This is a genomic window from Roseburia sp. AM23-20 (genome assembly GCF_003470905.1).
Classification (GTDB): domain Bacteria; phylum Bacillota; class Clostridia; order Lachnospirales; family Lachnospiraceae; genus Roseburia; species Roseburia rectibacter.
Window position 1 is genome coordinate 1 of sequence record NZ_QRHS01000020.1, and the last position, 57,671, is coordinate 57,671.

Sequence of the window (57,671 nt, forward strand, 5' to 3'; positions counted from 1 at the left end):
GACGCCACTCACAAGCCTACGAAACACCATTTGGATGGGCGACGCATGCCTCAACAAACTAGCATTTGTTGAGTAATTCATGATAAACATAGGAGAATTACATATGACAAATGAAGAAATCCGTGCATGGTTAGATGCGGAAGCAGAATCAAAATTTCAGAAGTTTACATCCGGTCTGATTCCCGGAGCAGACCCGATTTTAGGTGTGCGTATCCCAAAACTGCGAACTCTTGCGAAAAAGATTGCAAAAGAGGACTGGCGGGGATATTTAGATCATGCTGTCTGTGATACTTATGAGGAAATCATGCTGCAGGGGCTCGTGATTGGATATGCAAAGGGAGAAATCAATGAGCTTTTGGAGTATGTACGGACGTTTATCCCGAAGATACATGACTGGTCAGTCAATGACTGCTTTTGTGCTACTTTTAAAATTGCACAGAAATACCGTGAAAAAGTATGGGATTTTCTGATGCTTTATGCAAAATCTGATCATGAATTTGCGCAGCGTGTCGTTGCCGTCATGCTGATGGATCATTTCCTGACAGAGGAGTATATTACGCGTGTGCTGTCTGTGTGGGATAGTCTTGATCATCCGGGGTATTACCGGAAAATGGGAGTCGCGTGGGGCATTGCAACTGCATATGCAAAATTTCCAAAGGAGACACATGCGTTTTTGCTTAATAATCACCTGGATGATGAGACATACAATAAGGCAATTCAGAAAATGATAGAATCTTACCGTATATCGGCTGATGACAAAGAGATTTTGCGCAGAATGAAAAGAAAATTGTAAAAGTTATAAGCGGATAGTTACTGATTATGCAGATAAAATATTTTATTAAAAATAGCATGTAGAAATTATATGCTATTTTTTTGTGCAATACTTACAAATATAATTAAAATAAGGTGTTTTTAATGACATAATATAAGCAATATGCTAAAATCCATACAAAGCATGACATTCTGAATTATCTATACAGGCATATATGCCATTCTATCCACAGATCAAAATTGTAAGAATTTTCAATGCTTTTATTATCCACACATTTAAGCAGGGAGAATTCTTAAAATCCGGAGATTTCTTCCACACAAAGTATGGGAGGATTCTTTAAACCTGAGATTTCTCCCAAATAACATCAGGGAGGAGAAATGAATGGGAACAGCGGATATAGTAACAAAAGAGTATATGAGGGAAAATACCGTATTTGCAGATGCATTTAATTATCTGATCTACAATGGGAAAAAGGTTATTGATCCTGCAAAACTGATAGAAATTGATTCAACAGAGATTGTACTGCCGTTTGGAAATGAAGAAAAAGTCGGTGAAGATAAGAAATGGGAAGTGCAGAAAACAGAATGGAGTTCTGTAAAAAATGGATCAGTAAGGAAGAAAAATGCAAGTAGAGTGGACATAAAAACAGATGCCGTGCAGAGATATCGCGATCTTTTAAAATCTGCAGTAGTAAAACAGGACGAAAAAACGTCTTACGTTCTTTTGGGCATCGAAAATCAGACAGAGGTGCATTATGCAATGCCGGTCAGAAATGCTATTTATGATGCACTGCAATACGGCAGACAGGTGGCGGATATAGCGGCAGAACACCGCAGGAACAAAAAGGATTTTTTAGGAAAAAGTAATGGCGAATATCTCTCCGGATTTTTTAAAGAAGATCATATCAGACCAGTCATTACCCTTGTGATTCATTTTGGAGCGGAAGAATGGGACGGACCGTTGTCATTGCATGAAATGATGGCGACAAGGGATATGGAAATCCTGAGTTTTGTGGAAAACTATCGCATCCATCTGATCGATCCGGCAAAGCTGACAGAAGAAGAATTAGATAAGTTTTCTACAAGTTTAAAAGAAGTTATGGGATATATCAAATATTCAAAAGATAAGGAAAAGCTGTTGGAATTTTTGCGGACAGATACCCGTAAGACTATAGAAATGAATGCAGCGAGGGTGATAAAGATGATCACAAATACACCAATTGAGGTATCGGAAGAAATGGAGGAGATAGAGATGTGTAAGGCAATTGATGATCTGATCTTAGAGAGTGAGTCTCGTGGAAGGATGGAGGGAGAGAAAAAAGGAGAGGCAAAAGGAGAGGCAAAAGGAATGATAGAGATCTGTCTTGAAATGAACTTTTCCAAAGAGGATATTTTAAGGAAGTTACAGGATAAACTTAATATCTCAATGCAGCAGGCAAGTGAATATTTTGAGATATATGGGAAGAACACAAAGTAGGGCTGGATGGTTGTGATCTGTCATCGTGAAAAATGGGAGTATGGGCATGAATATTGATACACAAAAGGTTATAGAGATCGTAAAAAAGGTAAAACCATTATTTTCAGACCGTGAGGGGTCATCAAATATCAAGGTGAAGGGTGTAGCAGATTTTGTGACACAGATTGATTTTAAAGTGCAGGAACAGGTGAAGCAGGCACTTTATGAATTGTATCCGGATATACAGTTTATGGGAGAAGAGAAGGATAACAGTGACATAGATTTTTCGGGTGACGTCTGGATCTTAGATCCGGTGGATGGGACAACAAATCTTATCCATGATTTTCGGAACAGTACACTCTCACTGGCACTTGCGAGAAATGGTATACTTACATTTGGAATCATATATCATCCGTATTCCGATGAAATCTTTGTAGCAGAACGGCAAAAAGGGGCCTGGTTAAATGGAAATCCGATATCGGTCAGCAGCAGGGGAAATTTTTCGGAGTGTCTGATTTCTATCGGAACAAGTCCGTATCATCGTGAACTTGCAAAAGAAAATTTTAAAGTTTTTGAAAAGGTATTTACAGATTGCGCAGACATCAGAAGACTTGGCTCTGCGGCATTAGAACTTGCGTACGTGGCAGCCGGAAGGATTGATGCATATTTTGAACGCAGTTTAAAACCATGGGATTATGCAGCCGGAATGCTGCTTGTGGAAGAAGCGGGTGGAAAAGTTACTGATTATAAAGGAAATCCCGTGGATATAACAGGAAATTCTGATATTGTAGCAGGCAGTCAGACGATTGGGAAAATCCTGGTACGGAAATATTTATAAATATAGCGGCAGATCATCGCAGGAACAAAAAGGATTTTTCAGGAAAGAGTAATGGCAAATATCTCTCCGGTTTTTTTTAAAGAAAACCATATCAGACCAGTCATCACCTTTGTATCTGATTGATCCGGCAAAGCTGACAGAAGAAGAATTAGATAAGTTTTCTACAAGTTTAAAAGAAGTTATGGGATATATCAAGTATCCAAAAGATAAAGAAAAGCTGTTGGAATTTTTGCGGACAGATACCCATAAGACTATAGAAATGAATGCGGCAAGGGTGATAAAGACAATCACAAATACACCAATCGAGGTATCGGAAGAAATGGAGGAGATAGAGATGTGTAAGGCAATCGAAGATCTTATTTTAGAGGGAGAAGCAAAAGGAGAGGCAAAAGGACTGATAGAGATCTGTCTTGAAATGAACTTTTCCAAAGAAGATATTTTAAGGAAGTTACAGGATAAACTTAATATCTCAATGCAGCAGGCAAGTGAATATTTTGAGATATATGGGAGAAAAACAGAGTAGGGTAAAACAGCTGTACCCCCATAAATAAAAGGAGTTACAGCTGTTTTGATAAAATTAATAAAAGAAATGTTACATCTCAACTACGGCAACACCCCATCCGTCGAGATTGATCTTATCTCCACAGGCAATAGCCGTTTCAGAAATCAATTCCACACCGTTTTTTTCGTGATGAACCACAGAAACCGGATCTTTTGAGTAATTCAGGTAGTAGCACAATTCTTTGCCAAAATCGTTGACGCCCTTCTTTACGATCAGTGGATAATGCGGTGCATTGGATGATAGATCTGCACCCGAAAAACCGGCTTCATGCAGGAAAGATAAAAGCACGGATTCTAACAGTTCATGATTATCAAACATCGTTCCAAAATAAAGTGTCGAACCATTACCATACTGATTTATTGCTGCAGCAGCATAGAGTTCGTATGCCGGATGGCTGTATTTTAATACCGGTATGGCGGTATCACAGGTGATAAGCTCCATCCATTCACTTGCAGAAGCACATAGGGAAGCAGAATGGTCATCGGAGAGTGCAAAGTGTTCTTTGGCGATCGCAGAGATGTTATTCTGAACCGGTGCTATGTCCACATGATGCGGATGTGTAAACTGGTCATAATGAAGTCCAAGACATTTATGCAGCATATGTGGCTGCATATCCGGATAAATTTTTAAATATTCATCCGAGAAACCGCTGCGGAAGGATGTGATCAGGTGTCCGCCGCCTGTTACATAGGAATCCAGTGCAGAGAGCAGTGATTCCGGTGCGCTGTAGAGTGCCGGTACGATCAGACATTCATAACCGGAAAAATCACGTTCTTTAGATGAAATCATATCATACTCAATATTTAAGCGGTAGAGGGCATCTGCAAACCAGCGCATTACAGTGTTGTAGCCGTTTACACCTGCATTTTCCAGAGGAAACTGTGCGAATCCGGTCAGAGAAGCATTGTCAAGCATGATAGCGACCTTATTTTCTTTTTTCAGGTTCTTTAAGTGAGAACCGATCTTTTTCCATTCATTTCCGATAACAACAGCCTCGCGGTAAGTTTCATTTTCTGAAAAATCGTGGGAGAGTACGCCTTTCCAGTAGCTTTCAATCGCATTGTGAATTGAATGCCAGTGCCAGTACATTACACTGTTTGATCCATTTGCGATATGACTGTATGCCTGAAGACGGAGCTGTCCCGGATAAGGAAGCCATGGAGTCATTCCCTGGGCTTCGGTCTCTAAGATCAGATAATTATCTTTTTTCAGGCTGCGTGAGATATTTCCGCATACGGTGATCTCAGCACCGGTCAGTTCCTCGTTGGATGGATGATAAATATCGGCACCTGCAACTGTCATGCAGCGGGCGGCATCGTACTGATCCACTTCAGGCTGATAACCGATGGAATGGGTTGTCCATGCAAAATCAAAGTTCTGGGTGATAAACTGGTCATCACGTTTATATTCGCGGACAATATCAGCCTGCCAGCCCAGAAATTTTGTGACAAGCGAGCGCTGGAATTTACAAAATTCTGCGGCAAGACTCTGGTTGATCGTACCTCTGACATCCGGAAAATCTTCCCAGTCATTTACACGGTTGCTCCAGTAATCAAGTCCGAACTCATGGTTAAAATCATTGATATCCGGAAACTTTTCTTTTAAATAATCTACAAACATTGCCTGAACACGGGGACCGGCAGTTCCATAACTTTTGGTCTCATTATCAAGCTGATAGCCGATCACATGTGGTACATCCTTCACATGCTCCATCAGAACGCGGATCACGCGTTCGGCATGGGAGAGATAATCAGGGTTTGTGATATCCATATTCTGACGGTGACCGTATCGTTCGCGGCCATTCTGTGTGATCGCAAGGATATCCGGATATTTTTTTACCAGCCATGTCGGTACGGCATAGGTCGGTGTTCCGACGATCACAGAAATATGGTGGCGTGCAGCAGCGTCTAACATTTTATCAATATGTGTAAAATCATACACCCCTTCTGTTGGCTCTAAAGTGCTCCATGTCGATTCTGCGATACGGATGACATTCATCCCTGCCTTTTCCATCATTTCCATATCTTTTTCTACCCGGTCATATGGAAGATATTCGGAATAATATGCAGCTCCAAAATAAAGTTTTTCTGTTTTCATATTGCCCTTTCTTTTCATGATATCTGTAAGTGTTACACACAAAGCAATCGCTTGCGCAAATATAGTATATCATTCAGAAATTTGTGTGTAAACCATAATGCTGTAATGCAACAGATAAAAAATCGCAAATGGCTGTAAATGCATGAAAAAAAGTATATAAAGCGGAAAAATAGAAAAATAAAAGCATATTTATTCAAAAAAATATAAAAAAAACTGCGCAACAATGTAGTTTGATCGCGACAAGAAAGATGATAAAACATGAAAAATACTAAAAATAAACGATAAAAATTAGTAAAAAATACCAAAATAAAACAAAATATATTGTAATAAATGAATAAAAAGGAGATAAAAATATTGTTGAAATGTGTTAATTGTAAATAAAATATGAAATATTTATAATTGAATAAACGGTTGCGCAAGCGGAAGATATTTATGAATAAATATATTTGCGTAAAAAGGAGAAGGGAGAAAGAGGATGAAACGAAGGTTTATAAGTGGACTGCTTGCCGGTATGATGGCAGTTTCACTGCTTGCCGGATTGCCGGAACCGGTGAAGGTGTCGGCAGAAACAGTTTCCGGTATGGAAAATGCAAATTTTAATTTTGAGGATGGACTGACCGGATGGGACACAACCGGAACGGTCACGGAGGAAACTTCAGGTGCACAGGGAGGAAGCAAATATGTGCATCTGGAAGACAGTAAAAGATAAGGCACCGGTCGTCGTTTCGGTTGATAAGACAGCATTAAATGCGCAGATTGCCAAAGCTGAAAAAATAAATGCATCTGATTATACAGAGGAAAGCTATAAAGTTTTTGCTGAGGCACTTGCAGCAGCAAAAGAGGTGGCAGCAAACGAAAAGGCAACGCAGAATGAGATTGATGCGGTTACAGAAAGATTAGCTGCAGCAGTCGGTAATCTGAAAGAAAAACCAGCGGATACAGAAAAACCAGCGGATACAGAAAAGCCAGGTGATACAGAAAAACCGGCAGATACAGAAAAACCGGACAATACAAAGAAACCGGCGGATACAGAGAAACCGGACAATACAAAGAAACCGGCGGATACAGAGAAACCAGATAATACAAAGAAAAACGTGAAAGTACAGAAAATTACGATCACACCGGGACAGCATTCTCTAGCAGTTGGCAAAAAACTGACCCTGAAGGCAACCGTTGGTCCGAAGAAAGCGACAAATAAAAAAGTTGTATGGTCATCTTCGAATACGAAATATGCGACGGTAAACAGCAAAGGTGTTGTGACAGCAAAGAAAGCCAATTCAAAGATTGAATGGACTTCTTCAAACAACAAATATGCGACAGTAAACAGCAAAGGTGTTGTGACGGCAAAGAAAGCTGGAATTGGAAAAACAGTTGCGATCACGGCAAAAGCAACCGATGGAAGTGGTAAGAAAGCAACCATAAAAATCAAGATCAAAAAATAAGTCAAAGAGACTGCGGTATGAAAAATGCCGCAGTTTTTCTTTTGAAAAAATATCTATGATTTGTCGGGAAAAATACTGTAAAATATAGTGTAGACAGTTATACTTTTATTCATTAACATAAATGAATAAGCAATGTTTTTTGCAGGCTGCCAGAGAATAAAGCCTGACATTAAAACCGGTATAAGTATGGAGGATGGACATATGGAACTGAATCATAATAAAGAAAAACTTGACAATTATAGAAAACGTGCGGCAGAATTGGTCGGTAAAATGACACTGGAAGAAAAAGTGGCACAGACCCTGTATCAGGCACCGGCGGTGGAACGGTTAAATATAAAGGCATATAACTGGTGGAACGAGGCACTGCATGGTGTGGCAAGAGCCGGCACAGCAACTGTATTTCCGCAGGCGATCGGTCTGGCTGCAACTTTTGACGAAGATCTGTTAGAACAGGTCGGGGATGCGGTGTCAACGGAGGCAAGAGCCAAATTTAATATGCAGCAGGAAGGAAAAGATACAGATATTTATAAAGGCCTGACTTTCTGGGCACCGAATGTCAATATTTTCCGCGATCCAAGATGGGGCAGGGGACATGAGACTTTTGGGGAAGATCCGTATCTGACCAGCCGTCTTGGAGTACGGTATATTGAAGGCTTACAGGGACATGATGAAAATTATTTAAAAGCGGCTGCATGTGCGAAACATTTTGCAGTTCACAGCGGACCGGAGGTGGTGCGTCATGAATTTGATGCCAAGGTGACGGAACAGGATTTAAGGGAAACATATCTGCCGGCATTTGAAGCATGTGTAAAAGAAGGAAAAGTAGAAGCAGTAATGGGGGCGTATAACCGGACAAATGGAGTTCCATGCTGTGGAAACAAACGTCTGCTGAACGATATTCTGCGAAAAGAATGGGGATTTTTGGGACATGTGACATCTGACTGCTGGGCAATCAGGGATTTTCATGAAGGACATCATGTTACAAGCACCGCAATCGAATCGGTTGCGATGGCAATGAATAATGGCTGTGACTTAAACTGCGGTACATTGTTTGGCTTTCTGGTTCAGGCGGTAAGACAGGGACTGGTCAAAGAAGAACGTTTAGATGAGGCTGTCACAAATCTTTTTACGGCAAGAATGAAACTGGGTGTGTTCGATAAAAAAGAAGAAAACCCATATGATAAAATTCCTTATCTTGCCGCAGACAGCAAAGAAATGAGAACTTTCAATGAAGCAGTAGCAAAACGCACGATTGTCCTGTTAAAAAATAAGGAGCATATATTACCGCTTGATAAAAATAAAATAAAAACGATCGGTGTGATCGGACCGAATGCAGACAGCAGACGTGCGTTAGTTGGCAATTATGAGGGAACTGCGTCACGTTACATTACTGTGTTAGAGGGAATTGAAGATTATGTCGGCGATGATGTGAGGGTGCTCTATTCAGAGGGATGTCATCTTTATAAGGATCGTACCAGCAATCTGGCACAGGAGAATGACCGCATGTCGGAAGTGCTTGGTGTATGTAAAGAGAGTGATGTGGTTATTGCAGTACTTGGGCTCGATGCAGGTATTGAGGGAGAAGAAGGAGATGCAGGCAATGAGTATGGCAGTGGTGACAAACCGGATCTGAATCTTCCGGGACTACAGGAGGAAATTTTAGAAGCAGCAGTATCCTGTGGCAAACCTGTTGTTTTAGTCCTGTTATCAGGAAGTGCGCTTGCGGTAAGCTGGGCGGATGAACATGTGGATGCGATCATACAGGGATGGTATCCGGGCGCAAGAGGCGGAGCGGCGATTGCAGATATTTTGTTTGGAGAAGCAAATCCGGAAGGAAAACTGCCGGTCACATTTTACCGTACCACGGAAGAACTGCCGGAGTTTGAAAACTATTCCATGAAGGGAAGAACTTACCGTTATATGAAACAGGAGGCATTATATCCGTTTGGCTATGGACTTTCCTATACGGAGTATACGTATCAGAATATCAGGTTTTTAGAGCAGAGACCAAAGACCTCTGATGGGGTAACAATCGGTGTGTCCGTAAAAAATACCGGAAAAATGGATGGTATCGAGACGGTACAGGTTTACGTGAAGGCAGAACATTCTGATATGCCATATGGACAGTTGAAAAAGATCGTAAAACTTCCACTTCACGCAGGAGAAGAAAAAGAAATTCACATCCGCTTAGAACCGGAGGCGTTTATGCTGTATGATGAGAAAGGAAAGAAGATCCTGCCGTCTGGAAACTTCCGGATATTTGTCGGAGGTATGCAGCCGGATATGCGCAGCGAGAGGCTTGCCGGAAAAACGGTAAAAAGTCTGATACTGGAATAAAAATAGGAAAAAAATAGGATTGATTTTTGCCCCTGGTTGTACAATAATAAACTTAGTTGCGCAACTAAGCGCAAAAAAGCGAGGGATAAGAGTTTATGGATAAGGGGTCAGAAAAAAATATTACGATTGCGGATGTGGCAGAGGCACTTGGGGTATCAAAGACAACCATATCGCGTGCGATTTCCGGCAAAGGACGGATCGGTAAGGAAACGAGAGAACGTGTTTTAGCATATATAGAGGAGCATGACTATAAGCCAAATGTGATTGCGAAAGGGCTTGCACAGTCTAAGACTTATAATATCTGTGTTGCCATGCCGGGAGAGTATGATGTTGTGGATCTTACTTTCTTTCAGGAATGTCTGTTTGGCATACAGGAGATTGCTGGAAGCATGGAATACGACATCCTGCTTTCTATCTGCAGGACGAATGACATATCTTCTTTAGAACGTATCATTGCAAATCATAAAGTGGACGGCGTGATACTGATGCGTACTTTTGTGGAAGATGAACAGATTGATTTTTTGCAGACAAAAAATGTACCGTTTGTCACGATCGGAAGTACCAGTACCAATTATAAAGGTGTGATCCAGGTAGACCACAATCACAAGAGCGCATGCAAAGAACTTACATCGATCATATTGATGAAACAAATGGAAAAAATTGCGCTGATCGGCGGCAATGAGGAACATGTGGTCACACAGAGCCGTCTGCGGGGATTTCGCGAAGCATATGCAAAGATGGGAAAAGAGTTAGATGAGGACCTGATGTTTTTAAGCCAGGATAATCAGGTTTTGGTGGAAAAAGCAGTCAAGGAAGCGTTGAACCGGCAGGCAGACTGTATTCTATGTATGGATGATGCTGTCTGCAGCCGTGTTTTAAAAACACTCCGCCAGCAGCATGTCAAAGTACCGGAAGATGTCCGTGTGGCATCGTTTTATAACAGCATGGTACTTGAAAATAACGTACCGTCGATCACATCGCTGTCATTTGATGCGAAAGAACTTGGAATGGTAGCATGCAGAACACTGCTTGATCTGACGGAGGGACTTGAAGTAAAAGAACGCACATTACTTCCATATGAAGTGGTACTCAAAGAATCGACAAAGTAAATACAGACAGGAAAATCTATGGATAGATTGAAGTTATGAATTTGAAATGGGCGAAGCACAGGAAAATGAATGTGTTTCGCTTTTTTTTTACAGAAAACTGTTTTGCTGGGCAGATATACCCAGTTTATATCTTTTGAAAACGTTACCAAATCTGCCCCCAAAATCACTGGTTCAAAAATTGCAAAAAAAGAGCTAAAACATCCATAAAAAGCATGTTACATAATTGAAAATGCACGAAAAATCGATGGTTAACGGTTGCGCAAAAGTCGAATATGAAAAAAATAAAAGAAAGAGAAGAAAATAATATTGTGCAAAATTGCTAAAAAATGGTCGGATTTATTATAAATAGTGGACATTGACACAAGTATGTAACAGAGATATACTCTAACCATAGAACAACCGATTGCGCATAGCGCAACACGAAAAAGCGTTCTAAAAGAACATTTTTTTCTATCAAGGAAAAGGGAGGATTTTCAAATGAAGAAAAAAGTCATCAGCACAGTATTATGTGCAGCAATGGTAGCTTCCATGTTCGCAGGATGTGGAAACAAAGCAGCAAACAACAGCACAGCTGACAACAGCGCAGCAGACAATGCAGCAGAGAGCAGTGATGCAGCTGCAACAACAGAAGCAGGCGATGCAGCTGCAGAGACAGAGGCAGCATCAGCTTCCGATGATGCAATCGCAAATCTGATCGCATCTACAGATGGAACCGTAGATATCCAGTTATGGTGCTCAGAACTTGAAGCTTATCAGAATGTTATGAAAGAGCTGACAGACAAATTCAAAGAGCAGTACTCAGATGTAGATTTCAACATCACAATCGGTGCTGTATCTGAGGCAGATGCCAAAGATAAGATTCTTGAGGATATTGATGCGGCAGCAGATGTATTTGTATTTGCAGATGATCAGGTAAATGATCTTGTAAATGCAGGTGCGCTTCAGGAAGTGGCAGCTACATATACATATGATCCGAAAGAAACAAACTCAGAGGCAACTGTAGCAGCAGCTACCAAAGACGGAAAACTTTACGCTTATCCGTTAACAGCATCAAACGGTTATTTCTTATACTATGATTCAAACATCTTCTCTGAAGAGGATGTGGCTTCCTGGGAAAATCTTACAGCAAAAGCGGAAGAAGCAGGAACAAAAGTTGGCATGAATGTAGCAGATGGATGGTATCTGTATGGATTCTTCTCTGGTGCAGGCTGTGAACTTTCCATGAATGAAGATAACTCAAATAATTGTGACTGGAACTCTGAGACCGGTCTTGCAGTAGCACAGAGCATTGAGAATATCACTTCTTCTCCGGCGTTTGTAAGCGTACAAGATCAGGATGCAATTACCATGTTAAATGACGGTACACTTAGCGCATATGTTTCCGGTACATGGAACACCGGATCTTTTGAAGCGAAATACGGTGATGGATATGCAGCATGTAAATTACCTACTTTCGATGTAAATGGAACAGCTACACAGATGGGATCTTATGCAGGATACAAATTTGTAGGTGTGAACTCCCATGCTAAAAATGTTGGCTGGTCAATGCTCCTTGCTGAGTATCTCACAAATGAGGAGAGTCAGTTAGCAATTGGTAACGCTACATCAGAGGGACCGGCTAACACAGTAGCAGCAGCTCAGATTGATTCCCCGGCACTTGCAGCACTTGCAGCGCAGTCAGAGTTTGCAGATCAGCAGGTTGTAGGCAATAATTACTGGGATCCGGCAAAGGCACTTGGACAGAATCTGGTTGACGGTGCAACAGATCTTCAGGCTGTACTTGATGATGCAGTAGCTGGTATTACACAGCCGGTAGCTGAATAATCAAAATATCTGTAAAACTCATATTTCCACATGACCTGACAGACAGGTCATGTGGGGATTTTTAAAAAGAGAAAAGTTTTTGTTACCGAAACAAAAATTCTCATTCACGCGCATAGGGAGTGAATCTATGAAAACATTTTTAAACGCAATCAAAAAATACTTTGTCGATTTCGGAACAGCAGTGGCAAAGGGAGATATCTGGTGCAAGCTTTCACTGCTTGTTATGGGTGCAGGATACTGGGGACGGAAACAGATCGTCAAAGGTGTCTTAATAACAGCCCTTGAAGTGGTAGTGATCCTGTTTACAGGAATGTTCTCTATCAATTATATTAAGGATTTAAATACACTTGGTACCGTTCAGTATGAGTCCGTATTTGATCCGCTGACCTTGAAAAATACTGTTAATGATTACGATAACTCATTGCTGATCCTGCTATATGGTATTATTGGTGTTCTCGTAATCGTAGCATTCATATTTTTATATATAAGCAATATGAAAGCTGTTTACCGGCTTCAGCTTATGAAAGAAGAGGGAGAACATGTCAATACATTTGCAGAAGATATAAAATCTCTTTTCAATGGTAAGTTTTATATCACATTACTTACCCTGCCGAGTATCGGTGTTATTATGATGAACATTATACCGATCATTTTTATGTCCTGTGTGGCATTTACCAATTATGATATGGATCATATGCCGCCAAACTACCTGTTTACATGGGTTGGACTTAGAAACTTTAAGAATATGTTTACAGGCGGCACCACGATCACATTCTCCTATGCATTCGTAAGAATTCTTGCATGGACAATGATCTGGGCAGTATCGGCAACATTTACAACTTTCATCGGTGGTATTCTTTTGGCAAAGTTGATCAACCATGAAGATACACATTTTAAAAAAATGTGGAGATCACTTTTTGTTGTGACAATCGCGATTCCACAGTTCGTAACATTGCTTCTTGTAAGCAAAATGTTCAGCGACCACGGTATTGTAAATACATTATGTTCCAACATCGGTCTGACAGGCTGGTTACAAAGCATCGGACTTGTTTCAGGAAACTATATTCCATTTCTCTCTAAACCGGGCTGGTCTCATGCAATGATCATTCTTATTAATATCTGGGTCGGTGTTCCATATCAGATGCTTTCCGCTACCGGTATTCTGATGAATATTCCGACAGATCAGTTGGAGAGCGCACGTATCGATGGTGCAAATAAATGGCAGATCTTCTGGAAGATCACAATGCCGTATGTATTATTTATCTGTGGACCATCCCTGATTCAGAGCATCATTGCAAACATCAATAACTTTAACGTTATTTATCTGCTGACAAGTTCCAATGCAACAGCAAACATGGCATTTGCAAACTCTAATGCAAAAGAGACAGACCTTCTCATTACATGGCTGTTTACATTGACCAACGATAACTCAAACTATAAGATGGCATCGGTAATTGGTATTATTTCATTTGCTATCTGTGCGCTTCTTACATTGCTTAGCTATACAAGAATGATCAGTGGCGATAAAGAGGAGGTGTACCAATAATGAAAAAGAAAACATGGAAAATCATTGTAAGACATTTAGTACTTGCTCTTTTGGCAATCATCTGGCTGATTCCGATTGTATGGCTGGTTGTAACATCCCTTTCCACTACAAAGGGTGTAAGTTATCAGCACTTTTTCCCGGAACACTGGACACTGGCAAACTATCATCAACTGTTCTTCAAGACAGATACAGCAGCAAACTTCCCTGCATGGTTTAAAAATACTTTTATCGTAGCATTTTTTACCTGTATCGTTTCATCCGCTTTTGTACTGATGGTCTCTTATGCATTCAGTTGTATGAGATTTAAGGCGAGAAAACCTCTGATGAGCTTTTCTATCATTCTTGGAATGTTCCCAGGTGTACTTTCCATGATCGCTGTTTATTTTGTTTTAAAAATGATCGGACTTACCGATTCACTTGCAGGTCTGGTTATCGTATATTCTGCAGGTTCGGGACTTGGGTTTTTAGTATTGAAAGGTTTCTTTGATACCATCCCGGTTTCACTGAGAGAGGCTGCCCGCTTAGAGGGTGCTTCCGAGGCAACAATTTTTGGAAAAATCATTATTCCGCTATCAAAACCGATGATAGTATATACGATTATCAACTCTTTCCTGAATCCATGGATGGATTTTGTTCTGGCACGGATCATGATCAAGTCGAAAGATTCGGCAGACTGGACAGTTGCGATCGGTCTTTATAACCTGTTACAGAAGACTCTGATCGGAGATTACTTCGCAATCTTCTGTGCCGGCGGTGTAATGATCGCAATCCCGATTTCAATTCTCTTCGTAGTAATGCAGAAATTCTATGTTGAGGGTGTTACCGGCGGAGCTGTTAAAGGCTAAATTGCGGGAAGTAACACTAAGTAGACATTGCAGCAGAGGCTGCAATGCCTAAGTGTTACTAACCCGCGTTGGAAGAACGCAGGAGCAGCGTTCTTCTGAGAAAGTGTAGTTTTGAGAAGAGTATTAACTCTTTTAGATAAAATTTTAGAGGAGAAAGAAAAAAATGGATAAATTTGTACTGAATCTTATTCATCGTCCGGAGCTGGTTCCAGAGTATTCTGCGACAGTGACAGGACAGGGAAAAGAAGAGGATATCGGAGATAAAGCACTTTTAACAGAGTCTTTGGATATCTTTAAGACACAGCAGAGATTAGCTCACGAGAATGGATTAAAAGTAACCATTCAGATGACATATGCTTCACTCTTCAATGATGAAGCAGTAGAGATCGCAAAACATGACCATGAAGTATATGGTGATGAGATCGCATTATCTTTATTAGGACTTCCTTGTGAGGAGTTCCGCGAAAAATATAAGACAAAAGACTTCTGTATCTGGATGTTCTCCATGGAAGATAAGAAAGCCATCGTAAATGATGTATTCGAGAAATTCCATGACAGATTCGGTTTTTATCCGGAGTCAACAGGATCTTATTATATGGATGCTGATCTGACAAACTATATCAAAGCAACTTATCCGACTGTAAAATGTGCAGTTGCTACCTGCTGGGAGGAAGGCCCGAAGGCATATCACACCTGCAACAACTCCTGGTATACATTATTTGATGGCGGCCCATGGGCACCATGGATTCCATCGAAACAGAACACACATGCACCGGCTGCAAATAAAGAGGAAGACAGCGGTATCGTAGCAATCCCTCATCTTTCCCGTGACCTGATCGCATGTTACGATGGAAATGGTTCGAACTTCGGAACACATCCGCAGAATGTACTCCGTGGTATGATTTATGATACAAAGACATGGGAATATCCATATCTTTATAACTTAATCGACCAGTACCGTTCCTTAGAGAAGTATAACAACGGATATTCCTACAACATGATGTTCGTTGGACCGGGCTGGATGAACAAGATGGGACGCTGGGAGCAGCCATATGAACTCCTTTACAAATCTTACAGCGATGGCTGTGCTTACTACGGCAAGCTGAAAAAAGAAGGTCAGTTAGTAGATATGACCATGTCAGAGTTCGCTGATTACTACCGTGAGAAGAAAGGTGTCAACCAGAACAATTACAACGAGCCGGAATGTGCTCTCTGGAGAGATATCTTATATGGTTCAGACAAACAGTTATTCTGGTACTGCGATCCGTACATGAGAGCATGTGTTAATATGGATCAGGGCGGTGCGATCGTTGATCTTCGTCCTTATGCAGCAAAATTAGAGTGGCCGGTCGGCATTGGAACAAAACATGTTCAGGATGCATCCTACCCATTCTTAATCCAGGAGAAATACCGTGCAGGTTACTTTACACATTACGCAGGAGAGGGAACTGTAAGAAGTGCAAAACTTTCTTACAAAGGAGAGGAAGTTGATCTCTGCCTCTGCCCGACACATGCACACTTCTCCCAGGAAGGCAAGACAAGAATCCTTACATTAGACCCTGTTACGATCGAGTTTAAGGATCTGACTGTAAAACTTCAGACAAAAGAATACTTTGAGGAAGGATCTTCCAACATCAGGATCGAGCGTCACATCTTAGAGATGAGTGATCCGACTGCAGAAGTAACATTAAATGAATACATGGTTGCATGCTATGGTACAACTGAGTATTCCGAGGATATGAGTCATATCACATTAAAGATCGACGGACCGGAAGAGAAGACGATCAACTATGAATACAAATGCCGTGAAGAGGGCGTCGTAGGAGCTACAGAGGTTTCTGCAGTCGTTCCTGAAATCGAGACAAGAGTATCCATGACAGCATCCGATGCAAAGGCAGAAGGATATGTAAAAGAAGGATATGCATTCTCACCAATGTTCACATTGGGATACAGAAAAACAATCTCAGATAAGGAGGTATTTGCAACATGGCTCAACTTGGCAAAGGCAAATTAAATTATAGATGCCCATCCTGTTTTTTAAGAGATCTTGACATCGATATGTTCTACAATAAAGAAACTGGTATTTATAGCTGTATCCGCTGTCAGTACCGTGGAACGGAAGAGGATGTATTAGAGAAAAACGAAATGATCCGTTTCCGTTATAAAGCAATGCATGATAGAATTACAAAATTTGATTTTGATTAAATTCTGATATCAGAAACAAAATGGCTGCCGTACTGAAATAATGTACGGCAGTTTTAAAAAGAGGTAATAACCATGGGGAAAAAGAAAAAAGACACGATGGAACTAAGATTTTATGAAGTTCCGCAGGGTGAATATGTTCTGGCACTTTTAGGAGACAGCTGGATTCGTGATTACGGACATGATGAAAGCAATCTTCATTTTCATAATCTCATGGAAATCGGATATTGTAAAAACGGTACCGGCAGGCTGATCTTAAATGAACAGACAAAAAGCTACGAACCGGCAATGGTCAGTATTATTCCGCAGAATTACCCGCATGTGACGATCAGTGATATAGCGGAGGGACCAAGCTATTGGGAATATCTATTTTTTGATCCGATGGTCATGATCCAGGAATTGTATCCGGATAATGCTGTCATGCAAAAAAAAGTATTACAGATGGTCAATCGAAAGGCTTTGTTTTTCCATGAATGGGAAAATCGCGGGATTTCCGTTCTTGTGAAGATGCTCATGGATGAGATGAGACAGAAAAAAAGCCATTTTAATGATTGTGTCAGAGGTCTTTTGATCGCATTTTTTACAGAATTGCTCCGTATGTGTGAAAGTGATGTATCGGAGGATGAAGTAAAGAAAAAGACAGGTGTTTCCCAGATTACGGCAGCACTTGATTATGTCAGATTAGAGTATGCGAATAATATTCGTGTGGAAGAACTTGCAAAGGCAAGTCATATGAGTGAGACGCATTTCAGAAGAGTGTTTGAATCTTATATGAATATGTCACCGATGGATTATATCAATCTGATGCGTGTGCAAAAAGCATGTGATATCATGAAAAAGACAAATGATCCGATGGATGTGGTCGCACAGAAAGTGGGATTTACCACGACATCTACATTTAACCGGAACTTCAAAAAATATCTGAATACATCTCCGTATCAGTGGAAGATCAGTCCGGAAAATTATGAGAGAAAACTGTTAAATTATAATATTTCCGCTTTGAAAGGCTGGTAAAACTTATGATTGAAAATGCGTGTTTTGTGTTGAAATACAGATGCAAAATGCGCATTTTTTCGTTAAAATGGAGATAAGAAAAAGATAAAAGGAGAACATTACATGTCATTCGAAATAAAAAAGATCCATGATCTGAAGTTTTTTAAGGAAAACTGTATGTCAGCGCACTCTGATCATATTTCATATGCAGATGAGAAAGAGGCAGAGGAGAAAAAAAGCAGCTTCCGGTTACCGTTAGATGGAATCTGGAAATTTCATTATGCAAAAAATTATGCACAGGCTGTTACCGGATTTGAGGCAGAGGATTTTGACTGCAAATGCTGGGATGATATCCGTGTGCCGGCGCATATCCAGATGGAAGGTTATGATATTCCACAGTATGTGAACATCCAGTACCCGTGGGACGGCAGGGAAGATGTATGGCGCGATACGGTGCCGAGTGAATTTAACCCGGTAGCAAGTTATGTAAAATATTTTACACTGCCGGAAGGGTTTATGAAAAATGGTCTTTATATTTCCTTTCAGGGCGTTGAGAGTGGTTTTGCACTGTGGTTAAACGGTCAGTATGTCGGTTACAGCGAAGACAGTTTTACACCGTCCGAATTTGACCTGACTCCGTATGTAAAAGAAGGTGAAAACAAGCTGGCAGTACAGGTGTTTAAGTGGACATCATCAAGCTGGTGTGAGGATCAGGATTTTTACCGGTTTTCCGGTATTTTCCGCTCGGTTTATCTGTATACAATGCCAAAGGTGCATGTATATGATCTGAAAGTGCAGCCGGTTTTAGACGAGACACTTATAAATGCAGATCTTCTTGTTACAATGCAGATGCGCGGCATTGGAAGGGCAAGATTTACATTGACAGGAAGTAAAGATTATTCTGTTTTGGAAGAAAAAGAGCAGCAGCTTATTTTCTTTGAGGAGTTACCGGTTTCTGAGGGAGAAGTTCATTTTGAAAAACAGGTGAATAAACCGGAGCTGTGGAGTGCAGAGATCCCCAATTTATATACGCTTACGATAGAATGTTTTGATACAGATGGAGAAAGAAGTGAAGTTATCTGCCAGAAAATCGGATTCCGCCGTTTTGAAATGAAAGACAGTATTATGACATTAAATGGAAAACGTATCGTATTTAAGGGTGTCAACCGTCACGAATTCAGTTCCATATCAGGACGTGCGATCACAAAAGAGGAAGTTTTAAAGGATATTGTAACAATGAAACAGAACAATATCAATGCGATCCGTACCTGCCATTATCCGGATGCATCCATTATATATGATCTCTGTGATGAATACGGACTCTATATGATCGCAGAAAACAATCTCGAATCACACGGTTCGTGGGATGCTGCGATGCATGGATCTGTGCCGAAAGACACGATCGTTCCGGGGGACAACATGGACTGGGAACCTATGATGCTTGACCGTGTCAATTCCTGTTATCAGAGAGATAAAAACCATCCGGCTGTTTTAATCTGGTCAGTCGGAAATGAATCTTACGGCGGAAAAGTAATTTTTGACATGTCCGAAAAATTCCGTGCCTTAGATCCATACCGTCTGGTTCATTATGAGGGAATTTTTCATGACCGCAGATATGAGGCAACCAGTGACATGGAAAGCCAGATGTATACGAGTGTGGAAAATGTGAAAAAATTCCTTGCCGAGCATAAGGAAAAGCCGTTTATCATGTGCGAATATACACATGCGATGGGAAATTCCTGCGGTGCCATGCATAAGTACACCGATCTGTCAGATACAGAGCCGAGATATCAGGGCGGTTTTATCTGGGATTACATTGACCAGTCCATTTTGAAAAAAGACCGCTATGGAAAAGAGTGTCAGGCATATGGTGGTGATTTCTTAGAGCGGCCGACGGATTATAATTTCAGTGGAAATGGAATCTGTTATGGCGGTGACAGAGATCCATCCCCGAAAATGCAGGAAGTAAAATTCAATTATCAGAATATCAGTGTCCTGTTTGAAAAGGATGGAAAATTCACGGTAGTGAATAAGAATCTGTTTGCGGGTACAGACCAGTTCCGCTGTGTGGCAGTTTTACAGAAAAATGGAGTTGTGATAAAAAAACAGGAGATCAAAACAGCAGTACCACCGCTTAGTTCTTCCGATTATGAGATACCATTTGCAGTTTTGCGGGCAGATGGTCAGGATCAGAAAAAAGAAGAACCGGACGTAGAATATGCACTTACGGTTTCATTCCTTTTAAAAGAGGACAGAAGCTGGGCAGATGCAGGTCATGAAGTTGCATTTGGACAGAAGATTTATAAAAAGAGTACCGTTTTCCATGCATCCCAAAAACCAATCCGTGTGGTTCACGGAAAGGTAAATATCGGTGTGAAGGGTGAAGATTTTGACTGTCTGTTCTCCATGTTGAATGGTGGACTTGTTTCTTACCGTTATGCGGGAAAAGAGATGATCGAAAAGATCCCGATGCCGAATTTCTGGAGGGCACCGGTTGACAATGATAACGGAAGTATGGCACCGGCGCGCTATGCGCAGTGGAAGATCGCCAGCATGTATATCAGCCACAGAAATGGAGGAATGTTTGACAATGTTCCAACGAAAGTGGAAGAAAAAGATAATACCGTAAAGATCACCTATACTTATTTTATGCCGACAACACCGGCAAGTAAATGTCAGGTTGCCTACACGGTTTTCGGTGATGGAACAATCGAGACGAAATTGATGTATGATCCGGTCGAGGGACTTCCGGATATGCCGGAGTTTGGCATGATGTTCTGGTTTAATGCAGATTATGACAATCTTACCTGGTATGGCATGGGACCGGATGAGACCTATGCAGACCGGAGACATGGAGCAAAGCTTGGAATCTACAGCAATAAAGTGGCGGATAATATGGCAAAATACTTAGTCCCACAGGAATGTGGTAATAAAGTTGGTGTGCGGTATGCACGTCTTGTAGATGCAAAAGGCAGAGGGATTCTGTTTGAGGGAGATGAATTAAGTTTTTCAGCACTTCCGTATACACCGCATGAACTGGAAAATGCAGCCCATGCTTATGAATTACCGCAGGTACATCACACGATCGTCCGTGTGGCATTCGCACAGATGGGAGTCGGCGGCGATGATAGCTGGGGCTCATGGGTGCATCCGGAATATCATATTGATGTGACAAAACCGCTGGAATTTACGTTCCGCTTTAAAGGAATATAGTATAAGTAATAAAGTATAAGAAATAAGCCCGGCTGCCTGATTTATTTATGTTTTGGCACAAATATTACAGCTTATGAAAAGGAAGGGAATGACTATGAATTTTGTAAAAGGAATGGATTTATCTACACTTGTAGAGTTGAAGAAGTGTGGTGCAAAATATTATGACAACGGAGAAGAAAAGGATATTTTGGAGATCATGAAATCTTATGATGTGGATACGATCCGTATCCGTGTCTGGAATGATCCGTGGTCAGAAACAGGAGAATCTTACGGTGCAGGAGAAAATGATCCAAAGACATCTCTTGAGATCGCCAAAAAGGTGACAAAAGCAGGTTTTGGTGTACTTTTAAATCTGCATTACAGTGATTTCTGGGCAGATCCGGGAAAACAGTTTAAACCGAAGGCATGGGAAAATTATGGTGTCAAAGAGTTAGAGCAGGCAGTTTATGATTTCACGTTAGAGATGATGCATCTTTATTTGGAAAACGGTGTCAATATCACGATGGTACAGGTCGGAAATGAACTTTCAAATGGTCTGCTCTGGCCGGAAGGCAAGGTGCCGAACTATGATAACATCGCAACATTTGTCAATGCCGGTATCCGTGCTGTCCGCAAAGCAGATGAAGAGCGTCTCGCAGGCTCTATCAAAGGTGTATGCCCGCAGATGAAGGAACTGTCAAAGATTCCGGTTATGATCCATCTTGACAATGGCGGCAACAATGCACTTTACCGTGAATGGTTTGATAATTTTACAAAACGCGGTGAGGATTTTGAACTGATCGGATTGTCCTATTATCCATTCTGGCATGGATCTCTTCAGATGTTAAATGACAACATGAATGATATTGCTAAGCGTTATGGCAAAGATCTGATCGTGGCAGAGGTTTCCATGGGATATACGATGGAAGATTACAAAGACTACGAGAAACTCTCTGATGAAGATCGCAAAGGCTATGCAACAAAACCGGCGCTGGTTGAGAAGATCGAATATCCGATGACAGTACAGGGACAGTATGATTTTATGGAAGATTTCTTAAACAGAATCAGCCATATCGATGGTGGAAAAGGCAAGGGCTTTTTCTACTGGGAGCCGGCATGGATCCCGGTTCCGGGTTCCGGCTGGGCAACACCTGCATCTTTAAAATATATTCAGGATCCGGGACCATGTGGCAACGAGTGGGCAAATCAGGCATTGTTTGATTATAAGGGAAATACGCTGCCAACATTGAAACTGATCCGCGATTTTGAAGCATAAAATAATTGATGATAAAAAAAGGTTTTAAAATCCTGCAACATTTATGTAAAAATGTTGCAGGATTTTCTGCACTTTGTTGCAGTTTGCATTTCAGCCATTGCAAAGGGAGTTGGATGCAGTATAATAGGATTATCAAAGAAAACAAAACAAATGTATCCTGTTTTCCAAGGATAAAAAAACGAACAGGATGATGTGTGGCAAAATAAGAACAAATGATGTATTAGAAGAAATTAAAGGAGGATTCAAGATGGTTTGGGAGAACGTACTGGCAAAGTTTAAAGAGTTATTTGGAGATGAAGGTGAGATTGGTGTTTATTTTGCACCGGGACGTGTGAACATGATCGGAGAGCATACCGATTACAATGGCGGTCATGTATTTCCTTGTGCACTGACGATCGGTACTTATGGTGTGGCAAGAAAAAGAAATGATAAGAAGCTGCGTTTTTATTCCATGAACTTTGAGCAGCTTGGCGTGTTAGAGTCATCGGTAGAGAATTTAAAACCGGAGAAAGAAGCTGACTGGACAAATTACCCGAAGGGTGTAATGTGGGCATTCGGAGAAAAAGGCATGAAAGTAGAGCAGGGTATGGATCTTGTATTATTCGGAAATATCCCGAATGGTTCCGGACTTTCTTCTTCTGCATCTGTAGAGGTTTTAACAGGATTTATCTTACGCGATATGTTCGGATTTGACGTGACAAATCAGGATCTTGCACTGATCGGACAGTATTCTGAGAATAAATTTAACGGTGTAAATTGTGGTATCATGGATCAGTTTGCTATCGCAATGGGCAAAGCAGGACACGCAATCTTCCTTGACACGGCAACTTTAAAATATGAGTATGCACCGATCAAACTGGAAAATGCAAAGATCGTGATTTCCTGCAGCAATAAAAAACGTGGACTTGGCGATTCCAAATACAATGAGCGCCGCAGTGAATGTGAGAAGGCATTAGCAGAGTTACAGAAAGTTGTTTCCATTGAAGCACTCGGAGATCTGACAGAGGCACAGTTTGAGGAACACAAAGATGCCATTAAAGAGGAAGTGTGTGTAAGACGTGCAAAACATGCAGTCTATGAGAATCAGAGAACGATCAAAGCAGTAGAGGCGCTGAAAAATAATGATGTTGCTTTATTTGGAAAACTGATGAATGAATCACATGTTTCTCTCCGTGATGATTATGAGGTAACCGGTATCGAGCTTGATACTTTGGTCGAAGAAGCATGGAAGATCGATGGTGTGATCGGATCAAGAATGACTGGTGCAGGTTTTGGCGGATGTACGGTCAGTATCGTAAAAGATGAAGCTGTGGAAACTTTTATCAAAGAAGTTGGAGCCGCTTATGAGAAGAAGATCGGATACGCAGCAGATTTCTATGTTGTTGAGATCGGTGACGGCCCGGTGAAATTAGCATAAAAAGAGAAGTGTTTCATTGTCAGAAATGACATAGACAGCATAATTGTGTATGCGCGACAGAATATAGTCCGGATACGTAGAATAGCATAGAGGTGAAGAAGAAAATGATACAGGAAAAGATTTTAGAGTTAACAGAATATGGTCTGGTAACAGGACTGGTTGCACCGGAAGATAAGAGATTTACCATCAATCGTCTGTTAGAGCTTTTTAAATTAGATGAGTTAGAAGAGAACATTGTTACAGCTTATGAAAAAAGAGAGCCAATGACACAGAAATCTGCAGAGAAAGCATTAGAGGGTATTCTTACAGAGATGCTTGACTATGCAGCAGAGCAGGGACTGATGCCGGAAGATACGATCACCTACCGCGATCTGTTTGATACAAAGATCATGAGCATGCTTATGCCAAGACCAAGCGAAGTCATTACAAAATTCCGTGGACTTTATAATCATCAGTCTGCCCAGGCAGCAACCGATTATTTTTATAAATTAAGCTGTGATTCAAACTATATCCGCAGATACCGTATCAAGAAAGATTTGAAATGGACTGCAGATACTGAGTTTGGTACATTAGATATCACGATCAATTTATCCAAACCGGAAAAAGATCCAAAAGCGATCGCAGCAGCGAAACTTGCAAAACAGAGCGGTTATCCGAAATGTTTACTCTGCAAGGAAAATGAGGGATATGCAGGCCGTGTGAACCATCCGGCAAGACAGAACCACAGGATCATTCCGGTAACGATCAATGGCAGTGACTGGTTTTTCCAGTATTCTCCTTATGTTTATTATAATGAGCACTGTATCATCTTTAACGGACAGCATACACCGATGAAGATCGAGCGTGCTACTTTTGGTAAACTGCTTGATTTCGTAGAGCAGTTCCCGCATTATTTTGTTGGTTCAAATGCAGATCTTCCGATCGTTGGCGGCTCTATTTTGAGCCATGATCATTTCCAGGGCGGTCATTATGAATTTGCCATGGCAAAAGCTCCGGTGGAAAAAGAGATATCATTCAAGGGATTTGAGGATGTCAAAGCAGGTATCGTAAAATGGCCGATGTCCGTTATCCGTATCAGCGCAGAGAAAAAAGACCGCCTGATCGAGCTGGCAGATAAGATTTTACTGGCATGGAGAGGTTACACAGACGAGGCTGCATTTGTTTTTGCCGAGACAGACGGAGAGCCACATAACACGATCACTCCGATCGCAAGAAGACGCGGCGATTTATACGAACTGGATCTGGTATTGCGTAATAATATCACAACAGAAGAACATCCGCTTGGTGTTTACCATCCGCATGCAAAACTGCACCATATCAAGAAAGAGAATATCGGTCTGATTGAGGTTATGGGACTTGCAGTGCTTCCGGCACGTCTGAAAAAAGAGATGGCAGATTTAGAGCAGGCATTGCTTGATGGAACATCTATCCGTGAGGATGAAGTCCTTGAAAAACATGCAGACTGGGTAGAAGAGTTCCTTCCGAAATACGGATTTACATTCGGTACCGGTTTAGAGGGCGAAGTTACTCCGGAAAGACTGCATGAGATCGTGCAGACAGAGATTGGTCTGGTATTTATGGAAGTATTAAAAGATGCCGGTGTTTACAAATGCACGGAAGAAGGAAGAAGTGCTTTCATGCGTTTTGTAGACAAAGTGAATGAATAGTCATATTAACTTTTTTCTATTTGTATATTATCCTAACACATAGAGATATTTCTATGTGAGGTGATTGATTTGGAAAAAATCTATACAGAGACAGCCAAAATCCTCAAAGCGTTGTCTGATCCTAAGAGACTGCGGATCATCTGAAAGGAGGTTTTCATGCGTAAGAAAAAGGTAGCATTTATATGTGTACATTATCGCTATTTCCATGGGATGTGATGTCGGATGTCCGTATATCGGCAGGGAGTTTGATGATAACTGGGGATTGCCTGATCCGACAGGATGTGATGATAAGGTATTTATGGAAGTGATAGCAGAGATTGAAAAGAATATTTTAAGATTAAAGGAAATGTTTCGCTGATAACCTTGACATTATGACAGACTTTAGTATTATGGTTCTTGAGTAAAGGAGGAAGCTGAAAATGCGTACATTGATTGCTTATTTTTCAAGAGCGGGAGAAAATTATTTTGGCGGTTCCATAAAAAATATAACGGTTGGAAACACAGAGATCTGTGCCGGACTCATAAAAGAATTTTTAGACGCAGATCTTTTTAAAATTGAGATGAAACAGCCGTATTCGGATCAGTACCGGGAGTGTGTTGAACAGGCAAAAGTCGATTTTGCGGAAAATAACAGACCGGAACTCATAAATTATCCGGAAAATATGGGAGATTATGACACCATTATTCTCGGATATCCGAATTATTGCGGGACGATACCGATGGCAGTAGCAACGTTTTTGGAATTCTTTGATACTTCCGGAAAGAAAATCCTTCCGTTTTGCACGAATGAGGGAAGCGGTATGGGCAAAAGTGAGGAAACGATAAAAGCACTGTGCCCGGATGCGGATGTCAGAAAAGGTAAATCCATTATGGGCGGTCAGGCAAAGAGTTCAAAGACAGAACTTGAAGCATGGGTAAAGCAGAATATCTGATCTGCAAAAATTTCCGTTTGACTTTTAAAAATAAAATAATTATAATTCAAAAAAGAACGAGTAGCAAATCTGCGTAAATCCAGTTTTTGCTGCTCGTTTTTTCATAAAAAATTACATCTTATGAATGATTGCCATAAAAAAGTGTGTAGCTTATCAGCGTAAGTCCAGCTTATATGATAGGTGCACACTTTTTTTGTGCAGAAAACAAGATGCAAAACAAGGAGGATTTAAAATGGCAGAGAGTAACAAAATGAAGGAGATGCCGGTAGGTAAGCTCATGGTTCAGATGGGGATACCGATGATCTTATCGATGGCATTACAGGCGGTCTATAATATCGTGGACAGTGCCTTTGTCGGAAACATGAAGGTGGAAAGCGAGGCGGCATTAAATGCACTTACGCTGGTATTCCCCGTGCAGATGCTTATGGTCGCAGTCGGGATCGGAACAGGAGTAGGAACGAATGCGCTGCTTGCAAGGACGCTCGGGCAGGGAAACAGCAAAAAGGCGGCGAAAGTTGCAGGAAACAGCCTGTTTTTAGGTGTGATCATTTATGCAGTATGTCTGTTATTTGGAATTTTCGGGGTAAAAGCATATATTTCTTCGCAGACAGTGGATGCAGAAGTTCTTTCCATGGGAACGGATTATTTGAGAATCTGCTGTGTGATTTCTTTTGGAATCATTTTCTTTTCACTGTTTGAAAAATTATTACAGGCAACAGGACGTTCACTTTATTCTACGATCGGTCAGGTTACAGGAGCAGTGATCAATATCATTCTTGATCCAATCATGATCTATGGTATCGGACCGGTCCCGGAAATGGGGGTAAAGGGTGCTGCCTATGCAACGGTGATCGGACAGGTGGCATCGGCGTTACTGTTATTTGTTTTTCATATCAGATTAAATAAAGAATTTGACCACGGAATAAAGTATATGAAACCGGATACAGGCATTATAAAGGAAATATATGCGATCGGACTTCCGGCGATCATTGCACAGGCATTAATGTCTGTTATGGTATACGTAATGAACCTTATCTTAAAATTTGCTCCGGCAGCGCAGACTGCATATGGGCTGTTTTACAAAGTGCAGCAGTTTGTATTGTTTCTTGCTTTTGGACTGAGGGATGCGATCACCCCGATCATAGCTTTTGCATATGGCATGCGCAGTAAAAAGAGAATCCAGGATGGAATCAGATATGGCCTTTTATATACCGTTGCACTGATGATCTTTGGCATTATCATTACAGAAATTTTCCCTGGAGCATTTGCAACTTTGTTTAATGCCGGACAGTCGAGAGAATATTTTATCGGTGCAATGCGGATCATTTCCATCAGCTTTCTTTTTGCAGGGATCAATGTGGCATATCAGGGAATTTATCAGGCACTAGATGGTGGAATCGAATCACTTGTGATCTCACTTTTAAGACAGCTTGTGATCATATTGCCGTTAGCAGGAATATTTTCTGTGTTTGTAAGAAATGGTCAGGCAGGGGTTTCACTGATTTGGTGGGCATTTCCGGTCACAGAGTTTATAGCATGTCTGGTAGGATATGTATTTTTAAAGAAAATCAGAAAAACAAAAGTTGACAGTTTAGATTAGGGAGGGATGAACTATGGCAAAAAGAATTATCACGATCAGCAGGGAATTTGGAAGCGGAGGACGTTTTATCGGCGAAAAAGTGGCAAAAGAGCTTGGAATTGCATATTATGACAAAGATATTATCAGCCAGATCGCAGAGAAGTCAGGACTTTCACCGGAATATATCAGGGAAAAAGCAGAATTATCCACAAAAAAAGGGTTGTTTGCGTATGCATTTACAGGAAGGGATATCACGGGAAAATCCGTGGAAGATATCGTATATGAAACGCAGAGCAAAGTGATCATGGAAATAGCACAGAAAGAGGACTGTGTGATCATTGGAAGGAACGCCGATTTTATTTTAAAGGACAGGGATGATGTGCTGAATGTTTTTATACATGGGGATATGCCACAAAAAGTGGAGCGTATCTGCAGGTTATATCATGTGACGGAAGCTGATGCAAAGAAAATGATAATGGATATAGACAAACGTCGCAGCACAAACTATAATTTCTATACGGAACAGAAGTGGGGGCTGGCAGCGAATTATACGTTAGCGTTAAATAGTTCACAACTTGGATATGACAGATGCAGACAGATTATACTGGATTGTGCAAAATAAAACAATATTAGTGATGCAGTACACCGGCGAAAGATAGAATCATTGGAAAGAGGAAGTACATATCCGGATGAAAACGGCAAATGAGAAAACAAAAGAAATGGATATGTTAAATGGAGGGGCGGTGCGTACAGCATGCTTGTTTCATTTACAATCCTGATCGCCGCAAATATCAAGGAACGGAAGGAAAGGGCATGGACGCCGGTATATGTTTTCTTTCAGGTGCTTTTAATCGTTATCATGATCTGGAAATTTGCCGGGATATCTTCCATACTGGTATTTCTGACATCATCGATCTCACTACTTTCGATCTGGTGGTTAAAACCACAGAAGATGCGGATTGCTGGAATGGCAACAAGTATTACGTCCCTGTTTTATCAGATCAGTATAAAAAACTGGGCAGGGCTGCTTGAAATCGTTGTGATCTGCAGTAATATCCTGTCTTTTGCAAAATATAAGAAAGAAACAAAATAAGTGACAGATATCTGTCAGCCTAAAAAAAAGATACCTTACAGAAAAAAGGTATCTTTTTTTGTGCCCTTTTTTTTCTTTACAATGATGTCAGAACATGAAAAGGAAAAAGGAGTAGTCAGTATGCAGGATACATATCAGTTTATCGGAGAGGATGCCACATTTAACTTAAAAAATGCGGAAAATTACAGTTATCTGTATTTCCCTGTGGCAGGAGAAGCAGGAATCAAAAGTGCAGTGACACCGAATCTTTCAGGTGACTGTAAGATAGATCAGAATACTTTTTTACTTGAGCCGGTCAGTGCAGAAAATCTGCATGAAAACCGCAGCAGCAGGAACTTCTGGTGCCATGTCGCAAATGCTGGTAACTGGTCGGCAACAGGCATTTCTGCGGAAGAAGAGTCGAAGAAGTTTACCGGATTGTCAGATAAAAATGAAGTGACAGCAGGACTGATGTGGCATACCGTGACGAGAACTTCAGATAAATATCAGTTATCTGCAGAAATCACATCGTTCGTTCCGGTGGATGAGAACGCAGAGATCATGTATGTGGAGATCACAAATATCGGGAAGATGCAGGTGCGGTTCACACCAACAGCGGCAATCCCTTTATATGGAAGAAGTGCAGATAATATCAGGGATCACCGACATGTGACATCTTTACTGCACCGGATCAAAACGGTGGAAAACGGTGTGCTTGTGACACCGACACTTTCATTTGACGAGCGTGGGCACCGTAAAAATGATGTGACCTACTTTGTCTGTGGTTTTGATGGAAACGGCGAGCCACCAAAAGATTTTTATCCGGTCGTGGAAGATTATATTGGAGAAGGCGGCAATTTCGAGAGACCGGAGGCAGTTGTAAAAAATCTTGAAGGTGTGAAGGCAGGATGCAGCTTTGCAGGATGCGAGGCGGTCGGAGGACTCCATTTTAAAGAGGTGGTGTTAGAGGCAGGTGAAACTGTGTCCTACACAGTCCTGATCGGAGCGTTAAAGCAGCAGGAAGCTGCAGAAGAAAAGACAGATTATAAGAATACAGGCAGTGATACAGTGACAGATTGGAAAAATGCTGACGTAGAACATGGTATCGCAGAACTTACCGCAAAATATAAAACAGCGGACAAAGTAAAAAACGAATTTGCCCGTGTGAAAGCCTATTGGGAAGAAAAAGTAAATGTTTCTTATCATACAGGAGATCTGGTGTTTGACAAATACATGCACTGGGTAAGTTTTCAGCCGATCTTACGACGGATCTACGGCTGTTCTTTCCTGCCACACCATGATTACGGAAAAGGCGGAAGGGGCTGGAGAGATCTCTGGCAGGATTGTCTGGCACTTCTGATCATGAATCCTGATGGTGTCCGGGAAATGCTTTTGTCAAATTTTGCCGGTGTGCGTATGGATGGAACGAATGCAACAATTATCGGAGAAAGACAGGGCGAATTTATCGCAGACCGCAATAACATTACACGCGTATGGATGGATCATGGTGTGTGGCCGTTTTTTACGACAAAACTTTATATCGATGAGACCGGGGACATAGAGATCTTAGATGAGCAGGCTGCCTATTTTAAGGACAGACAGGTTGTAAGAGGAACCAAAAAGGATGATGCGTGGGACGAAGCATATGGCTGCTGGCAGAAAACAGAGACACAGGAAATCTATAAAGGAAGTGTATTAGAACATCTTCTGCTGCAGAATCTGACCGCTTTTTATGAGGTTGGGGAACATGGACATATCTTACTTCGCGGGGCAGACTGGAATGATGCACTGGATATGGCACCGGAACGCGGGGAGAGCGTTGCATTTACGAATGCCTATGCCGGAAATTTAAAGGATATTGCGGAACTTTTAAAGACATATCAGGAAAAAACAGGAAAAAGTACCGTTTTCCTTGCAAAAGAGATCAGCGTGCTGTTAGGCGGAGACGGGAAATTATATGACTCCGTCGAAAAGAAGAAAGAGCTGCTTTTATCTTATGCAGAGAGCTGTGTACATAACGTCAGCGGAGAAAAAACAGAAGTACCGGTAAAAGAATTGATCGAAAGCCTGTCGGACAAAGCAGAATGGATGATGGATCATATCCGCAGCACCGAATGGGTGACAGATTCAGAGGGAAATGGCTGGTTTAACGGCTATTACGATAATCACGGCAGGCGTGTGGAGGGTGAATTTGAACAGGGCATCCGTATGATGCTTACCAGTCAGGTGTTCGCTGTGATGGCAGGAACTGCAAAAGAAGAACAGGTAAAAGAGATCATAAAGAGTGCAGACCGCTATCTGTATAAGGAAGAGGTCGGCGGTTACCGCCTGAATACGGATTTTGATGAGGTAAAGATGGATCTTGGCAGGATGTTTGGCTTTGCATATGGCGAGAAGGAAAACGGAGCTGTATTTTCCCACATGGCGGTGATGTATGCAAATGCACTGTACCGGAGAGGATTTGCGGCGGAAGGATATAAGGCACTATCCGCCCTTTACCGTCAGTCGGTCAATTTCCCGGTCAGCAGGATCTATCCTGGAATCCCGGAATATTTTAACGGGCGCGGAAGAGGCATGTACCATTATCTGACCGGTGCTGCAAGCTGGTATATGCTGACAGTGATCACAGAAATGTTCGGGGTCAAAGGAAAATGCGGTGATCTTTTACTGATGCCAAAGCTGATGCCGGAGCAGTTTGATAAGAATGGTCTGGCAAAACTGTCACTTTTCTTTGCGGGCGTAAATTGTCAGGTTATTTATGAAAATAAAGAAAAAAAAGCATTCGATATATATCAGATCGAAGAAGTACGGTTTGACGGCAGAAAATTAGAGCAGGAGGAATGGAAAGCAGATGAAGCAGAAAAATCTGCGATCATTCCAAGAACGAAGTTAGAAGAAGCAGGAAAAATGTTACATGAGGTGTATGTTGTACTGAAATAGAGGAGATTTGTTTATGATGAGACAGAAGGAGAATTTTATACTTGAAAACTACGGAAAAAAGTCGACCTTTGCAAGTTTTCTGCCTGGGATCGCCGGCATCCGCGGTATTCCGATCTGGTGTTATTATGTCAATCGCGGACAGTGCGTGGTAAGTTTTGGTGTGGATAATAAAGATCATGCCATTATGGAATTTTATCCGGCACATCAGGCATATCAGAATGTAAAGACAACAGGATTCCGTACTTTCATCAAAAAAGACGGGATTGTCTGGGAGCCTTTTTCAGATGAGACGGTAGAACACAGTATGCAGATCGCAATGAACGGTCTGGAAATTGAGGAGAAGAATCAGGAAAGCGGTCTTAGAACCAATGTATATTATTATACACTGCCGGAGGAAAATCTTGGGGCGCTGATCCGTATGGTCACCGTGGAAAATATCAGTGAGAAACCTGTAAAGATCGAAATTTTAGATGGAATGCCGGCGGTGATACCATATGGTGTGTCCATGGAAAATACAAAAAATATGTGCCAGACAGCCAAGGCATGGATGCAGGTGGAGGATGTCGCAGAGTGTATACCTTATTTCAGGGTGCGTGCAAGTATGGCAGACACGGCATCTGTCCAGAAAATTGAAGGTGGTAATTTTTCTGCGGGATGTTTAAAAGATGGTGAATTGCTTGCACCGATCGTGGATACTTCTGTTATTTTTTCATATGATGCTTCCCTGCAGAATCCGGTCGGATTCAGGGAACACAGTTTAAAAGAACTCTATGGGATGGAGCAGATGACACAGAATCAGTTTCCGTGCAGTTTTTATGGAACAGTAAAATGCCTTGTACCGGGAGAGGAGTTTACTTTATATGAAGTGATCGGTCAGGTGGAAAATAAGCATATCCTGTCTGATTTCTTTGCAGATAAGAAAGACGATTCCTATTTTTATGCAAAGCGTAGAGAAGCAAAAGAACTGGCAGAGAATCTGACGAATGGAATTGATACGAAGACCGCTTCAAAAACATTTGATGCGTACTGCCGGTATACCTATATGGATAATGTTCTGCGTGGAGGTTATCCGATGCGTCTTGGAAACAATAAGATTTTTTATGTGTATTCCAGAAAGCACGGGGATCTTGAGCGTGATTATAATTATTTTTCCATGCTGCCTGAATTTTACTCACAGGGAAATGGAAACTTCCGTGATGTAAACCAGAACCGCAGATGTGATACTTTTTTTGCTCCGTTTGTGGGACGGGAAAATATTCATGAATTTTACAGTCTGATCCAGTTAGATGGATACAATCCATTAAATGTTGAAAAACTGACCTACCGTGTTCCTTTGGAAAAAGCGAAAAAAATTCTCTCACGTCTGCCGGAAGAACAGGGGGAAATGCTGATCGGATTTGTGACAGAACCATTTACACCGGGAGCACTTTACCGGAAATTAGACGAGGTTTTAAAAGATAACTGGGATGAATCACTGTTTATCCAGATCATTGATTTTGCTGAGGGAATGGTAAATGGAAACTTTGGAGAAGGTTACTGGTGTGACCACTGGACTTACAATCTGGATCTGATATTTGATTATCTTGAGGTATTTCCTGAGAAAGAACAGGAAATGCTCTATGAAAATGTGTATACGACTTTTTTGTCACAGATCAATATCAACCGTCGGTTTAAGCGTTACGAAGAAACAAAAAACGGACTGCGTCAGTATCATGCCCTGGATGAATCTTCAAGACGGAAAGATTCCGGAGAGAAACTGGTACGCACAAAGTATGGCAATGGCGATGTGTTAAAAATGACGCTGATGGAAAAGCTGCTGCTTTTATGTGTAACAAAATTTGCAGCATTAGATGCCTATGGAATGGGAATCGAGATGGAGGGCGGAAAACCCGGCTGGTATGATGCCTTAAACGGAATGCCTGGAATGTTTGGATCATCAATGGCAGAAACTTATGAGCTTGCAAGAATGCTTTCCTATACCACCGATGCCCTAAAACGGTATCCGGGACAGGTCGAAGTGATCGAAGAACTTGCTTGTTTTATGGAAGAACTCAATTTGATCAACAGGATTGAGCAGGACAGCCTGTACCGGGACGGTCAGGTATTATCATTCTGGAACCGGATCAATGATGCAAAAGAAATTTACCGTGACAAAACGTATTCCGGTATCTCAGGAAATAAGATCGTGTACCGCACAGAGAATCTGGCAGAGATGTTAGAGGGATTCCGGGGAACGATCTGCCTTGGCATCAAAAAAGCGTGCAGGCTTTCCGGAGGAATCTGTCCGACCTACTTCACTTATGAGGTGACAGAATATGAGAAATTAAAAGACGGCGGAATCCGCCCGCTGGCGTTTCAGGTAAATACAGTGCCTTACTTCTTAGAAGGACCGGTGAGATATTTAAAACTGCAAAAGAGCAGGGAAGAAAAAAGGAAGCTGTATCAGAATATCAAAGAGAGTGATCTTTACGACAGAAAGTTATCCATGTACAAGGTCAACGCATCTTTGCAGGAGGCGTCTTTTGAACTCGGACGTGCACGTGCGTTTACACCGGGATGGCTGGAGAATGAGTCGATCTGGCTGCATATGGAATATAAATATCTGTTAGAACTGCTGAGAAGCGGGCTGTATCAGGAATTTTTCGAAGATTTTCACAAAGCGGCAGTGCCGTTTTTAGATCCACAGGTGTATGGAAGAAGTACCTATGAAAATTCTTCCTTTATTGCAAGCAGTAAAAATCCGAACAAATCCTGCCATGGAAAAGGTTTTGTGGCAAGATTAAGCGGTTCTACGATCGAGTTTATCAGCATGTGGAAATTAATGATGTTCGGTTCACACCCGTTTTCTGTGGAAAATGAAGAACTTGCATTTACACCATGCCCTGCAGTGCCGTCTTACCTGATCAGGGAAAATGGGGAAGTCAGTGCCACACTGCTTGGAAATATAAAAGTAACATATTGTTTTGCGGAGAAAGCTGATTTCATTCCGGAAAATTATCAGATTAAGAATATGACGTTTACTTATGCAAATGGAAGCGATATTTATGTGGAAAAAGATCATGTGGCAGGAAAAATTGCAGAAGATATCAGATCCGGTAAAGTAGTTGAGATTTATATGGAAGCAGAGAAAATACCGGATACTGAAAAATGACACCTTTGAGAAACGGCTTACTTACTATTATATCGGGCAGTTCAGCCGCTATATCAAAAAAGGTGCAGTCCGTATTGGAACGACACGTTACACAGACCGCATCGAAGTAACAGGATTTTTGAATCCGGATGGAGGGCGTGTGATCGTACTTTTGAATAAGACGGATGCTCCTGCAGAATACAGCCTGCGCGAAAATGGCGAGGGCTGCATGGGAACACTTGCACCTCATTCCATCCAGACGATCTGCTACTAAAAAAATGATACCTTTTTAAAATAAGGTGCATTTTTTATAGAAACGGTGGCTGTTATAATTCAATCATCAACAGAGAACAGACATGTTGAAAGGGAAAAAACAATAATCAAGATGAAAAAGGGAGGATTTTTTATGAATCTGAAAAAGTTAGTATCCGTAATGCTGGTCAGTGCAATGGCATTATCCATGGGGGCATGTGGTAACTCCGGAAACAGTGCAGCAAATACTTCTTCCAATGGAAACAGCGGAAGCAATGAAAGTGCTTCCTCTACAGAGAGTGGAGCTGCTTCCACAAACAGTGATGACAAATTAGTTGTCTGGACACTTTCAAACGACCTGATCGATTATGGCAAGAGATTTGAAGAGCAGACAGGCGTTGCAGTTGATACCGTTGTTATCGAACCTGCAAACTACCCGACAAAAGTACAGACCGCATTACTTGGTGGTGAGACAGAGCCGGATATCATCGTTGGTGAGCCAAAGATGTTAGAGGATTTCTATGATGCAGGTTTCTTCGAAGATTTAAATCAGGCACCATATAATGCACAGGATTATGCAGACCAGATCGTTGATTATGTATGGAAAGTCGGACAGGATTCTGAAGGCATCCAGAGAGCAATCTCCTATCAGATCACACCGGCAGGTATCTATTACAGAAGAGATATCGCAAAAGAAGTATTCGGAACAGATAATCCGGACGAGGTTGGCAAGTTATTTAAGGATTATGCAACCATTCTTGATACAGCAGAGAAATTAAAAGATGCAGGATACAGAATCTTCTCCTCAGATGCCGAGATGAACGTATTCTCCGGAGACTCCGCATGGGTTGTAGATGGTGTGTTAAATGTAGATCAGGCAAGACTTGATTACATGGATCTTTGTACAGACTTATATCAGAACGACTTAACAGCATACGCAAACCAGTGGTCAACTCCATGGTATCAGGCTATGTCAGGAGAGGTTCCGATCTTAAGTGCTGATATCCAGAACTACGCAGATGATTCCGTTAACGTATGGGATGCTACAGAGTTTGCAGAAGCAACCGAGGGCATGGAGAAAACAACAGTATTTGCATATGGTCTTCCTTCCTGGGGTGTTCTTACCATGAGAGATAACGTAGGTGAGACATCCGGATTATGGGGCGTATGTGCAGGACCTGCAGCAGGGTTTGACGGCGGTACATATATCGGTATTTCTTCCCAGTCGGAAAGAAAAGATACTGCATGGGAATTTGTAAAATTCTGTACCTTAAACGAAGATACCTCTGACTGGTGGATCGATTATTCACAGGGTGATACAGTTTCCTTAAAATCTGCATTAGAGAAACACAAAGACGATGAGAACCAGATTTACGGCGGTGAGAAACTGTATCAGTTCTGGTTAGATCAGGCAAAGAACATTGATACTTCCAAAGTAACAAGATATGATCAGGCAATCGGTGATGCATGGGGCAATGCGATCTCTGCAGTTAAGACAGGTCAGATGTCAAAAGAGGATGCGATTAATGAGTTCTATGACACGATTGAGTCTACTTATCCGGAAATTACAGTAAACAGATAATGACTGATAAACAGTAAATGGATTGTGTGTTCCTTTAGAAGCTGTGTGGTTCTGGCGGATGAAAGACACCAGGATCACACAGAAAAGGGACGGACAGCCGGATTCTTGGCAGAGGGAAAACAATATGGCGAAAACAACTCAAAAAAAGAAGACATCAAATCTCACAAAATATAACAGAGCCGGATATTTCTTTGTCGCTCCGTTTGTGATCGTATTTTTGATTTTCAGTGTTTATCCGGTACTTCGGACCTTACTTTTAAGTTTTACGAATTGTAAATTAGCCGGAACACCTTACAAATTTACAGGTATAGAAAATTATGCCCGTGTATTTACAGACAAATTTTTCTGGAGAGCACTCTGGAACACGGTAAGAATCTGGGGAGTTAACATTGTATTACAGCTCGGACTTGCATTTTTACTGACGATCGTATTCAGTGATATCAAATACAAGTTTAAAGGACTCCCGGTATTTCGAGCACTCTATTATCTGCCAAACTTAATTGCTGCAACTTCGGTAGCATTCTTATTCAAAACATTATTAGACTGGCGTTATGGATCATTCAACCAGATTTTAAATTCTATCCATCAGTTTTTCGGTGTGAATAAGACACCGGTTGACTGGCTCGGTTCCCCGGCAACAGCAGGAAACACGATTGCGATCATCAGTGCATGGATGTGGTTTGGTAACTCGTTTATCATGCTGATGGCAGGTGTACAGGGAATCAACAAAGATTACTTTGAAGCGGCAGCCATTGATGGTGCCGGAAGATGGACAACTTTTGGAAAAATTACATTACCACTGTTAAAACCGATCCTGTTATATGTGGCGATCACATCCCTGATCGGAGGTTTACAGATGTTTGACCTGCCGTTCCTTATGGCAGAAAAGGCTTCCGCATCTTACAATTCCGTAGAAACGGTTGTAATGTATTTGTATAAATTCGGATTTGCAACAGGCACGACACAGACAGGATATGCATCCGCAATCGCATATGCATTATTCCTTATCATACTTATTGTTTCTGTTTTACAGCTTAAATTAGTGAATAAGGAGGATTAGTCATGACAGCAGGTGATAAGATAAAAAAGACAATTATATACATACTGTTGACTCTGCTTGCAGCAGCATGCATGTTTCCGTTTCTCCTTATGATGGTAAATGCAACCAGAGACGGTGTGGAGATCACACGTTCCTTTACCCTGATTCCAAGTACACATATTAAGGAAAACTGGGAGACCGTATTCAGCTTCTTCAATCTGTTTAAAGGTATGTGGAACAGTTTAAAGGTAGCAGTACCGGCAACACTTCTGACAGCATATTTTTCAGCAATGACAGCATACGGACTTGCAATGTACAAGTTCCGTGGAAATAAACTGATCTTTACCGCAATCCTCGTATTTATGATGATTCCGGGACAGTTAAGCTTAATCGGTTTTTATAACTTATGCACCAAATTAAAACTGGTAAATTCCTATATCCCGCTGATCATACCGGCGATAGCGGCGCCGGGAACCGTATTCTTCTTAAGACAGTATATTTTATCTGTTATGTCTCCATCCTTAGTGGAGGCAGCAAGGATCGACGGAGCAAGCGAACTTTATTCGTTCCACAGGATCGCACTTCCGATCATGTCTCCGGGTATTGCAACAATGTCTATCATGGCATTTATCGGAAACTGGAATAACTATCTGCTTCCGATGATCATATTAAACAAAAATGAGAAGTTTACACTTCCGGTTATGATGGCAACATTAAAAGCATCGACCGACATCCAGAGAAATCAGGGAGCGATTTATTTAGCAGTAGCAATCTCAGTCATCCCGATCCTGATCGTATTCTGCTTCTGCTCAAAATACATTATCAGCAGTATTTCTGCTGGAAGTGTAAAAGAATAAAGGCAATAAGTTCTTATTTGAATTTTCATACTTTTCCTCAGGAGAGAGGCACTTTTCGGAAACGGAAAGGGTCTCTTTTGGCATCAACAGAGATTTGCCCGGAGGCATATAATATGGTAAAATTAAAAGAAAAACCGTGGCGGTATCGGATAGAAAAGTTACGGAAATCCATAGCGTAGAACTGACAGGAGAAGTTATTGTATGGGAAGAAAACATGGAAAACAAAAAAGGGTAATGTCTGCCTGTATGGTACTGGGGATGCTTGCCGGTCTGTGTGCCTGCGCAGGGGAAGGGCAGACAGCCGGAACAGATATAGGGAAGACGACAGAGATAAAGGAAGCTGAGGAGCTGCCGGCATGGCAGCAGTATGCAAAAGAAGATCCGGTTACTTTGGACTGGTATATTAATTTTTCATGGTTTGCAACACCATGGGGGGAAAATCTCGTATCCAAAACGATCACGAAAGAAACCGGTGTGAATATCAATTTTATTACGCCGATCGGAACGGAGACAGAGAAACTGAATGCTCTGATCGCAGCAGATTCGCTGCCGGATCTGATCACTCTTGGCTGGTGGGAACCGCAGGTTACGGAGATGATCTCAAAAGACATGGTATATGCATTAAATGAACTTGCAGATGAATATGATCCGTATTTCTGGAAAGTGACAGATGAAACGGCAGTGAACTGGTTTACCATGGATGATGGGAATATTTATGAGTATCCGAATTCTTCGATCACGCCAAAAGATGTTGCGGAAAATGAAAATATCCGCAGTAATCAGGAGTTTCTTGTACGCAAAGATATCTATGAGGCGATCGGAAACCCGGATATGACAACACCGGAAGGTTTTTATGATGCAGTAAAGAAAGCAGCAGAAATGTTTCCGGAGATAGATGGGGAACCGTTGATCCCGGTCGGTGCACATGTATTTGATGACAAGGGAAATGTTTCTTTTGATAAATATTTGATGAACTCACTGGCTGTTCCATGGGAGAAAAACGGGCAGTATTATGACAGATATACAGATCCGGAATATATCAGATGGCTGAAAGTATTTCGGCAGTTAGGGGAGGAAGGTTATCTTGCAAATGATATTTTTGTGGACAGCCGGACCCAGATGGAGGAAAAACTGGCACAGGGCAGATATTTTTGCATGATGTATCAGTACTCGGACATGCTTTCCCAGCAGAATATTTTATATGAAAATGATCCGGACAGTATTTATATAGCAGTAGAGGGACCGAAAAATGCGGCTGGTGACGATCCTTTGCGTCCTACCACAACAGTCAATGGGTGGACGGTGACGCTGATCTCGAAAAACTGCAGAAACCCGGAGCGTGCGATCGCATTTATGGATTATCTTATGAGTGAACACGGTCAGAAGGTAACATTCCTTGGCGTGGAAGGGGAGACTTATGAGATGCAGGATGGGAAACCGGTGTTGAAGGACAATGTAAAACAACTATTGGATTCGGATCGGGAAACGTATGACAGATTATATGGAGCAGATGACGCCTACTGGATGCTTCAGGATAATGTCATGCAGCTTCAGTGGGAACAGGAACCATCGCCTGCCACAGCACAGCTTTTAGACTGGGCAAAAAAATATATTGTTTATAATGGCCAGTATGATGTGGTATTTCCGGCAGGGTCAAAAGATGCGGAAACAGACGACCGTATTACAAAATTGTGGAGTGAGACACTCCCGGCACTTTTGCTTGCGGGTTCCGATGAGGAATTTGATAAGATTTTAGAATCTTTCAGACAAAAGCGCGATGAAATGGGATTTGCTGATCTGATGGAAAAGAAAACAGCGCATATACAGGAGTCAAAGAAAAAATTAGGAATCGAATAAACAGAATGGAGTTTTTAAATGAATTGGATGAGACAGTTTGGCAGCCTGAAACTGAATATCAAATTTACGTTGGTGATCATCCTGTTTATGGTAATACCGATCGGTGTTTTAGCAAGTGTATTATTTTATAATATGGAACAGAACGTGATCGATGAAAATGTAAATTATATGCAGTATACCATGGAGCGCAATAAGGATGCACTTTCCACCAAGATGGATTCCATTAATATGTCAACGCAGTTGTTTTTAAGTGACAGTGCATTGCTTGATATTTTGAAAAATACGCAGGAGGGGAAAAAATATTCTGCAGAGGAATGGTACGCATTAAAAAGCGGCGATATTACATCTTTAGAGCGGCTTGTAAACAATAACCCGCTGCTATATGGTGTCCGTGTTTATGCCACAAATGACAATATACAGGAAGTGATGCCGGTCTTATATAATTCCTCGCGTATGAAAAAACAGGTGTGGGCGAAAGCAGATGATCCGTCCGGCTGGCATTTTAATTATACGGATAATCTGTTCAGCTCCTATACGATGGATCAGAATCGAAAGATTGTGTCACTTGTAACACAGATTGATGACAGAAATTATGAAACCATTGGTACGATCGAGGCTGCGATGACGATGGAAAATATGTTTCCAAGTCTGTACGAAGTGATCGAAAATGAATGGAGCTGCTTTGCGGATGCAGATGGCAGTTATTATTTTGGAGATGAAACGCAGGAAAAACCGGAGCTGTTAGAAGATGTGATGCATATTGTGGATCAGGATGATAACATACAGACTTCCTATGTAAAAATAAAAGGGAAAAATCTGGTGGTTTCCTCATTTTATGTCAGGGAACTTGACGGAATGTTAGTCTGCGTCAGGGATATTACGAAAAATGTCCATGGTGTTTACTATCAGAGAAATATGTTTGTATTTATCATGGTGGTTTTCCTTATTGTTTTAGCATTCTTTATCAATGCGATCGTAAAGCACATGTTAAAGAAACTCTATGAGATATTAAGGGGGATCAGACGTGTGCAGGGTGGTGATCTTGATGTGGTGATCGAAGATTGCGGAAATGATGAGATGGGCGAACTCGGAACACAGATCAATAAGATGCTTTCAAGGATCAAAGAGCTGATGGAAGACAACTTAAGCCGCGAGATGCTTGCAAAAAATTCAGAGATCCGTGCATTGCAGAATCAGATCAACGCACATTTTATTTATAATGTGTTAGAGTCCATCAAAATGATGGCGGAAATTGATGAGGAATATGAGATCTCAGATGCGGTGACTGCACTTGGAAAGCTGCTTCGCTACAGTATGAAATGGGTATCCGGCAATGTCTTAGTGGAACAGGAATTAGATTACATCAAAAATTATATGGCACTTATCAATCTGCGGTTTGACTATGAGATATTCCTTTCTTTGAATATTCCTGATATTATATTAAAACAGGAGATACCGAAAATGTCCTTACAGCCAATCGTGGAAAATGCGATCTGCCATGGGATAGAACAGATGGCTGAGGATACCAATATCTATGTGAAAGGAATCGTGGAAGAAAACGATTGTGTGATCGAGATCACAGATGCCGGACGGGGTATGACGGAGGAAGAGGTGGAACGCCTCAAATTAAAGATTGCAGGAAAGATCGATTCGGGCGGAGGCTCCGGAAATGGCATCGGACTTAAGAATGTGCAGGATCGTATCCACATTGCATTTGGGGAAAAGTATGGCATTGAGGTGGCATCAAAGATCGGATGTTATACGAAAGTGATCGTGCGGATACCGATGACTCATATGGAGAAAGAAAAACAACTGGAAATGGAGAATGGACGATGAAAACAGTTTTGGTTGTAGAAGATGAAAAATTAATACGGCAGGGAATCAAAACCATGATCAGACGGAGCGGGGTTCCGGTGGAGATGATCATTGAATGTAATAACGGTGAAGCAGCACTTGAGGTAATAAAAGAACAGCAGATCGATGTAATGTTTACGGATATCCGTATGCCGAAGATGGATGGAATCGAGCTGGTCCGGAAAATGCAGACCTGCGAACACGTGCCGCTCACAGTGGCGATCAGTGGTTATGACGATTTTTCCTATGCAGTTGATATGATGCGAAATGGTGTCCGGGAATATCTTTTAAAACCGGTTGAACGTGATAAAATTACAGAAATCCTAAAAAAGTTAAATGAGGAGATTGAGAGTGCAAGGGAACAGGAAAAGACAAAACAGAAATTTGGCTATCAGCAGATCAAACATCTGATGCTGTTTCCTGGAACAACAGAAGAAGAAATTGCCATGATAGAATCCCAGTATGCAGATCAGTTTGTATGGGAGTTAGGCGGAGAAAATTATGTAGTCTGCTGCCAGAATCACAAAGAGGACAGAATGATTCCGGAAGAGAATTATACGTTTTTGAGTGATATCGAAGGCAATGATATTTTTATTATCGAAGAGGGAAAAACAGACACATTATTAAGAAATGAATTTAGTCAGGGATATGTGGGAATAAGCAGTCCACATCAGGGAATCAGGGAACTTAGGACTGCATATTTAGAGTCTGTGCAGATGCGGAAAAAGGCTTTTTGCCGCAATCTTGCATGGGTCAGATCTGGTGAAGAGACAGAACATATCCCGGAAAAACTGATGGAGGAAGCAAAAAAGCTGACCGGAGAAGAGGCACGGATGCAGCGTGTACAGGTGCTTGGAACTGAGCGGAAGGAAGAAACACAAAAAATCTGGAAACAGTTTTTCTTTGAAGTGGAGAAAGGACGCATCAGTGAGGATACCTATGAGGAATGTATGAAGGATTTTTTCACAGAAGAAAAAAAGATATACCGCAGCATTCTTGAAAGTGGGGAAAAGATCTGGGAGGAGATGGAAAATATCTTTGCAGATGACTGCATCGGGATATATGAGGAGAAAATGCTGCATTATCTGGGTGAAGTACAGGAGAGTATTATCGGGCAGTTTGATGCAAACAAGAACAGTCACAAGATGCAGCAGGCGGTTGCGTACATAGCAAAAAATTATGCAAGTGACTTAAATATGGCAGTTGTATCGAATTACTTATCCATGAATTATTCGTTGTTTTCCTATTCATTTAAACAGTACACAGGAAGCAATTTTGTCAATTATCTGAAAGATATCCGCATGAAAGAGGCAAAACGCCTGTTGGGGGGAACGGATATGCGGATCGTGGATATCAGCAGGGCAGTCGGATATGAGAATGAAAAGCATTTTATGAAGACTTTTAAAAATTCCTGCGGTGTATCTCCAAGTGAGTACCGGAAAAACATGAATTGCGAATAAAAGGAATGATAATTTTTGATTCCAGGTAAACAAAAAATACTTGCACGACCTATCACACAATGCTATACTGTATGACAGTTAGATAACGTTAACTTGTATTTTGAAGGCAAAGTGAGGAGTATGACATGTTTAAAATTAATGACAATTATCAGAAACTTCCGGGAAGTTATTTATTTTCTACCATTGCAAAGAAAGTAAGCGCATATTCTGCAGCAAATCCGGACAAACAGATCATCCGTCTTGGTATCGGTGATGTGACACAGCCGATCGCGCCGGCTATTATCGATGCAATGCACAAAGCAGTTGATGAGATGGGACATGCAGAAACATTCCACGGTTATGCACCGGATCTTGGATATGACTTTTTAAGAAATGCCATTGTGGCAAATGATTACAAAGCAAGAGGATGCGATATCTCTGCTGACGAAGTTTTTGTATCTGACGGAGCAAAGAGTGATTCCGGAAATATCCAGGAAATTTTTGCACAGGATAATAAGATTGCTGTCTGTGATCCTGTATATCCGGTTTATGTAGATTCTAATGTTATGGCTGGAAGAACCGGTACATATGATGCAGATACACAGATGTGGAGTGATGTGATCTATATGCCTTGTACCAGTGATAATAATTTTGTACCGGAGCTTCCGAAAGAGACACCGGATGTTATTTATCTGTGTCTGCCGAATAACCCGACCGGAACAACGATCACGAAATCACAGTTACAGGAATGGGTAGATTATGCAAACAAAGTCGGTGCAGTGATCATCTACGATGCAGCTTATGAGGCATATATCAGTGAGGATGATGTGGCACATTCCATCTATGAGTGTGAGGGAGCAAAGACCTGTGCCATCGAGCTTCGCAGTTTTTCTAAAAATGCAGGATTTACCGGAGTACGTCTTGGATTTACGGTTGTTCCAAAAGAATTAAAATGCGGGGATGTCTCCTTAAACGCAATGTGGGCAAGACGCCATGGAACAAAGTTCAACGGCGCTCCATATATCGTACAGCGTGCCGGCGAGGCAGTATATTCCGATGCCGGAAAAGCGCAGTTAAAAGAACAGGTTGGCTATTACATGAAAAATGCAAAAGCAATCAAGGAAGGACTTACCAAAGCCGGTTACACCGTATTTGGAGGTGTAAATGCACCATATATCTGGTTAAAGACGCCGGATCAGATGTCTTCCTGGGATTTCTTTGATTATCTGCTTGAAAATGCCAATGTGGTTGGTACACCGGGATCCGGATTCGGACCGAGCGGTGAGGGATATTTCAGACTGACAGCATTTGGAACTTATGAGAATACACTTGCAGCTATGGAGAGAATACAGAAATTATAAGATTTAATAAGACTGCCGGGTGAACCTCGTGTAGATTACGATCATGAATAAAACGGACAGAACCGGTTTGGGGTTTCTGTCTGTTTTAGCATATTGACAGCAGAGGTATGAGAAAATTTGTAACTAAAAGGGGGTTTTTGCGGAAAATGGATCGGTCAGTTTTCAGGATCAAAAGAACAAAGACCCTGCATCAGGAGTGGAAATATAAAAAGACTGCTGAATTAGAGCAGCAGAGGCAGGATTTTTTAGAAGAAAAGAGAAAATTAGAAGAAGAACGACGCAGGTTTGAACGTGAGAAAAAAGAGTTTTCTGCACGTGCCCAGCTTGAAAAAGACAGCATGAAGCGGGAAAAACAGCTGTTTGAAACAAAGTGGAAAATATTAGAGGAGGAACTTTCACAGCTTGCGGATGAAAAGATCAAGATGAAGAAACAGCGCGATTTTTATAAGTATGTCAGAGAACAGGAGGCACGTGATATGCTGACTGTGGGTACAGAAAATGTGGTTCGCGGGGAATTGTTTTTTATCGGTGTGGAAAGTAAGACGGCTCTGAAGAAAAGATATAAACAACTGTTAAAAATTTATCATCCGGATAATCTCTGCGGGGATACGGAGACACTTCAGGAAATAAATCATGAGTATGACAGACTGTTAAAGCAGTATGAGCAGAAGAAAGAGTAAGTTTAAAGAGTCAGTTGAAAAATCGTATAATAAAATATGGCAGTTGTGAATGTCAAAAATGAAAACTGGAATTGAAACAAACGGAATAGTATGATAGTATAACGAGGTAAAGTGTTACAAAACGAAAGCGGGAGCGAAAGAATAAAAAATCAGGATTTGCATTTACAAAGACCTGATATGCGTAATGGGGCGCAGGAAAGGAGTTTTATGTATATTACATGTTTGGATGTTGAGGGAGTATTAGTACCGGAGATCTGGATCGCATTTGCAGAGGCAAGCGGTATCCCGGAGTTAAAGAAAACAACCCGCGATGAGCCGGATTATGATAAACTGATGAAATGGAGACTTGGTGTTTTAAAAGAGCACGGACTTGGATTAAAAGAGATTCAGGATGTGATCGAAACGATCGATCCGCTGCCGGGTGCAAAGGAGTTTTTAGATGAACTCCGTTCTTTTACACAGGTGATCCTGATTAGTGATACATTTACACAGTTTGCATCACCTCTGATGAAAAAATTAGGCTGGCCGACATTATTCTGTAATTCCCTGGAAGTTGCAGAAAACGGCGAGATCACAGGATTTAAGATGCGTGTGGAACAGTCAAAATTAACAACGGTAAAGGCATTGCAGTCAATCGGATTTGATACGATCGCAAGTGGGGATTCCTACAACGATCTTGGAATGATCCAGGCAAGCAAGGCAGGATTTTTATTCCGCTCCACCGACAAGATCAAGGCAGATTATCCGGATATTCCGGCATATGAGACATATGAGGAACTGCTTGGCGCGATCAAAAAAGCGATGGCGGACTAGCGGAGAGATCAAAAAAGCGTCGGAATGGAGGAACAGTATGAAAAGAATAATTCATGTGGAACCGGTCGCACCACAGTATTCTGTAATCACAAACATCACATTTGCACAGACAGATGCGTGGTTCGGACATACCACGCAGGATCTTCGGATGGATTTGATTTATCCGGAAGATACGGCGCACGATTATCCCTGTATTGTCTGGATCTGTGGCGGTGCATGGCAGAGCATTGACAAGTCTGCCCATCTGGTATATCTGAGTAAACTTGCGAGAGCAGGTTTTGTAGTGGCATCCGTACAGTACCGGACCAGCAATGAAGCAAAATTTCCGGCACAGCTCTGTGATGTAAAAGCGGCGATCCGCTATCTGCGTGCGCACGCTGCAAGGTATCACATCGACGAAGCACATATTGGTGTGATGGGAGAATCAGCGGGGGGATATTTAACCTGTATGGCGGCATTATGCGATGATCCGGCATATGAGGTGGGAGAATATCTTTCTTATTCCAGCAAAGTGCAGGCAGCGTGCCCATGGTATCCTCCGACAGACTTCAGAGGTTTTCTATACGAAAACAGGGAACAGTGTGCAGCATCCCCAGAGTCATTGCTGATGGGAAAAAATGTGATGCGCAATCCCAAGGAGGCGCTTGCATGCTGCCCGGTCAGCTTTGTGACCAAAGATGCTCCGCCATTTTTTATTATCCATGGAAAATGTGATAAGACGGTACCATTTACACAGGGAGTGGAACTACATGATGAGCTTGAAAAAGAGGGCTGTGATGTCACACTCTTAGAGATTGAGAATGCGGATCATGCGGATATCCGTTTCTTTCAGGAAGAAATCTGGCAGGAGATCATAACATTTTTTAAAACAAAATTATAGACAGAAAAATAGCAGTAAATTCTTCAAAAATAAAAAATGGAGAAGTTTACTGCTTTTTTTTTACATTTCATTATCTGGCATAGCAGAGCCGGCTTTCAAATAATTTAAGCCGGATAAACAAGGTGTGCATCATCAATGTTATACAGTGTATTTTCTAAATAACGGTTAGCAAGATAATTTGCCATGCCAAGATTCATATCCAGGTAGTTACCGCAGTCTTTTGGAGAAGCACCCGGTACTTCATCATGAAAATCGCGGATAAATTCAAACATTTCTGTGATCAGTCCAACAATATCTCTTGAGGTATAATTGCCTGCAAGCAGCAGATAAAATCCGGTGCGGCATCCCATTGGTCCGAAATAAATCGTTTTATCCTTATAAAGAGGATGATTTCTTAAAAAGGTAGCACCGAGATGTTCGATCGTGTGTACTTCTGCAGTGTTCATGACAGGCTCATCATTCGGGGAAGTCATGCGCAGGTCAAATGTGGTAATAACTTCAGAACCTACGTTGTCTTTTCTTGAGACATAGATACCCGGCTCTAATTTGATATGATCAATCGTAAAACTTGCTATTTTTTCCATAAGATTCCTCCATAGCTATTGCATTTTAACCTTGGGACAATGTATTATTATTCGTAACAATAGCTTTGCCCGCAGAGTGTGTAATCTACTGTATAACGATAAAACAGATATCACAGTTCGTCAAGAAAAATGATTGAAAAAGGAGAAATAAATAAGATGGATAATTATGATTTTACGAAACAGCCGTCACTTCTGATACAGGGAGCCATGGATACAGAAACGGCATATCTGATAGAACATTTAGAGGAGCATGCGTGTATAACGATTGGAAACTGGAAGTTCCATACGGGATTTCTTGGCACGAAAAGAGAGCCTGTCATCATTTCAAAGACATTCCAGGGGATTGTCAATGCAGCAGCAGCGACGAGCCTTGCGCTCGCATATTTTAAACCGTGGGCAGTGATCAACCAGGGAATCGGAGGAGGTCATGATAAAAAGTTCCACAGAGGGGATATTGTGCTTGGAGAAAAAATTGTGCCTATGGGAGCAGTCGCATATGCATTTTCAAAAGAGGGAGCGGGAATCGATGCAAAAGGTTTTTCGCCGCTTCCGGTGGAAATCTTTTGCAGGGAAACAGGGAAAACCAAAAAGGTAACAGAGTATCCGTGTGACATACGGCTGCTTCAGGTGGCAGAGCAGGTAGAGACAAAATATCATACCGGCCGCGGCGTGATCGGTTCCGGGGATGAATGGAACAGCCAGATTGACAGGATCGCACTTCTAAGAGAGCGATATCATACAGCAGTCGAAGATATGGAATCTGCCGCAACGGCACAGCTTTGCCTTTCCTATGGAGTTCCTTTCCTTGGCGTAAGAATCCTGTCTAATTCTATTGTAAATGCGGAGAAATTTGATGAAGCAGTCGGAATTGACGGACAGAAATTTATATTATCATTGGTGGAGCAGATGAGAGAATATATGTAGATATATTGTAAAAATACAGCAGTACTATCTTTTGATAAAAAAATGTGTTATACTGCCTATTTGGAAAAATGAATATTTATACACAAAATTGAGGAGAAAACAATGAAGAGAACAGGGAAACGTTTCATTGCAGCTTTGCTGTTATTCTGTACAGTACTGATCGGTGCAGCAGGATACGAAGTGCTGGCTGCTGATGAGACACAAAGTACGGAAAACACATCAGGTACTGTAAATTCAGCAGATGATCTGCCGGGAAAGAGAATCGGTGTGCAGCTTGGAACAACAGGCGATATTTATGTCAGTGACTATGAGAGTGATGGCTCAGGTACCGTTGTGGAACGTTATAATAAGGGCGCAGATGCGATCCAGGCATTAAAACAGGGGAAGATTGACTGTGTTGTTATTGATGAACAGCCTGCACTGAAATTTGTAGAGCAGAATACAGGAATCCGCATTTTAGATGAAGAATTTACCCTTGAAGAGTATGCATTTGTTATTGCAAAGGATAATACGGAGCTTTTAGACAAGGTCAACAGTGCATTAGAAAAACTGGAAACAGACGGTACGATCGCAGATATTCAGAAAAATTATATTGGCACAGAGGACGAGATTGGAAAATTTCCGTATGAAGTCAAAGATATCAGCCGTGAAAATGGAACACTGACAGTTGGAACCAATGCAGAGTTTCCGCCATATGAGAGCTATGAAGAAGGACAGATCGTGGGAATCGATATGGATATCATGCGCGCTGTCAGTGATGAACTTGGCATGGAATTAAAGATCGAGGATATGGCATTTGATTCGATCATTCCGGCAATCTCAACAGGCAAAGTTGATATCGGAGCTGCCGGCTTTACCGTGACAGAAGAGCGGAAAAAGAATGTTAATTTTACGGATACTTATACGACATCAAAACAGGTTATCATTGTAAAAGATGATACGGTTTCGGCAGAAAAAGCAGGACTGAGTGAGAAATTTTATGATAACTTCGTAAAGGACAGCCGCTATGTGTATTTGTTAAAAGGTCTTGGAAATACACTGCTTATCACGGTGCTTGCATTATTGGTCGGAGTTGTATTTGGTTTCCTGATCGCGATCGTGCGTACCAATCATGACAGAAACGGTGGACTGACAATTTTAAACGCATTGTGTAAACTTTATCTTACCATTGTGCGTGGAACACCTGTAATGATCCAGTTACTGATTATCTATTATGTTATTTTCCAGAGTATTGATACCGGAAAAGTTGTTGTGGCAGTCATTGCATTCGGTTTAAACTCTGCGGCATACGTTGCTGAGATCGTCCGTTCCGGAATCATGGCAGTAGATATCGGACAGTTTGAAGCAGGACGAAGCCTTGGACTTAATTACAAGCAGACAATGATGTCGATCATTCTGCCGCAGGCGGTAAAAAATATACTTCCGGCACTGTGTAATGAGTTTATCAGCCTCTTAAAAGAGACATCTATCAGTGGTTATATCGGACTTATGGATCTGACGAAAGGCGGAGATATCATACGAAGTGTAACTTATGAGGCATTTATGCCGCTGATCGCAGTTGCCCTGATCTACCTTATTATGGTAATGGGACTTAGCAAAGTGGTAAATCTGTTAGAAAGGAAGTTAAGAAGCAATGAGCGATAATACAGTGATTCTTGAAGTAAATGATCTGCACAAATCCTATGGAGATCACGAAGTATTAAAAGGTATCTCTACAACTATAAAAAAAGGAGATGTACTGGCATTGATAGGCCCGTCTGGCTGTGGAAAATCAACATTCCTTCGTTCCTTAAATTTACTTGAAGTTCCAACCAGCGGACACGTACTGTTTGAGGGCACAGACATGACAGATGCATCTGTGGATATCAATCATGTCCGTGAAAAAATCGGAATGGTTTTTCAACAGTTTAATCTGTTCCCGAATATGACCATCCGTGAAAACATCATGTTAGCACCGGTCAAACTGGGAAAAATGTCAAAAGAGGAAGCTGCGAAAAAGGCAGAGGAACTGTTGACACGTATCGGACTTGCTGATAAGGCAGATGCCTATCCAACGCAGCTTTCCGGTGGACAGAAACAGCGTATTGCGATCGTGCGTTCCCTTGCCATGAACCCGGATATCATCTTATTTGATGAGCCGACATCTGCACTCGATCCGGAAATGGTCGGTGAGGTACTCAGTGTTATGAAAGAACTTGCAGCAGATGGAATGACTATGGTAGTCGTTACACATGAGATGGGATTTGCGCGCGAAGTTGCAAACCGCGTTATGTTCATTAATGATGGCATCATTCAGGAGGAGAACACGCCACAGGAGATCTTCTCAAATCCGAAGAGTCCACGACTGCGGGAATTTTTATCAAAAGTATTGTAAGTAGTATAGACCGGCTGGGGTATTCCAGCCGGTTGTTTTATTTTTACAGGGTATTAGCGGAGTCTGCATTCTATGATCTGAGCGATATCGTCATTTGATTTTGCAGCCTGAGCCTGCTTTATTACATCTTCTTTTTCTATGTCCGTCATACCGGAAAAACATTTCATTGCATTTACATCCTGTCCTAACATCATTCCAAATCCCGGTGGGATATCATCTTTTTCGAAGTGCATTGCAAATTTCCTCCTTTTTTTTGCCAACAACCAACAGTATCCCCACCTCCAAAAGAAAAAATACGTTTATTTTGCCAAATTTCCGAATATGTGTTATCATACCAAATAGCTATGTGTAAATGTAAACGGAAGAGCGATACAGAAATGGAGAATTTGTATGAAGTGGAATAAATATACAATAGAAACGACAACTGCAGCGGAAGATTACATGAGTGCCATGTTAGCGGATCTTGGAATCGAGGGAGTCGAGATCGAGGACAATATCCCTCTCTCTAAGGAAGATCAGGCAGACATGTTTATTGATTTTCTGCCGGAACTTCCACCGGATGATGGCGTGAGCCATGTCAGCTTTTATTTAGAGGATAATGGAAGCGATTATACGGAATTATTAAAACAGGTAAAGATCGCACTCGAAGATCTCCGTAAGACCGTGGATGTTGGAAGTGGTGTCATTACTTCCGACCAGACAGAGGATCTTGACTGGATCAATAACTGGAAAAAGTTTTTCAGCTCATTTTATATTGAGGATATTTTAATAAAACCAACCTGGGAAGAATTAAAAGAAGAGGATAAAGACAAATTTTTGATCGAGATCGATCCTGGTGTTTCCTTTGGAACCGGAAAGCATGAGACAACGCAGCTTTGTATCCGTCAGCTATTAAAATATATCCGTGGCAATGCAGAGTATACACCGGAAAATAAAGCACCGAAAGTGCTGGATGTTGGCTGCGGAAGTGGAATCCTTTCCATCGTAGCATTAAAACTTGGTGCATCTGAAGTGGTTGGAACGGACCTTGATCCGGATTGTATGACATCAACGCATGAGAATTTTGAGGTCAATCATTTAGATGGCAGACTTGGAACATTTTATGTAGGTAACCTGATCGATGATGAACAACTGCAGGAAAAAGTAGGAACAGAAGAATATGATATTGTGGTTGCAAATATCCTTGCAGATGTTATCATTCCGATGGCTCCGGTCATTCCGGCACGCCTCAAAAAAGGTGGATATTTCATCACTTCCGGTATTATTGATTTTAAGGAAGAACAGGTAAAAGAAGCGATCGAGAAAGCTGGTCTTACGGTGGTTGAGATCAATCATCAGGGTGAATGGGTCAATATCACTGCGCAGAAGAGATAAGCAGAAAGGCATTAGAAAAATGTATCAGTTTTTTGTGGAGAGCGGACAGATCGGGAAAGATTCTGTGATGGTCGAGGGCAGTGATGTCAATCATATCAAAAATGTACTGCGCATGAAGCCGGGAGAAAAGATCCGCATCAGCGGACCGGCAGGGGAAAATTATTTCTGTGAAATTGCAGAAATCGAGGATTCCTTTGTACGTGCGGCAATCTTAGAAAAAGATGAGGCGGGGACAGAGCTGCCGAACCGGATCTATCTGTTTCAGGGACTGCCGAAAAATGACAAGATGGAACTGATCATTCAAAAGGCAGTAGAACTTGGTGTGTATGAGATTATTCCGGTTGCAATGAAAAATTGTGTGGTAAAACTGGATGCCAAAAAAGCTGCGGCAAAGACGGTCCGCTGGCAGGGAATTGCAGAAAGTGCAGCGAAACAGTCAAAGCGCAGCCTGATCCCAAAAGTTACAGAGCCGATGAGCTATAAAGAAGCAGTAGCATATGCAATGAAACTAGACCAAAAGCTGGTTCCTTATGAAAATGAGCGTGGTATGGCAGCGACGAAAGAGGCGGTAGAGGCGGTCAGACCGGGAGAGTCCATCGGTATTTTTATCGGACCGGAGGGCGGCTTTGCACCGGAAGAGATCGCGATGGTAAAAGATGAGATGAAGCTGATCTCACTTGGCAGCCGCATTTTACGCACTGAGACGGCAGGATTTGCCACATTAGCGATTTTGATGTATCATATCGAAACGTCGTGCACTGAAAAATCAAATTAGCCGGACTGTGATTTGGCGGGCGGATGAATTTGTTTCAAAATTGATGGGCGCGGACATACACAGAATGAAAACAGTGCGATGAGATGGCGCAGAAATGAAGATTAAAATGCAATATATATAAAGTTTTGTGCACACAGATGAAAATGTGCGGAACAGGAGTAACAAAAATGCAGGCATATCTGGATAATTCAGCAACAACACGCTGCAGTGAACGTGCGAAAGATCTGATGGTAAAAGTTTTGATGGAGGATTATGGCAATCCTTCTTCCCTTCATACGATGGGAGTTGTTGCAGAACGTTATATTAAAGAGGCAAAAGAACGGATCGCAAAAACACTGAAGGCAGATGAAAAAGAGATCCTTTTTACATCAGGAGGTACAGAGTCAAATAATATGGCTCTGATCGGAACAGCACTTGCAAATAAACGTGCGGGAAATCACATTATCACGACATCGATCGAGCATGCGTCAGTACTTTCACCCCTTGCATATCTGGAGGAACAGGGTTTTCGTGTGACCTATTTACCGGTAGATGAAAACGGTCAGATTTCACTGGATGAACTTCGTGATGCGGTCTGTGAGGATACGATCCTTGTTTCCATGATGATGGTCAATAACGAAATTGGTGCCGTTGAGCCGATCGCAGAGGCAGCAAAGATTATAAAAGAAAAAAATCCAAATACGATCATTCATGTAGATGCGATCCAGGCATACGGAAAATACCGTATCTGCCCGAAAAAACTTGGAATTGACCTGCTCTCTGTCAGCGGTCACAAGATTCATGCTCCAAAGGGAACCGGATTTTTATTTATCAAAGACAAGACAAAGATCAAGCCGATCATTTACGGCGGCGGTCAGCAGAAAGGCATGCGTTCCGGTACGGAAAATGTTCCGGGAGTGGCTGCGCTTGGCGAGGCAGCAATGGAGATCTATGAGGATTTTGATACAAAAATTGCCCATATGTATGCGCTCAAAAAGCATTTTATCGAGGAAGTAACCAAAATTGAAGGTGTTACCATCAATGGAAAGACGGGAGAGGATTCCGCACCGCAGATCGTCAGCGTCACGATCCAGGGAGTAAGAAGTGAAGTTATGCTGCACTCTCTTGAGGAAAAAGAGATTTACGTCTCCGCGGGAAGTGCCTGTTCGTCAAATAAACCGGCACCGAGTAAGACATTGCAGGGAATCGGACTTAACAAAGCAGATTTAGAGGGAACGATCCGTTTCAGCTTCTGTGTCAATACGACAGAAGAAGAAATTGATTACGCAGTAGAACAGTTAAAAGAGATCATTCCGTTCCGCAGAAAATTTACCAGACACTGACCGCTCAGAAAAGACAAAAAGAAAGGGCGGAAATACAACTAATAAAGTAATTAAGAAACGATTGTAAAAAGATAGAAAGGAAAAAATATGTACAAAGCATTTTTGATAAAATATGCAGAGATCGCTATCAAAGGAAAAAACCGTTATCTGTTTGAGGATGCGTTAGTCAGCCAGATGAACCATGCCTTAAAAAAAGTAGATGGAACTTTCCGCATCCGCAAGGAGCAGGGAAGAATCTACATTGAAATGGATGGCGAATATGATTATGATGAGGCAGTAGAAGCATTAAAATGTGTATTCGGTATCGTTGGAATCTGTCCGGTTGTCATCTTAGAGGATGAGGGATTTGACAAATTAGCAGAAGAAGTCATCCATCACATTGATGAGGCTTATCCGGACAAGCATTTTACATTTAAGGTAAATGCGAGAAGAGCGCGCAAAAACTATCCGCTTGAGTCCATGGAGATCAATGCACAGCTTGGAGAACGTATCTTAGCTGCATTCCCGGAGACTCGCGTGGATGTGCATAAACCGGAAGTTGTGATCAATGTGGAGATCCGTAACCAGATCAACGTTTATTCCACGGTCATTCCGGGACCGGGCGGTATGCCGGTTGGCACAAACGGAAAAGCAATGCTGCTTCTCTCCGGTGGTATCGACAGTCCGGTTGCAGGTTATATGATCGCAAAACGTGGTGTAACGATCGATGCAACTTATTTCCATGCGCCGCCTTATACATCGGAGCGTGCAAAACAAAAAGTTGTGGATCTTGCAAAGATCGTTGCAAAATATTCCGGACCGATCAACTTACATGTTGTTAATTTTACGGATATCCAGCTCTATATTTATGAGCAGTGTCCGCATGAGGAATTAACGATCATCATGCGTCGTTATATGATGAAATTAGCAGAGCATTTTGCCAAAGAAAATAAATGTTTAGGGCTGATCACGGGAGAAAGCATCGGACAGGTGGCAAGTCAGACTATGCAGTCGCTTGCAGCTACAAATGAGGTCTGCACGATGCCGGTTTATCGTCCGCTTATCGGTTTTGACAAGCAGGAGATCGTTGAGATCTCTGAGAAGATCGATGCATATGAGACATCCATTCTTCCGTTTGAGGACTGCTGTACCATTTTCGTTGCAAAACATCCGGTCACAAAGCCGAGCTTAAATGTTATTCATAATGATGAGAAGAAACTTTCAGAAAAGATTGATGAGCTGATGCAGAAAGCGATTGATACAGTCGAAGTGATTCACATTGAAGCATAGAAGTGTCATTTAAAACAAGAGGTCTAGTGTACTGGCTGCTGATTACACAACATAGATAATCAGCAGCGGATATGCAAAAAAATGTAAAAAGTCTGGATGCAGCAAAAAACCACAGGTACATGACCTGTGGTTTATGTTCCATCTATGTGACACCGCAAACGGTATGACATCTGATCTGTGATTAGATTAAGTATGGTTTTAATGTTTCCATAATCTCATCAACATTAGCTTCAGCATGGATTGCTAAATCGATCGGTTTGGATAAGTCTAAGCTGAAGATACCCATGATGGATTTTGCGTCGATAACATATCTACCGGAGATTAAATCGAAATCATACTCATACTGTGTAATCGCATTGACAAATGATTTCACTTTGTCGATAGAATTTAAAGAAATCTGTACTGTTTTCATGATGAAAAACCTCCTTAAAATTAGCTGTTAAAGTTATCTTTATAGTAATGGTTTTTCATGGAAAAGTCAACAAGTAAATAGATATTATGGAGGTAAAAAATGAAAAAAGCAGCACTGCACAATCTGGGGTGTAAAGTTAATGCATATGAGACAGAAGCTATGCAGCAGATCCTTGAAAATGCAGGATATGAGATCGTTCCCTTTACAGAAATTGCAGATGTATATGTGATAAATACCTGTTCCGTGACAAACATGGCAGACCGCAAGTCAAGACAGATGTTTCACCGTGCAAAAAAGATGAACCCGGATGCCATTGTAGTCGGAGCCGGCTGTTATGTGCAGACAAAAGAGGCACAGGCCATACTGGATGAAAGTATTGATATCGTGATCGGAAATAACCAGAAACACGAGCTGGTAACATTATTAAATGAGTATGAAAAAGAACATGCAAAACAGGCACAGATCGTTGATATCAACCATGAAAAGCAGGAGTATGAAGAACTGCATTTAAAGAAAACGGCAGAGCATACACGCGCATTTATCAAGGTGCAGGACGGCTGTAACCAGTTCTGCAGTTACTGTATCATTCCGTTTGCAAGAGGACGTGTGAGAAGCCGTAAAATGGAAGATGTGTTAAATGAGATAGCAGGACTTGCAGAAAGCGGTTATAAGGAAGTGGTGCTGACCGGAATCCATCTAAGTTCCTACGGAGTCGATACCGGGGAGACATTACTTTCACTGATCGAGCATGTACATGAGATCGAGGGGATCGAGCGTATCCGTCTTGGAAGTTTAG

The 57,671-nt window shown here is 41.6% G+C and carries 47 protein-coding genes and 1 pseudogene (1 of these 48 running past the window's edge); 44 read left to right on the forward strand and 4 right to left on the reverse strand.

Translation table 11 applies throughout. The features are described from left to right. Nucleotides 1-103: 103 nt before the first annotated feature. The 4 genes from DW650_RS14205 (at nt 104) to DW650_RS14220 (ending at nt 3,588) form a co-directional block, all read left to right on the forward strand. Nucleotides 104-793 (forward strand): DNA alkylation repair protein, encoded by a 690-nt coding sequence (locus tag DW650_RS14205; protein ID WP_118210287.1) that lies wholly within the window; start codon nt 104-106, stop codon nt 791-793. A 360-nt stretch (nt 794-1,153) separates the two neighbouring features. Beyond that, nucleotides 1,154-2,248 carry an Rpn family recombination-promoting nuclease/putative transposase gene (locus tag DW650_RS14210; RefSeq protein WP_118210288.1) on the forward strand — a complete coding sequence of 365 codons (1,095 nt, stop codon included), beginning with the start codon at nt 1,154-1,156 and terminating at the stop codon, nt 2,246-2,248. Between the two features lie 46 nt (nt 2,249-2,294). Then, nucleotides 2,295-3,065 carry an inositol monophosphatase family protein gene (locus DW650_RS14215; protein ID WP_117921274.1) on the forward strand — a complete coding sequence of 257 codons (771 nt, stop codon included), beginning with the start codon at nt 2,295-2,297 and terminating at the stop codon, nt 3,063-3,065. Between the two features lie 109 nt (nt 3,066-3,174). After that, nucleotides 3,175-3,588: a hypothetical protein gene (locus tag DW650_RS14220; RefSeq protein WP_243102977.1), complete on the forward strand. Its 414-nt coding sequence runs from the start codon at nt 3,175-3,177 to the stop codon at nt 3,586-3,588. Between the two features lie 69 nt (nt 3,589-3,657). Here the strand turns inward: DW650_RS14220 and DW650_RS14225 are convergent, their stop codons facing one another. Beyond that, nucleotides 3,658-5,724: a beta-galactosidase gene (locus tag DW650_RS14225; RefSeq protein ID WP_118210326.1), complete on the reverse strand. Its 2,067-nt coding sequence runs from the start codon at nt 5,722-5,724 to the stop codon at nt 3,658-3,660. Between the two features lie 475 nt (nt 5,725-6,199). Here DW650_RS14225 and DW650_RS19455 point away from each other — a divergent pair, with 475 nt between their 5' ends. From DW650_RS19455 to DW650_RS14380, 32 genes and pseudogenes are all read left to right on the forward strand, one after another. After that, entirely contained in the window at nt 6,200-6,433 is a 234-nt protein-coding gene (locus DW650_RS19455) for a hypothetical protein (RefSeq protein ID WP_147403017.1), read from the forward strand. Beyond that, nucleotides 6,405-7,166, forward strand: a complete 762-nt coding sequence (locus DW650_RS14230; RefSeq protein WP_118210289.1) for an Ig-like domain-containing protein — start codon at nt 6,405-6,407, stop codon at nt 7,164-7,166. Before DW650_RS19455 ends, DW650_RS14230 begins: the two co-directional genes overlap by 29 nt. A gap of 201 nt (nt 7,167-7,367) precedes the next feature. Next, the gene (locus DW650_RS14235) at nt 7,368-9,503 is read left to right on the forward strand and encodes a glycoside hydrolase family 3 C-terminal domain-containing protein (protein ID WP_117921267.1); all 2,136 of its coding nucleotides are present in this window, start codon (nt 7,368-7,370) and stop codon (nt 9,501-9,503) included. A gap of 95 nt (nt 9,504-9,598) precedes the next feature. Next, nucleotides 9,599-10,612 (forward strand): LacI family DNA-binding transcriptional regulator, encoded by a 1,014-nt coding sequence (locus DW650_RS14240; protein WP_118210290.1) that lies wholly within the window; start codon nt 9,599-9,601, stop codon nt 10,610-10,612. A gap of 477 nt (nt 10,613-11,089) precedes the next feature. Next, a complete protein-coding gene (locus DW650_RS14245; RefSeq protein WP_118210291.1) occupies nt 11,090-12,436 on the forward strand; it encodes an extracellular solute-binding protein in 1,347 nt (448 codons plus the stop codon). A 127-nt stretch (nt 12,437-12,563) separates the two neighbouring features. Next, nucleotides 12,564-13,982: a carbohydrate ABC transporter permease gene (locus DW650_RS14250; RefSeq protein ID WP_117921264.1), complete on the forward strand. Its 1,419-nt coding sequence runs from the start codon at nt 12,564-12,566 to the stop codon at nt 13,980-13,982. After that, complete coding sequence (locus DW650_RS14255) at nt 13,982-14,827, forward strand: sugar ABC transporter permease (RefSeq protein WP_118210292.1); 846 nt, start codon at nt 13,982-13,984, stop codon at nt 14,825-14,827. The genes DW650_RS14250 and DW650_RS14255 overlap by 1 nt, the downstream gene beginning before the upstream one ends. A 163-nt stretch (nt 14,828-14,990) precedes the next feature. Beyond that, nucleotides 14,991-16,841 (forward strand): hypothetical protein, encoded by a 1,851-nt coding sequence (locus DW650_RS14260; RefSeq protein WP_118210293.1) that lies wholly within the window; start codon nt 14,991-14,993, stop codon nt 16,839-16,841. After that, nucleotides 16,814-17,032 (forward strand): hypothetical protein, encoded by a 219-nt coding sequence (locus DW650_RS14265; protein WP_006858267.1) that lies wholly within the window; start codon nt 16,814-16,816, stop codon nt 17,030-17,032. The genes DW650_RS14260 and DW650_RS14265 overlap by 28 nt, the downstream gene beginning before the upstream one ends. Nucleotides 17,033-17,104: 72 nt before the next feature. Further along, the gene (locus DW650_RS14270) at nt 17,105-18,043 is read left to right on the forward strand and encodes a helix-turn-helix domain-containing protein (protein WP_015521516.1); all 939 of its coding nucleotides are present in this window, start codon (nt 17,105-17,107) and stop codon (nt 18,041-18,043) included. Between the two features lie 102 nt (nt 18,044-18,145). Beyond that, nucleotides 18,146-21,235 (forward strand): glycoside hydrolase family 2 TIM barrel-domain containing protein, encoded by a 3,090-nt coding sequence (locus tag DW650_RS14275; protein WP_118210294.1) that lies wholly within the window; start codon nt 18,146-18,148, stop codon nt 21,233-21,235. Between the two features lie 94 nt (nt 21,236-21,329). Beyond that, nucleotides 21,330-22,490 carry a glycoside hydrolase family 53 protein gene (locus DW650_RS14280; RefSeq protein ID WP_118210295.1) on the forward strand — a complete coding sequence of 387 codons (1,161 nt, stop codon included), beginning with the start codon at nt 21,330-21,332 and terminating at the stop codon, nt 22,488-22,490. Between the two features lie 247 nt (nt 22,491-22,737). After that, nucleotides 22,738-23,907 (forward strand): galactokinase, encoded by a 1,170-nt coding sequence (locus DW650_RS14285; protein ID WP_118210296.1) that lies wholly within the window; start codon nt 22,738-22,740, stop codon nt 23,905-23,907. A gap of 104 nt (nt 23,908-24,011) precedes the next feature. After that, entirely contained in the window at nt 24,012-25,574 is a 1,563-nt protein-coding gene (gene galT, locus DW650_RS14290) for a UDP-glucose--hexose-1-phosphate uridylyltransferase (RefSeq protein ID WP_118210297.1), read from the forward strand. 193 nt (nt 25,575-25,767) lie between these two features. Then, a pseudogene (locus DW650_RS14295) lies at nt 25,768-25,932 on the forward strand (arsenate reductase ArsC); the annotation flags it as partial. A gap of 61 nt (nt 25,933-25,993) precedes the next feature. Then, nucleotides 25,994-26,506, forward strand: coding sequence for a flavodoxin (locus DW650_RS14300; protein WP_118210298.1), 513 nt, complete (start codon nt 25,994-25,996; stop codon nt 26,504-26,506). A gap of 232 nt (nt 26,507-26,738) precedes the next feature. Continuing rightward, nucleotides 26,739-28,106: an MATE family efflux transporter gene (locus tag DW650_RS14305; protein ID WP_118210299.1), complete on the forward strand. Its 1,368-nt coding sequence runs from the start codon at nt 26,739-26,741 to the stop codon at nt 28,104-28,106. 13 nt (nt 28,107-28,119) lie between these two features. Then, nucleotides 28,120-28,707 carry a cytidylate kinase-like family protein gene (locus tag DW650_RS14310; RefSeq protein WP_117921255.1) on the forward strand — a complete coding sequence of 196 codons (588 nt, stop codon included), beginning with the start codon at nt 28,120-28,122 and terminating at the stop codon, nt 28,705-28,707. Between the two features lie 132 nt (nt 28,708-28,839). After that, nucleotides 28,840-29,178 (forward strand): YgjV family protein, encoded by a 339-nt coding sequence (locus tag DW650_RS14315; RefSeq protein WP_118210300.1) that lies wholly within the window; start codon nt 28,840-28,842, stop codon nt 29,176-29,178. Between the two features lie 120 nt (nt 29,179-29,298). Beyond that, the gene (locus tag DW650_RS14320) at nt 29,299-32,097 is read left to right on the forward strand and encodes a GH36-type glycosyl hydrolase domain-containing protein (RefSeq protein ID WP_118210327.1); all 2,799 of its coding nucleotides are present in this window, start codon (nt 29,299-29,301) and stop codon (nt 32,095-32,097) included. 13 nt (nt 32,098-32,110) lie between these two features. Further along, nucleotides 32,111-35,248 carry a hypothetical protein gene (locus DW650_RS14325; RefSeq protein ID WP_118210301.1) on the forward strand — a complete coding sequence of 1,046 codons (3,138 nt, stop codon included), beginning with the start codon at nt 32,111-32,113 and terminating at the stop codon, nt 35,246-35,248. Further along, on the forward strand, nt 35,202-35,501 hold the full coding sequence (locus DW650_RS14330; RefSeq protein ID WP_118210302.1) for a glycoside hydrolase family 30 beta sandwich domain-containing protein: 300 nt from the start codon (nt 35,202-35,204) through the stop codon (nt 35,499-35,501). Before DW650_RS14325 ends, DW650_RS14330 begins: the two co-directional genes overlap by 47 nt. A gap of 132 nt (nt 35,502-35,633) precedes the next feature. Beyond that, the gene (locus DW650_RS14335; protein ID WP_118210303.1) at nt 35,634-37,061 is read left to right on the forward strand and encodes an ABC transporter substrate-binding protein; all 1,428 of its coding nucleotides are present in this window, start codon (nt 35,634-35,636) and stop codon (nt 37,059-37,061) included. Nucleotides 37,062-37,119: 58 nt separating this feature from the next. Next, a complete protein-coding gene (locus tag DW650_RS14340; protein WP_330414657.1) occupies nt 37,120-38,121 on the forward strand; it encodes a carbohydrate ABC transporter permease in 1,002 nt (333 codons plus the stop codon). A gap of 2 nt (nt 38,122-38,123) precedes the next feature. Beyond that, nucleotides 38,124-38,957 carry a carbohydrate ABC transporter permease gene (locus tag DW650_RS14345; RefSeq protein ID WP_118210304.1) on the forward strand — a complete coding sequence of 278 codons (834 nt, stop codon included), beginning with the start codon at nt 38,124-38,126 and terminating at the stop codon, nt 38,955-38,957. A 201-nt stretch (nt 38,958-39,158) separates the two neighbouring features. Next, on the forward strand, nt 39,159-40,814 hold the full coding sequence (locus tag DW650_RS14350; protein WP_243102978.1) for an extracellular solute-binding protein: 1,656 nt from the start codon (nt 39,159-39,161) through the stop codon (nt 40,812-40,814). An 18-nt stretch (nt 40,815-40,832) separates the two neighbouring features. Continuing rightward, the gene (locus DW650_RS14355; protein WP_118210305.1) at nt 40,833-42,650 is read left to right on the forward strand and encodes a sensor histidine kinase; all 1,818 of its coding nucleotides are present in this window, start codon (nt 40,833-40,835) and stop codon (nt 42,648-42,650) included. Next, a complete protein-coding gene (locus tag DW650_RS14360; RefSeq protein ID WP_118210306.1) occupies nt 42,647-44,128 on the forward strand; it encodes a response regulator transcription factor in 1,482 nt (493 codons plus the stop codon). Before DW650_RS14355 ends, DW650_RS14360 begins: the two co-directional genes overlap by 4 nt. A 125-nt stretch (nt 44,129-44,253) precedes the next feature. Then, complete coding sequence (locus tag DW650_RS14365; RefSeq protein WP_117921247.1) at nt 44,254-45,468, forward strand: LL-diaminopimelate aminotransferase; 1,215 nt, start codon at nt 44,254-44,256, stop codon at nt 45,466-45,468. 146 nt (nt 45,469-45,614) lie between these two features. Then, the gene (locus DW650_RS14370; RefSeq protein ID WP_117921246.1) at nt 45,615-46,148 is read left to right on the forward strand and encodes a molecular chaperone DnaJ; all 534 of its coding nucleotides are present in this window, start codon (nt 45,615-45,617) and stop codon (nt 46,146-46,148) included. A 207-nt stretch (nt 46,149-46,355) separates the two neighbouring features. Next, nucleotides 46,356-46,961 (forward strand): bifunctional phosphoserine phosphatase/homoserine phosphotransferase ThrH, encoded by a 606-nt coding sequence (gene thrH, locus DW650_RS14375; RefSeq protein ID WP_118210307.1) that lies wholly within the window; start codon nt 46,356-46,358, stop codon nt 46,959-46,961. A gap of 37 nt (nt 46,962-46,998) precedes the next feature. Further along, complete coding sequence (locus tag DW650_RS14380) at nt 46,999-47,841, forward strand: alpha/beta hydrolase (RefSeq protein WP_117921244.1); 843 nt, start codon at nt 46,999-47,001, stop codon at nt 47,839-47,841. Between the two features lie 104 nt (nt 47,842-47,945). Here the strand turns inward: DW650_RS14380 and DW650_RS14385 are convergent, their stop codons facing one another. Then, nucleotides 47,946-48,425 carry an S-ribosylhomocysteine lyase gene (locus tag DW650_RS14385; RefSeq protein ID WP_117921243.1) on the reverse strand — a complete coding sequence of 160 codons (480 nt, stop codon included), beginning with the start codon at nt 48,423-48,425 and terminating at the stop codon, nt 47,946-47,948. Nucleotides 48,426-48,581: 156 nt separating this feature from the next. Here DW650_RS14385 and DW650_RS14390 point away from each other — a divergent pair, with 156 nt between their 5' ends. From DW650_RS14390 to DW650_RS14400, 3 genes are all read left to right on the forward strand, one after another. Then, nucleotides 48,582-49,349: a 5'-methylthioadenosine/S-adenosylhomocysteine nucleosidase family protein gene (locus DW650_RS14390; protein WP_118210308.1), complete on the forward strand. Its 768-nt coding sequence runs from the start codon at nt 48,582-48,584 to the stop codon at nt 49,347-49,349. 102 nt (nt 49,350-49,451) lie between these two features. Further along, entirely contained in the window at nt 49,452-50,993 is a 1,542-nt protein-coding gene (locus DW650_RS14395; protein ID WP_118210309.1) for an ABC transporter substrate-binding protein/permease, read from the forward strand. After that, nucleotides 50,983-51,723, forward strand: coding sequence for an amino acid ABC transporter ATP-binding protein (locus tag DW650_RS14400; protein WP_118210310.1), 741 nt, complete (start codon nt 50,983-50,985; stop codon nt 51,721-51,723). Before DW650_RS14395 ends, DW650_RS14400 begins: the two co-directional genes overlap by 11 nt. A gap of 53 nt (nt 51,724-51,776) precedes the next feature. On the opposite strand, the gene DW650_RS14405 is transcribed toward DW650_RS14400, so the two are convergent. After that, nucleotides 51,777-51,956, reverse strand: coding sequence for a hypothetical protein (locus DW650_RS14405; RefSeq protein WP_118210311.1), 180 nt, complete (start codon nt 51,954-51,956; stop codon nt 51,777-51,779). Between the two features lie 157 nt (nt 51,957-52,113). On the opposite strand from DW650_RS14405, the gene prmA reads away from it, so the two are divergent. The 4 genes from prmA (at nt 52,114) to thiI (ending at nt 56,463) form a co-directional block, all read left to right on the forward strand. Beyond that, a complete protein-coding gene (gene prmA, locus DW650_RS14410) occupies nt 52,114-53,097 on the forward strand; it encodes a 50S ribosomal protein L11 methyltransferase (RefSeq protein ID WP_117921238.1) in 984 nt (327 codons plus the stop codon). Between the two features lie 19 nt (nt 53,098-53,116). Then, a complete protein-coding gene (locus DW650_RS14415; RefSeq protein ID WP_118210312.1) occupies nt 53,117-53,872 on the forward strand; it encodes a 16S rRNA (uracil(1498)-N(3))-methyltransferase in 756 nt (251 codons plus the stop codon). Nucleotides 53,873-54,039: 167 nt separating this feature from the next. Further along, entirely contained in the window at nt 54,040-55,194 is a 1,155-nt protein-coding gene (locus DW650_RS14420; protein WP_118210313.1) for a cysteine desulfurase family protein, read from the forward strand. Nucleotides 55,195-55,281: 87 nt separating this feature from the next. Beyond that, nucleotides 55,282-56,463 carry a tRNA uracil 4-sulfurtransferase ThiI gene (thiI, locus tag DW650_RS14425; protein WP_118210314.1) on the forward strand — a complete coding sequence of 394 codons (1,182 nt, stop codon included), beginning with the start codon at nt 55,282-55,284 and terminating at the stop codon, nt 56,461-56,463. Nucleotides 56,464-56,644: 181 nt separating this feature from the next. Here the strand turns inward: thiI and DW650_RS14430 are convergent, their stop codons facing one another. After that, nucleotides 56,645-56,875: an HPr family phosphocarrier protein gene (locus tag DW650_RS14430; protein ID WP_006857923.1), complete on the reverse strand. Its 231-nt coding sequence runs from the start codon at nt 56,873-56,875 to the stop codon at nt 56,645-56,647. A gap of 99 nt (nt 56,876-56,974) precedes the next feature. Here DW650_RS14430 and mtaB point away from each other — a divergent pair, with 99 nt between their 5' ends. Further along, nucleotides 56,975-57,671 carry the 5' portion of a tRNA (N(6)-L-threonylcarbamoyladenosine(37)-C(2))-methylthiotransferase MtaB gene (gene mtaB / locus DW650_RS14435; RefSeq protein ID WP_117921234.1) on the forward strand. It continues 611 nt past the right edge of the window, so the window shows 697 of its 1,308 coding nt (coding positions 1-697); the start codon lies at nt 56,975-56,977; its stop codon lies off the right edge, out of view.

Excerpts from the sequence above, each read along its gene's own strand:
- DW650_RS14205 (WP_118210287.1), top strand. The coding sequence starts at position 104 with ATGACAAATGAAGAAATCCGTGCATGGTTAGATGCGGAAGCAGAATCA.
- DW650_RS14210 (WP_118210288.1), top strand. The coding sequence starts at position 1,154 with ATGGGAACAGCGGATATAGTAACAAAAGAGTATATGAGGGAAAATACC.
- DW650_RS14215 (WP_117921274.1), top strand. The coding sequence starts at position 2,295 with ATGAATATTGATACACAAAAGGTTATAGAGATCGTAAAAAAGGTAAAA.
- DW650_RS14225 (WP_118210326.1), bottom strand. The coding sequence starts at position 5,724 with ATGAAAACAGAAAAACTTTATTTTGGAGCTGCATATTATTCCGAATAT.
- DW650_RS19455 (WP_147403017.1), top strand. The coding sequence starts at position 6,200 with ATGAAACGAAGGTTTATAAGTGGACTGCTTGCCGGTATGATGGCAGTT.
- DW650_RS14230 (WP_118210289.1), top strand. The coding sequence starts at position 6,405 with ATGTGCATCTGGAAGACAGTAAAAGATAAGGCACCGGTCGTCGTTTCG.
- DW650_RS14235 (WP_117921267.1), top strand. The coding sequence starts at position 7,368 with ATGGAACTGAATCATAATAAAGAAAAACTTGACAATTATAGAAAACGT.
- DW650_RS14240 (WP_118210290.1), top strand. The coding sequence starts at position 9,599 with ATGGATAAGGGGTCAGAAAAAAATATTACGATTGCGGATGTGGCAGAG.
- DW650_RS14245 (WP_118210291.1), top strand. The coding sequence starts at position 11,090 with ATGAAGAAAAAAGTCATCAGCACAGTATTATGTGCAGCAATGGTAGCT.
- DW650_RS14250 (WP_117921264.1), top strand. The coding sequence starts at position 12,564 with ATGAAAACATTTTTAAACGCAATCAAAAAATACTTTGTCGATTTCGGA.
- DW650_RS14255 (WP_118210292.1), top strand. The coding sequence starts at position 13,982 with ATGAAAAAGAAAACATGGAAAATCATTGTAAGACATTTAGTACTTGCT.
- DW650_RS14260 (WP_118210293.1), top strand. The coding sequence starts at position 14,991 with ATGGATAAATTTGTACTGAATCTTATTCATCGTCCGGAGCTGGTTCCA.
- DW650_RS14265 (WP_006858267.1), top strand. The coding sequence starts at position 16,814 with ATGGCTCAACTTGGCAAAGGCAAATTAAATTATAGATGCCCATCCTGT.
- DW650_RS14270 (WP_015521516.1), top strand. The coding sequence starts at position 17,105 with ATGGGGAAAAAGAAAAAAGACACGATGGAACTAAGATTTTATGAAGTT.
- DW650_RS14275 (WP_118210294.1), top strand. The coding sequence starts at position 18,146 with ATGTCATTCGAAATAAAAAAGATCCATGATCTGAAGTTTTTTAAGGAA.
- DW650_RS14280 (WP_118210295.1), top strand. The coding sequence starts at position 21,330 with ATGAATTTTGTAAAAGGAATGGATTTATCTACACTTGTAGAGTTGAAG.
- DW650_RS14285 (WP_118210296.1), top strand. The coding sequence starts at position 22,738 with ATGGTTTGGGAGAACGTACTGGCAAAGTTTAAAGAGTTATTTGGAGAT.
- galT (WP_118210297.1), top strand. The coding sequence starts at position 24,012 with ATGATACAGGAAAAGATTTTAGAGTTAACAGAATATGGTCTGGTAACA.
- DW650_RS14300 (WP_118210298.1), top strand. The coding sequence starts at position 25,994 with ATGCGTACATTGATTGCTTATTTTTCAAGAGCGGGAGAAAATTATTTT.
- DW650_RS14305 (WP_118210299.1), top strand. The coding sequence starts at position 26,739 with ATGGCAGAGAGTAACAAAATGAAGGAGATGCCGGTAGGTAAGCTCATG.
- DW650_RS14310 (WP_117921255.1), top strand. The coding sequence starts at position 28,120 with ATGGCAAAAAGAATTATCACGATCAGCAGGGAATTTGGAAGCGGAGGA.
- DW650_RS14315 (WP_118210300.1), top strand. The coding sequence starts at position 28,840 with ATGCTTGTTTCATTTACAATCCTGATCGCCGCAAATATCAAGGAACGG.
- DW650_RS14320 (WP_118210327.1), top strand. The coding sequence starts at position 29,299 with ATGCAGGATACATATCAGTTTATCGGAGAGGATGCCACATTTAACTTA.
- DW650_RS14325 (WP_118210301.1), top strand. The coding sequence starts at position 32,111 with ATGATGAGACAGAAGGAGAATTTTATACTTGAAAACTACGGAAAAAAG.
- DW650_RS14335 (WP_118210303.1), top strand. The coding sequence starts at position 35,634 with ATGAATCTGAAAAAGTTAGTATCCGTAATGCTGGTCAGTGCAATGGCA.
- DW650_RS14340 (WP_330414657.1), top strand. The coding sequence starts at position 37,120 with ATGAAAGACACCAGGATCACACAGAAAAGGGACGGACAGCCGGATTCT.
- DW650_RS14345 (WP_118210304.1), top strand. The coding sequence starts at position 38,124 with ATGACAGCAGGTGATAAGATAAAAAAGACAATTATATACATACTGTTG.
- DW650_RS14350 (WP_243102978.1), top strand. The coding sequence starts at position 39,159 with ATGGGAAGAAAACATGGAAAACAAAAAAGGGTAATGTCTGCCTGTATG.
- DW650_RS14355 (WP_118210305.1), top strand. The coding sequence starts at position 40,833 with ATGAATTGGATGAGACAGTTTGGCAGCCTGAAACTGAATATCAAATTT.
- DW650_RS14360 (WP_118210306.1), top strand. The coding sequence starts at position 42,647 with ATGAAAACAGTTTTGGTTGTAGAAGATGAAAAATTAATACGGCAGGGA.
- DW650_RS14365 (WP_117921247.1), top strand. The coding sequence starts at position 44,254 with ATGTTTAAAATTAATGACAATTATCAGAAACTTCCGGGAAGTTATTTA.
- DW650_RS14370 (WP_117921246.1), top strand. The coding sequence starts at position 45,615 with ATGGATCGGTCAGTTTTCAGGATCAAAAGAACAAAGACCCTGCATCAG.
- thrH (WP_118210307.1), top strand. The coding sequence starts at position 46,356 with ATGTATATTACATGTTTGGATGTTGAGGGAGTATTAGTACCGGAGATC.
- DW650_RS14380 (WP_117921244.1), top strand. The coding sequence starts at position 46,999 with ATGAAAAGAATAATTCATGTGGAACCGGTCGCACCACAGTATTCTGTA.
- DW650_RS14385 (WP_117921243.1), bottom strand. The coding sequence starts at position 48,425 with ATGGAAAAAATAGCAAGTTTTACGATTGATCATATCAAATTAGAGCCG.
- DW650_RS14390 (WP_118210308.1), top strand. The coding sequence starts at position 48,582 with ATGGATAATTATGATTTTACGAAACAGCCGTCACTTCTGATACAGGGA.
- DW650_RS14395 (WP_118210309.1), top strand. The coding sequence starts at position 49,452 with ATGAAGAGAACAGGGAAACGTTTCATTGCAGCTTTGCTGTTATTCTGT.
- DW650_RS14400 (WP_118210310.1), top strand. The coding sequence starts at position 50,983 with ATGAGCGATAATACAGTGATTCTTGAAGTAAATGATCTGCACAAATCC.
- DW650_RS14405 (WP_118210311.1), bottom strand. The coding sequence starts at position 51,956 with ATGCACTTCGAAAAAGATGATATCCCACCGGGATTTGGAATGATGTTA.
- prmA (WP_117921238.1), top strand. The coding sequence starts at position 52,114 with ATGAAGTGGAATAAATATACAATAGAAACGACAACTGCAGCGGAAGAT.
- DW650_RS14415 (WP_118210312.1), top strand. The coding sequence starts at position 53,117 with ATGTATCAGTTTTTTGTGGAGAGCGGACAGATCGGGAAAGATTCTGTG.
- DW650_RS14420 (WP_118210313.1), top strand. The coding sequence starts at position 54,040 with ATGCAGGCATATCTGGATAATTCAGCAACAACACGCTGCAGTGAACGT.
- thiI (WP_118210314.1), top strand. The coding sequence starts at position 55,282 with ATGTACAAAGCATTTTTGATAAAATATGCAGAGATCGCTATCAAAGGA.
- DW650_RS14430 (WP_006857923.1), bottom strand. The coding sequence starts at position 56,875 with ATGAAAACAGTACAGATTTCTTTAAATTCTATCGACAAAGTGAAATCA.